Below are 57671 nucleotides of genomic sequence, written 5' to 3' on the forward strand. Positions count from 1 at the left end.
CTCCTATAGCTATAGCGTGAATAATTCTTTTTCATCATTGCAACTTTATTACAAAATTACTCCGTAAATCAAAAAGTGTTATTTCGAATTTAAAGTAAAATACGTATTTTGCAATAAAATCAAAGGTATTAATAGTAATTTCATTTAAAATGAAAATAGACGAGCTTAACTGGGCGATTTTAAGGCTTTTGCAGCAAAATGCACGGTTTACAAATGCAGAGATTGGAAGACAAGTAGGTCTCTCTTCTCCAGCCGTTGCAGAACGCATAAAAAAATTAGAAGACCTTGGAGTAATAGGTGGATACAGAGCAGAAGTGAATCATATAGAAACGGGATATCAGCTAAAAGCCTTTGTAACATTAAGAGCTTTTATGGGGAAGTTAAAACCGTTTTTAGAGAAAGTAAAAGAATTTAAGGAAGTCTTAAATTGCTATAGAATTACAGGAAACGAAAATTTAGTGATGGAAGTAGTGTTGTATGACCAATTTCATTTAGAAGAATTTATAGATAAGCTCATTACCTATGGAGAAGTGAGAACCTCTATAGTTTTATCAAATGTAGTAGAAAATCAACCTATAGGAAGAAATAGATAGCTGAAAAATTATGCACTATAAACTCGCAATTTTCACGTATCCAATATGTAATTGATCTTCGTCTAATTGTGGCGCTTCGGTATATTTTAATTGATACTTTTCCTTGAAAATAGCAGGCAGCATTTCTTCTATATTGTAAATGTCGTCTACATCAATTCCATATTTATCATCAATATGAGATTCTGCGCCTTTAAATCCGCAGTGTTTATAAAAGGTAGTTTGTTTAGACTCCTTAATAGCAATAGCTTTTGTTTTTGCTACTGATACTATTTTATAATGATATTCTTCAAACTCATTTTCCTTATAGCCTCCAAGATTAATAAAGAATAATTGGACATCATTCTTTACTAAATCTTTTTTTTCTTCTACAGTAATATTAAAATTCCCTACTGTAGTAACTTCTCGCCAAGCGTCAATATGAATTTGTCCTTTTGCTTCTGGCCAAAATGCTTTCATGTGAGGAATTAAGTCTTTCAAAGAAGTGCCTATTCCGAAAAAAATATCATGTTGCTCTGTAAATCTACCTTCGGGTTTACAGCCTAACATTACCATAAAAAGTTTTAATTCTGAAGTCATTTAAGAAGTCTTAATATTGGGGTCAAAGATATATTTTTTACTAGAGAATTAGAATAGAGTTACTGCTATTCTTAGTGTTTTAATATTTTTTTAATTAGATTACTCAAACTCTATTAATTTCAATAAATTTATAAACAAATTTTGGCTAGATTTTTGATAGATTTAGATTTATGAGAAAAATATTATTACTTCTTTTATTAAGCACTATAGGATTTGCTCAAGAGAAAGAGATAACCATAGGAGTTGTTCAAGATTCCCTTAAAATAAATAACACAAAAGACACATATGCAGTCTACCTTCCTTCTAATTATGATAAGGAAAAGGAGTGGCCAGTAATTATGTTATTTGATCCCTCTGGAAGGGGAAAAGTTGCAGTTGAAAATTTTGTAGAAGCTGCAGATAAGTACGGTTATATAATAGCTGGATCTAATGGGGTTGAAAATACTACATATCAAGAAAGTCTTGGTGATGCAAGAGTTTTTTATAGTGAAGTTTTAAGACGTTTTAATATTGATGAGAGTAAAATTTATCTAGGAGGCTTTTCCGGCGGTGCTAGGTTAGCAGTTTCTGTTGCTGTTATTGCTAAAAAGATAAAAGGAGTGATTGCCTGTGGCGGTTCTTTTGCAAGTGTAGATGCATATACTCCTAAAAAGAATAGTTTTTTATATGTTGGAATAGTTGGGGATGAGGATTTTAATTATAGAGAAATGAAAAACTCACATTCTTACCTTACTAGATTAAAATTCGATCCAGATCTTCTTTTATTTTCAGGGGAGCATGTATGGCCTCCTAAAGAATATATTACAAAAGGGGTTAGGTTACTAACTTTAAAATCTATGACTCGTAATATTATTCCTAAAGACCAAAATAGGATTAAAGAATTCTATGCTGAAGATTTAGAATTTAACGATAAGTTGGTTGGCAAATTGGAATTGCTCCGTGCGTATAACGATTTGGATGAAATGATGGAGAATTATCGTTTTTATTTTGATGATGATACTATGAAAGAGCGTCAAAAGGAAATCAGAAAAAATAGAATATATAGAACTCAACGTAATAATGAATATGAAGTAGATGAAATTGAGTCTAATTTTTATGTGGATTACTTAACATATTTACCAAAAGATATTGCTGCTGGAGACTTAGGTTCTTTGATTTATTGGGAAGATGAGTTGAAATCAATTAATAAAGATTTTATAAATAGCTCAAGTGAAGCAAAGCGAAAAATGGGGAAGAGAGTTCTTAATTTTTTGAGTGTGCTGCCAAATGAGTTGTCGTCTTCATATAACGAGACCGAAGAACTTGATAACCTCTTGTATATTAATATATTTGAAACACTTGTTAATCCAAAAGCATATGATGCTTATCTCTCTGTTCTAAAATATACTGTGAAACGAGGGGATTATGGAGTCGCATTATATTATCTTGAAAAGATGTTAGATAATGGGTTTACAGATACTGATAAATTGAACACCCAACAAGGAATTACACTTTTAAGAATTCAGCCAGAATATAATGACTTACTAGAAGCATATGGTTTAGAAGCTATGTACTAACTATTTATCATAATATAAAAAACCACAAATAGACTCCTTTTTAGAGTCTATTTGTGGTTTACATGGAATGAGTTTGTAAAGAATTAATGAATATTAGCTTTAACTAGGACATTATTCATTTATATTTTTGGTAATTCTATGTTTTAAATAATACAATAGCACACATGCTATAACTCCAAGGAAAGTCATAATTCCCCAAGTAAATTCATACCCAAAAGAATCTATTAAATGAAATCCAGAGTTATGACCTAGGATGTGCGAAAAAGAAAAAGCAATGCTATAAAGAGCTAGGTATTCACCTTGGTTCCCACGTTTAGCACGGTTTAATGCAAAAGCATTTGAAAAAGGAAATACTAGCATTTCACCAAAACTCATTAATATCATTCCGATCACGAGAACACCAATCCACGATGAAATATTAAGCACTAAAAAACTTAAAAGTGTTAATACACATCCAATGATTACGTTTGTTATAGAACCCCAAGATTTTTTCTCAAAATACTGAACTAAAGGCATTTCGAAAAGAAAGATTAAAAACCCATTAAAGCCTAATAACAAGCCAATATCACTTTCAGTTAAATAAAATAATTCTTTATAAAACAACGGTACTGTAGAAAAATATTGCAAGAATATAAATCCGAATAATATCATTGCGACAAAGAAAATCCAATATGGAACATCCTTGTATGCTGATTCTGGAGCCTCATTTTTAGAATCGTCTAATACCTTAGCTTTTTTAGGATTTAATACATTTAAAAGAAGAATTCCTGCAAAGAAGCAAGTAATCCCATCTACCCAAAAAAGTCCACCATAGCTCATGTTTGTAATAATGAGTCCGCCAATAGCTGGGCCAGCAGAAAACCCTAAATTAATAGCTAAACGAATAAGAGTTACAGATCTTGTTTTATTTTCAGGCTTACTATAGGCACTTAGTGCCACAAATACCGCAGGACGAAACATATCTGCAACTAATATGACTATAAAAATTCCTATACAAATACTCCAAAATGTCTGTAAAAATTGAAGCGCAATAAAGCATACAGCTGAGCATAGCAAGCTAAAGGTCATTATTTTATAATACCCAATCTTGTCGGTAAGTTTTCCTCCAATCCAAGAGCCAACTACAGAACCCAAGCCAAAGAATGTCATGATCCAGCCAACGTCACCTAAAGTGAAATTTAGTTTTTGAGTTAGATATAATGAAAGGAAGGGGATTACCATAGTTCCTGCTCTGTTAATTAACGTAATTAGAGCAAGCCACCATACCTCCTTAGAAAGTCCTTGAAAAGATGAAATGTACCCTGAGTATAGTTTTCTCATCGGTTGATAGTTTTAGTGGTTAAAAAAAAAGCCCAACGTTTTGGCGTTGGGCTTTTATAAAATAGTAATGAAATTACATATTACATCATACAAAAGCACCTACAGCGTAGCTTTGAGCACACCGAAATATTAGTATATGTTGTAATAAGTCGCATCATTTTTAATTTATATCAACAAAGCTACTTAAAATAGCTATAAGTTGTATTTTTGTTTTTTGAAAAAATTCAATAAAAATAAACACAGATGAGATTATCTTACATTTTTACATTAGCCTTAGTAATATTATTTATGTCTTGTAAGGATGATAAAAAGTATCATGATGATAAAGATGTTGTTGAGGTTGCAAAAAAAGGAAAAGATACAACTTTAACGGCTCAGCAGTCAATATTGAATTTTCAAGAAGAGATCAATAAAGAGTTTTCTGATGCTGAGAAAACACCACTTACAAAAGAAGATTTTGTAGGCTTTAAGAGTTTAGAGTTTTTTCCAATAGATACTAGTTTTAATGTAGTTGCAAAATTAGAGTGTACTCCAAACGAACAACCTTTCTTAATGCCAACAACAACAGAAAGAAAGTCTAAAGAGGTTTTGTACGGTGTTTTATACTTTGAATTGCAAGGAGAAAAATTTTCATTGAATGTATACCAGAATCAAGAGTTAAAGGAAACTTTAGAATACAGAGATTATTTGTTTTTACCATTTTCTGATAAAACTAATGGAAAAGAAACCTATGGAGGTGGGCGGTATTTAGATCTTCGAATTCCAGAAGGAGATTCTATAACTATAGACTTTAATAAAGCATATAATCCATATTGCGCATACAACAAGAAATTTTCTTGTCCTATTGTTCCAGAAGAAAATACTTTAGATATCGCTGTTACTGCTGGAGTTAAAAAGTTTAATCACAAATAGTCAAAAACATTTTAGAAATAGACTTTAAGAGTCCATTATTAGCAACTAATGATGCTTCCTAATATTATACCTTTTTCTTTCTAGCGATAGCATATAATAATATCATAACTGTAAAAAGTACCGCTATACGGGCTATATAATCTCCGTATTTAACGTAAATCGTTTCTTTATTATTAACAGTAATTTCACCAGATAAACATCCCTTAGAATTAAAAGCGAGTGTCTTAGTAATTTCTCCTTTTTCATTTATAAAAGCAGAAATCCCAGTATTGGCACTTCTAGCAACACTTTTTCTTGTTTCTATGGCGCGTAATCTAGCGTAGCTTAAATGTTGTTTGTGTCCTTGAGTATCGTCCCACCAAGCATCATTTGTAATTATGGACAAGAAATTGGCTCCTTTTTTTACGTAACCTGTAACAAACTCACCATAAATAGATTCATAACAGATAATTGGTGCAGCGCTAAATGTATTATCATTAGATTTAAAAACAGAACGCTCTTCTTGAGTTGCTCGCATGGCAACTGTTCCGCCTAAATCGAGCATTACATCTCCTAAAAGTGGCTCTAAAACAGTCTTGAATGGGAAATTTTCCACTCCAACAACAAGCTTAGATTTTATGTATTTTTCTGAAGTATTACTTTTATTTATCTGAACAGCAGCATTATAGAAGTCAAACCATCCATTTCTGCCATAAAAATTTGCTGTTATAGTTGGTTTCTCTTTTTGTGGGTAATGACGGTAAAAATCTACTCCCGTAATAAATTGCATATTAGGAAATTGATTCACATAATCTTGTAGCATTACTTTTTCAGTACTATCATCAAATTGATCTATAGAAGAGCCTTTTGCTAGCGCCGTTTCAGGAGCTATGATATAATTTGTATTCTGATTGATATCTTGTTTTGCAAGGGCAATAAGATTTTTTGCCATTTGAATGTTTGAGATATCATATTTTTGTGAGTAGGGATCCACGTTTGGTTGTAGCAATGTTATCTGTGCTTTTTTTGTTCCTTCCTCATAACTATTCAGTAGAAATAAAGAGAAGATAATAGGAATTGCAATTAATAATACATTTCTCGCAACTCCTTTAATCAAGATACTTCTGTTTCCGTTATTTTTATAGTTAACAACGGTTTTATATATTCCAATATTAATAATCCATATCCAAAGCGCACCCCCAAATACTCCTGTGTATTCGTACCATTGGATCCATGTAGTATATTCAGAAAAAACATTTCCGAGGTTGAGCCAAGGCCAAGAGAAGTCCCAATTGAGGTGGAATTTTTCAAAAGCCATCCAAATCGCAGGAAGGAAAATAAGGTGAATTTTGGCAGGTAATCTTTTAGCAACAAAATGGTATAGCGAAAATACAATAGCCATTAAAAGTGAGTTTACAGCTAAAGCGAAAAACATCCCAAAAGGGGTGGAATACCAAATCCACCATGTGGTGATGGAATTCCATATGATAAAAGTGACGTAAGAAACTAAAAATACTTTCCCTCCCTTTCTTTTATATGAAGATTCACGAATATGCTTTTCTGCTAAAAGTAGTGGAACAAAACCTATAAAAGCAAGTATCGGAATGCCATATGTAGGCCATGCTAACGCTAATAATAAACCTGAAAGTATGGCAAGCAAGTATGAATTTCTCATGTAATAATTTTAATACTGCTAATATCTTAATAATATTTGATAGCACCACAAGAAGCTAAAAGAGATAAGTGTAATTATTGGATTTTTAAAAAATATCTGATTCTGATGAATTTTAAAAGTAGTAATTTTACACAACTGAAATTTTAAACTAATGAAGAAATTTATTCCCAACGGATTAACATTATTAAACCTTTTATGTGGTACGATTGCTGTGATTTTAGCTGTACAAGGAAATTTAATATTTGCCGCTTACTTTGTTTTTGCAGGAATCTTTTTTGACTTTTTCGATGGATTGGCAGCTAGGTTATTGGATGCTCAAAGTGAATTGGGTTTACAGTTAGACTCCTTGGCAGATATGGTTACTTCTGGAGTAGTTCCTGGAATAGTAATGTTCCAGTTGTTCAATATGAGTGAAGGGAATTATACTTGGGGAAATCATGAAACGGTCACATCGGTAATGCAAATAGAAGGACTTAATTTCTCACCGATAGCATTATTCGGTATATTGATAACCTTGGGGTCTGCTTATCGTTTAGCAAAGTTTAATATTGATGAAGAGCAGACAACCTCTTTTATAGGGCTACCAACACCCGCAAACGCATTGTTTATACTTTCTTTGCCTTTAATATTAGAGTTTCAAAATAGTAGTTTTTTAGATGCTATTATTTTAAATAAATGGTTTTTAGTAATTGTTACAATATTAAGTACCTATATGTTAAATGCCAGAGTGCCATTATTCGCATTAAAATTTAAAACATGGGGATTTAAAGAAAATAGTATTAGATATGTGTTTTTAATATTGAGCGCTATTTTATTAGTTGCTCTTCAATTTGCAGCAATTCCATTAATAATTGTGTTCTATGTGTTACTCTCTTTAGGTTACAGTTTCCAAGAGAAAAGTAGAGCCAACATTTAAATAACTACATAATACAGCGGCGTTTAGTTACTGCTTTATAGATAAACAAAAAGCTTCCTAGAATTTACTTGGAAGCTTTTATAGTTTATAAAAAATATTTTCTTCTGAATGATTTTATATCTATCTACAATTCGAATAAACTAGGTAGCCACAGCGTAAGTTGTGGGAAATACGTTACTAAGAACAATGCAAAGATCATGGCTAAAAATAGTGGTAATAGCGGCTTTACAACCTTCTGAATACTTGTTTTAGCAACACCAACACCCACAAAGAGGACGGAGCCAACCGGCGGGGTACAAAGACCAATACATAAGTTAAGCACCATTATGATTCCAAATTGAACAGGATCCATACCTAGTTTTGTCACTACTGGTAAAAATATAGGTGTAAATATGAGTACTGCAGGTGTAATATCCATAAAAATCCCCACAAAAAGCAATATTAGATTGATAATCAAAAGGATGATAATAGGATTATCGCTAAGTCCTAATAATAAGCTACTGATATTTTGAGGAATGTTTTCATAAGACATCACCCAAGACATACTCATAGAAGCTCCAATTAATAGCATAACAATAGCCGTTGTAGAAGCCGAATTAAGTAATACTTCGGGTAAGTTTTTAAATGAAATCTCTTTGTATATAAAACCTAGAATTAGAGTGTAAAGTACAGCAATGGCAGATGCTTCTGTAGCTGTAAAAATTCCAACGACAATACCACCAATTACAATAACTAACAAAAGAAGACTCGGAACAGCATCTATAAATGTTCTAAAAACTTGTTTTAAAGTACTTCTTTTTCCTACTTTATATTTTTTCTTTTTAGCCCAAATAGAAGCTACAATCATTAAAAATAAACCAGTTAAAATACCAGGGATGTAACCTGCTAGAAAAAGTGCAGCAATAGAAACACCTCCACTAGCAAGGGAGTAAACAATAAGAACATTACTAGGAGGGATGATAAGTCCGGTTGTAGAAGATGTAATATTTACAGCAACTCCAAACTCTTTAGAATAACCTTCCTTTTCCATTTCTGGACCTAAAATACTTCCCATGGCAGATGCAGAAGCCATTGCAGAGCCTGCAATAGCTCCCATTAACATGGCTGCAATAACGTTGATAAGGGCCAATCCTCCAGGAAGAGCGCCTACCAGTGTTTTAGCAAAAGCAATGAGTCGGTGTGCTATTCCTCCCTTATTCATGAGTTCCCCAGAGAGAACAAAAAAGGGAATGGCAAGCAGTGCAAAACTATCCAAACCGGTAGCCATCCGTTGGGAGACTGTTGTAAAAGCTGGCATCGCAGGAATCGTAACGAGCATGGTTAGTAGTGATGAAATGGTAATACTCCACGCTACCGGAGTTCCTATTGCCAAAAGGCATAAAAAGCTTATTATTAATATGAGTACGGGAATGTATTCCATAATTTATTTTTTTAAGAGGTCTGAGGTTTTGTAGTAAATGATAAGTAATCCACTGATAGGAATTACCAGATAGACAGCAGATAATGGCATGTTTAATGCTGGAGAATGTTGTCCTAAAATGTAACTTATATAAACCAATCGAAGTCCACCGATTACAAAAGCCAAAAAGGAAAAGGTAATGATCAATATATTTACAATAGTGGCCATTCTTTTCTGAGCTTTCGGACTAGATTTTGACGGCAGTACATCGATGGCTACATGCATATTTCTTCCAGAAACATACGCAGCGCCCAATATTCCAACCCAAATCATAAGATAACGAGCTAATTCGTCTGTAAATGAGCTTGGAGAACCTGTAATGTATCTTGTAAATACTTGCCACAATACATTAATTACCATTATTGCCATTATAAAAATTAGCACCCTGCTTAGTATCAGATCTACTTTTTTTCTAAAATTCATCTTATTTAGTATTTCTTATTTCTTGAATTATCGAGTACATTTCTTTATCCTTTTTATAGGTGTCATAAATACTTTGTACTTGCTTAGCAAAAGGTTCCTTGTCTGGATAGATAATTTCAACTCCTTCTTTTTGTACAGCTTCTAAAGCTTCTTTTTCTGAAGCAGCCCATAGCTTACGCTGATTTTTCACCGATCTATCTGCAGCTTCCTGAAGCCACTTTTGCTCTTGCTTGTTTAAGCTATTCCATAAATGAGTTCCCACAACCAAAACATCTGGCAATACTGTGTGCTCGTCTAAAGAATAGAATTTACAAACCTCGTAGTGTTTTGATAAGTAGAAACTAGGTGGGTTGTTCTCGGCACCATCTACCACACCTTGCTGTAAAGAGGTGTAAAGTTCTCCCCAAGAAATTGGCGTTGGGGAGCCTCCTAGACTACGTACCATATTCATGGCTGTAACACTTTCCATAACTCTAATTTTCATCCCCTCTAAATCTTCAGGAGAATTTACAGGACGTTCTTTTGTGTAAAAACTTCTGCTTCCAGCATCATAATAGCAGAGTCCTTTTAACCAAAACTGAGTTCCTTCATTAAGAAGTGATTTTCCAATTGGTCCATCTAGTACATTAAAAGAATGTTGCTTGTTTTTAAAGAGAAATGGCAGTCCTAATACTTTCATTTTAGGGGCAAAATTTTCCATTACTCCCACAGATACTTTTGTCATATCTAAGCTTCCAATCTGAAGTAATTCCAAACACTCGCGCTCAGAGCCTAATTGCTGATTCGGATAAATTTTAACATCCATTTTTCCACCAGAGATCTCCTCCAAATCCTTTCCCATTTGTAGCATCGCCTTGTGTACAGAATGACTAACATCTAGCCCGTGTGCTAGCTTGAGTGTTTTATGTTCGCTTATTTGATTACAAGAAATAAGAGATAATAGGGCTATAATAGTGAAGCTTAATTTTAAATAAATCTTCATCCTTTTATAGATTTTATAATATTAATGGCATTTTGAACATTGGCAGTAAGCAGCTTAAAATCTTTGTTTTTAATGAGCTCTTTTGTAATTAGTTTAGATCCCATTCCAACACAAGTTACCCCTGCATGAAACCAAGCGGTGATATTCTCTTCTGTAGGTTCCACTCCTCCAGTAGGCATAATACTTGTCCATGGACAAGGCCCTTTTATCGCTTTAACAAAACTGGGGCCATAGATATCTCCAGGAAATAATTTTACAATTTCACAACCTAATTCTTCAGCTTTAGAAATTTCTGTAAGGGTACCACAACCGGGAGACCACAATACTTTTCTGCGATTACAAACGATTGCAATATCTTCTCTAAAAACAGGAGTAACAATAAATTGTGCTCCCATTTGCATGTATAGCGAAGCTGCGGCAGCATCGGTAACAGATCCTACCCCGAGAATCATCTCTGGACAATGCTCTGAACAAAATTTTCTTAATTCTGAAAATACTTCGTGGGCAAAGGCTCCTCTTGCAGTAAATTCAAAGAGTCTTGCGCCGCCATCATAACAGGCTTTTACAACCTGACTCACAATCTCGGCATCTTCATGATAAAATAGTGGCACTAAGCCAGTATCTTTCATGGTATTTGCGACTTCAATTCTTGTAAATGTTTTCATTACTATGTTTTATAAACTATTAGTATCAGTTGGTATTTAATTCTTTATTATCTACTTACCCTTCCAGTGGCATCTCCTGCCATGAGTTGTGCTACATCTTCTTTAGAAACTAAGTTAGCATCTCCATAAATGGTGTGTTTTAAACAAGAGGCAGCAACGGCGAAGTCGAGGGCTTTTTGATCGTCATAATTATTTAGTCCGTAAATTAATGCACCCATAAAGCTATCTCCAGCACCAATTCTATCCACAATATCTGTAATATCATAAGATTTAGAGCTAAGCATTTTGTTGCCATCATATAAAACAGCAGACCAAATATTATGCATTGCACTGATGTTCTTTCTATTTGTAATAATAATTTTATCACTGCTTGGAAAACGCGCTCTTAGTTTTTTGCAAAGTGATTCCTGAAGCTCAGCTTCGGTAGTTCCATCCGCAGTAATATCAAAATATTGCTTGGAGGCATAATCTCCAGCTAAGATAATATGGCATTTGGCCACCATTTTCTCCATGACTTCTCCAGGAGTTTTTCCGTAGTTCCATAAATTCGCACGGTAATTAAAGTCTGTGGAAATGGTAATTCCCATTTGCGAAGCTACTTCGATAGCTTCCATACATACATCGGCTGCTCCTTGAGAAACGCCAGGTGTTATTCCCGACCAATGAAACCATGTGGCATCTTTAAAAACCGACTTCCAATCGATCATTCCTTTTTCTATATTAGCAAAGGAAGAATGTGCACGATCGTAGATAATTTTGCTTCCCCTTGCAGAGGCACCTTTTTCTAAGAAATAAAGCCCTAGTCGGTCTCCACCTTTTACAATATGACTAGTTCCTACATTGTACTTACGCATTTGCATAAGTGCCGTTGTAGCGATATCGTTTGCGGGTAAGCGCGTAACCATTTCAGACTGCATCCCAAAATTAGACAATCCAGTGAGTACATTTAACTCACTCCCTCCATAATCGGCATTCATCTCTATGGCTTGTGAGAATTTTAAGTGATCTTTTGTAGATAATCTTAATAAAACTTCTCCTAATGCTACTACTTTTTTCAATATCTAAAGTTTTGTTATGGTATGATTAAAATTTAAAATATTCGTTTGCGTTGTTGTATGAAATATCTTCCACAAGTTTCCCTATCCATTCCATTTCGTTTGGAAGTTCACCATTTTCAATCTCTTCACCAAGGAGATTACATAAAATACGTCTAAAATATTCATGCCTAGGATAAGAAAGAAAACTACGAGAATCTGTAAGCATTCCTATAAAGCAACTAATTAGTCCCATATTTGAAAGAGTATTTAATTGCTTGGTCATTCCATCTTTCTGGTCTAAAAACCACCATCCGGAACCAAATTGTACTTTTCCTTTAACCGAGCCGTCATTAAAATTACCGATCATAGTTGCAATAACTTCATTATCGGCAGGATTTAGATTGTATATAATGGTTTTGGTTAGTTTATTTTTACTGTCTAGACTATTTAGAAATTTAGAAAGACTTTCAGCCTGAGAATAATCGCCAATAGAATCCCACCCTGTGTCTGGACCTAATTTGTCTAACATACGAGTGTTATTATTTCTAAGTGCTCCTAAATGAAACTGTTGCACCCAACCTAAAGAATGGTATTGCTCTGATAAAAATTGTAATACAGCGCTTTCAAATTTTAAGATTTCATCTTTTGAAAGTGTTTCATTTTTTAATTTCCTTTTCAGAATATTATTTACTTCTACCTCTGTATAATTTGTATGTGGGATGGAACTTAATCCGTGGTCAGATACTTTGCATCCATTAGCATTAAAATATTGAATTCTATTTACCAATGCATCTTGTAGATCTTGGTAGGAGTTAATAGAAATCTCAGCAGCTTTTTCAAGCTTAGCGATGTATTGTAAAAAACCATCATTCCCTATAGTAATTGCCTTGTCTGGTCTGAAAGAAGTGCTTATATGTGTGTTAAAATCGCTTTTTGCCAGTTTTTGATGATGTTCTAAAGAATCTGTAGGATCTTCTGTTGTGCATACCACTTTTACATTCATTTTAGAAAGTAATTGTTGAGTGCTAAAAGAACCACTGTTTAATTTCTCTGTAGTTTGGTGATAAATTTTTTCAGCATTCTTTTCATTTAAAAGCTCATAAATATCAAAATAGCGGGCAAGCTCCAATTGTGTCCAATGGAATAATGGATTACGCATTGTATATGGGACCGCTTTTGCCCATTGCTTAAATTTATCTTGATCAGAAGCGTCTCCAGTAATAAACTTTTCGTTAATCCCTAAAGCTCGCATGCCTCTCCATTTATAGTGATCGCCATCTAGCCATGCTTTAGTTATATTCTCAAAAACTCTATTATCGGCAATATCTTTAGGAGATAAATGACAGTGATAATCTATAATGGGCATTTTACTCGCATAGTTATGATACAGCTCCTCTGCATATTTATTATGAAGTAAAAAATTATCGTATATAAAGTTGGTATGTTTCATTACGTTATCTTCTTTGATTAGTCTTTTTGATAGTAGCTTAAATCTCTTCTTTTAAGAAAAAAACAGCTAGTATAAGGACTTTCTAATACCTAGTTCTAATCCTCTAAGCTCTGCTAGGCCTCTAAGTCTTCCTATTGCAGAATACCCTGGATTTGTTTTTTTATTAAGATCATCAAGCATTTTATGTCCATGATCAGGACGGAAAGGCATTCTAATATCTTTGCGTCCTTCAGATTTTCTTTTCTTCTGTTCAGCAATTAAAGCCTTCATTACTCCAAACATATCTACATCTCCTTCTAAGTGATTTGCCTCATAGAAATTTCCTGTAGCATCTCTTTTGGTACTTCTTAAGTGGATAAAGTGAATCCGCTTTCCGAGTGTTTCCACCATTTTCACTAAATCATTATCATTTCTTACACCAAAGGATCCCGTACAAAATGTGAGTCCATTATTTGGACTATCTACAGCTTTATAAAGATCTAGAATATCTTGTTCTGTACTTACAACCCTTGGAAGACCAAGAATAGGGTAGGGAGGGTCATCTGGATGGATACACATATTTACACCTGCTTTTTCTGCTGAAGGAATTATATGTTCCAAAAAGCTAAAAAGATTCTGTTGAAGCTTTTTAGCATCTATGTTATTATAAGTAGCTAGAATCTCATTAAACTCTTCTAATGTATATCCTTCTTCAGCACCTGGAAGCCCAGCAATAATATTATTTGTCAAAAGAGATTTATCTTCTGATGTCATTTTTTCAATAAGAGCTTCTGCTGATGCAATCTCACTATCTGAATACTGATCTTTTGCTCCAGGTCTTTTCAAAAGGAATAATTCGAATGCAGCAAAAGCTATTTTATCAAACCGTAAAGCAGTAGAGCCGTCTTCCATAGAAAAATTTAAATCGGTACGTGTCCAATCCAAAACGGGCATAAAATTATAGCAAATAGTATCAATTCCGCAGCTCCCTAAATTTGTTATAGTTTGCTTATAGTTTTCAATATATTTTTTATAATCTCCGCTTTGAGTTTTTATATTTTCATGAATAGGAACACTTTCTACAACAGACCAAGTTAGGCCGCTAGCTTCTATAGTATCTTTTCTTTTTTTAATCTCTTCAATAGGCCAAATTTCTCCGTTTGGGATATGATGTAACGCTGTGACAATACCAGTAGCTCCAGCTTGTTTTATATCAGCTAAAGAAACCGTATCGTTTGGGCCATACCAGCGCCATGTATTTTCTAATTGTAACTCCATTTTCTCTTTTTAAACCCCACTGAATGCACTAAATCCACCATCTACAGGCACCACTATACCAGTTACAAAGGAAGCGTCATCTCCAGCAAGCCAATTTGCTACTCCTTGTAATTCTTCTGCTTCACCAAAGCGTTTCATTGGTGTTTGTGTAACAATAGTTTGCCCTCGTTGGGTAAGAGTACCGTCAGGATTAAGCAATAATGCTCTATTTTGTTCTCCTATAAAAAAGCCCGGAGCGATTGCGTTTACACGAATACCATCTCCATATTTTAAAGCCATTTCTACGGATAACCATTTTGTAAAATTGTCTACAGCAGCTTTACTAGCGCTGTAGCCTACAACTCTTGTAATAGCTTGTTGAGCAGCCATAGAAGAAATATTAATAATGCTGCCTTTTTTATTATCAGCCATAACCTTTCCAAAAATAAAACTAGGTAAAACGGTGCCCTTAAAATTAAGATCGTTTACTTTTCCGAAATCTTCTAACGAAAGGTCAAAGAAAGTTTCATCTGGAGCTATAGTTGCCCCTTTTCTATTTCCACCAGCTGCATTTACAAGAATATCAATACTGCCCCAAGTGTCTATAACTTTCGTTTTTGCGGTTTCTAAAGATTTTTTATCTAAAACATCAGCAACGAGAGCAATTGCCTCTCCGCCATTATTGTTTATTTCTTGTACTCTTTGATTAACAGTTTCTTCTGTTCTTCCAAGCACCGCAATTTTAACCTTCTGCAAAGCAAGACCTTTAGCTATAGCGCCACCTAAAATTCCATTTCCACCAGTAATTATAGCTACTTTATCTTTCAAATTATTCATTCTAAAATTTTTTATTAAACAATTATGTGTTTATCAGTTGTTGCTGAAATCTCCTCGAATTGGATTGATAGCATCGATTAAAATGCTTGATCCTATAGTTTTTTAAGTATTCAATTTTTAAAAAAAGAATAGAGGAGCGTGTAGGTTTATAGATTGAATGATAAAAGGACTTTCAAAGTAGTGATTGTAGAATCACTACTTTGAAAGTTTATATATTTATATGGTTGGTTCCCATCCTTTTTCATATTCTCTACCCCATAACTTCATTGCTTCAGGATCTAACATTTTTCCATTATTGTCATCTATTCTGAAGCCTTTTCCTGTTCGGTAAGCAACATTAGCATAATGAACCATTGCCATACTAATACTAGCATCAGCAATAGGAGCATTTAAGTTGCCTTTTCCACGAATAGCGTCGAAAAAGTTAACCATGTGGTCCGTAGAAATATCACCACCACCACCAAGAGCAGTTCCAGCTTCTTGAGAGTCGGCTGTAACTTCTTTGATAAGTTTACCAGCTCTATCCATCAACATGTATTTACCTCTGTTTACAAAAACGGTACCTTCAGAACCATAAATTACAGTCCCACGGCCACCGCCATATGTACTGTATCCGTTTCTACTTTTTCCGTCCCATTGGATAATTTTCTTATCAGCGAATTTAAAAGTAGCTTCCATAGTATCGTACATTTCCCAACCATCGTTAAGGAAGTGTCTTTTTTCAGCTTCAACTTCAGCATATTGAGGGAAATCTACTTGTAGTGCCCAACGAGCAATATCTAATTCGTGAGTAGCATTATTTCCAGCTTCAGCAGTTCCGTAATTCCATCCGTACCAGTGCCAGTTATAATCCCATGTATTATCTGTATACTCACGATGTACAGCTGGTCCTTGCCATAATTTCCAATCTAATCCTTCTGGAACAGCAGCTTTCTTTTGTACAGGAACTTCACCTCTTTGATTGTTATAAAAAGCAACAGCTTTGTATGGAGTTCCTATAATACCATTATGTATTTCGTTTATAATTTGAATTGTATGGGGAGCAGAACGTTGCTGATTTCCCATTTGAACAACTTTGTTGTATTTTTTTGAAGCAGCAACTAAAAGCTCATTTTCGTTCATATTATGACTACATGGTTTCTCAACATAAACATGTTGTCCTGCTTTCATGGCCATAATTGATCCTGGTGTATGCCAATGGTCTGGAGTAGCGTTAACGAGAACATCTACATCTTTATCATCAATTACTTTTCTGATGTCATTTTCTAATTTCGGTTTGTAATCGATGCGTTCAGCGAAGTTTTTCATGGCTCTTGCACGCTGACTTTCCATTACGTCACACAGATACATTAAGTTTACATTACTAGATTTTCTAGAAATAGGCTCATAGTAAGCGCCAAGTCTTCTTCCTAAACCAGCAACTGCTACGTTTAATCTTTCGTTAGAACCTATAATTCTACGGTAACTACTTGCTGGCATCCCCATAACGGAGCCTCCCACAGCAATAGCTGTACTGCTTAAAACGGTATTTTTTATAAAGTTTCTTCTAGTTGTCATAATTTTGTTGGTTTAAAGGGATTTGATTTTGATGTTTTTGAATGAAACGCGGTTACCATGATCTTGTAAAAGAATACTTCCTTTTTCAAGCTCTCCGAAGTTTGGCCATTTTTCATACTTACTTTCGGAAACAAGTTTTAGGAACTCATCACTTCCTCTTTCATATTCAAGAACTTTCATTCCGTTTAACCAATGCTCAACATGATTATCTTTAGATATAATTTTTGCTGTATTCCATTCTCCAATTGCATTCATTGGTTTTTTTGGATCAGCTTGTATAAGGTCATATAAAGAAGCAGCTGTTCTACTACCGTCATGATTTCCTAGTTTAGCATCAGGATGTCTTTCATCATCTAAAATTTGATATTCTAATCCAATAGAAGAACCAGGACCTTTATTTATTTCTGTATCTACATAATACTTTATTCCGCTATTTGCACCTTCAGTTATTTTGAAATCTACTGTAAGCATAAAGTCTTTATATAGTTCTTTTGTAACGATATCTCCACCAGCAGCAGATTCTTCACCATTAGATTCTAAAACTGTAAGAATACCATCTTCAATAACCCAACCTTTTTCTGGGAATTCTTCTAGTTTAGCACCTCTCCAGCCATTAGTCGATTTACCATCCCAAAGCATTTTCCAACCATTATCTTTTTCTCCAACTGTTAGGTTGTTTTTAGTAACTATTGGCTTAAGTGGAGTTTTCTTACTGTACTTTTGAAGATCTTCGGTAAGGATATTTACGTTTCTCCACATGATTTCAGTACCTGCTTTTTTCTTTTTACCAATGCTGTGTACTTGTAAAGCAATAAATCCTGAAGCAGTTTTTCCGTCGATAAGATGAGCGGCAGGAACCCCATTGATCCATGTTTTTAGAGTATCTCCAATAGCTTCAATTCGGTAGTGATTCCACTCTCCTTGCTTGAAAGCTTTTTGAGCATCAGGATTATCCTTTAAAGGAACCAACCATCCACGTCTTCCTTCGTCATAAATACCAGCGCTCCAAGCACGGTCCGAAGGGTCAATTTCTATTTGATATCCATGTACACGGCCATTCTGATATTGAGGTATGCTATTACTACGAATTTGAATACCAGAGTTCATCGTAGAATCTACTTTATAATCAAGCTCTAAAATAAAATCACCATACATTTTATCTGTTGTCATAAAAGAATTAGGCGTATCGTGAACGGTGCTCCCAATAACTTTTTTATCTTCAACACGATAATTTGCTTTTCCTCCTTTTTGCGTCCATCCGTTAAGGTTTTCTCCATTGAATAGGGGAGTCCATGGGGTGTCATCTTTAGGAGTAGTTTCTTGACAACTTGCAGCCAATACTAGGGAAAAGACTGTGAAAGCTTGTAGTGTGTAATTTCGAAGTTTTGAATTCATAAGTTTAAGGTGATTTTTGTTATGTTATAATTTATTTGTTTTTCTTTTGATTGAAATGTGTACGTGCACATTTTATATTAAATTTTTTTAAAAATATATAATTTTCAGCTTATAGTAAAAGTATTTATCACAAAAAAAAATAAATCATGGAAATAAGGAATGTTTATTTTAAAGTGTTAAATAAAGATAGATTCTGATTTTTTTATCTAATTACTTGTTTATTAGATGTTTTTCGTAGTTTAAATTTGTTAGATTTTAAATTTAACTGTGAGGTAGGTTGTTTAGGTTAGTATCATAGTACATGAGGTTTTCTTGAGTGATAATGTCTATGGGAAGAAACTTTTCAGAATCTATTTTTTTATTTAGTACTAAATGGTTGTAAAAGCTTTCGAGAGCTAAATATCCCTGCGTTTTAGGTCTCTGTCCTAAAAGATAAGTGATAGTTTCCTTTTCTAAATATTCTACATTTTTACTTATTAAATCGTTTCCAATTAGTTTTACCTTATTAGATAAGGCTGAACTTTCAATATGCTTCGCTACATAGTGAATTAAAGAGCTTGGTACATAGATTCCCACAGTATCATTATTAGGATTACAAGCAGACTTTAATTGCTCATCAAAATCTTTACTCCCCAAATTAATGTTACTTTCTACTAAGGTGATATCATTAATAAAAGGTCTACTGTATAAGTATTCTTTAAACCCTTCTATCCTTTGCTGAAGTGTCCTGTTGTGATTTTCATTGTTCTTAACTGAGATTATAGAGATCGTGCCCTTAGGTTTAATCTCTGCACATAGGAGTTTAGCAGCTAATTTTCCGCTTTGAAAGGCATCTTGCCCTATAAACTTTAAACATCCGCTATTCTTAATATTTGAATCTATTAATGTAAAAGGAATAGAGGCTTCATTAAGTTTCTTTGTTAGTTTTACAGCCTCAAAATTTATTACAGGAGCTATGATAGCTCCATCAACATTCATTTTTAAGAGTTCTTCTGCCTTCTTATTGAAAGACATTGCAGAATTCTGGTCGAATTCTAAAATGGTTAATTTAATACCAAACTGACTAAAGTTTTTAGCTGCCATTTCTATACCTTTTGAAGGAATCTCCCAATACTCTCCCTTGGAGTAAGAGGGTACTAGTGCGGCAACTTGGTAGGATTTGTTCAAAACAAGTCCTCTAGCATAGATGTTAGGTTGATAATTAACCTTTTCTATGATATCAAGAATCTTTTTCTCCGTTTTTTTAGAAACCTTCCCTCTTTTATGGATAACTCTGTCTACCGTTCCTAGAGAGACATTTGCCAACTTTGCTATTTCTTTAATTGTCAAAATTCAAGTTTTAGAAATACTAATATAGTAAATCTACTTAAAATAAGGTACGTTAACGCTCAATATATTTCTTCTAAATTGTTTATTATGCTTTTTCGCAATGAAGTACTATTTTATCATTTCTATGATTAGTACAAAAGAAAAGATATGTATTCCCTCCATCTTGGATTTTTGTTTTTTTACGGATTTGAGCTACTGTTTCAGGAAAGTTTCTTGTTGTTATATTAGCCTTATTATTTGTGAGGACTTTCTTTAGCTCTTTTTTGTTATAAGATAGAATGTTTTTAATAATAAATAAACGCCCAGGGAAATCTGCAACAAGTTCATTACTGGTGTATAGGTGAGTGTTGGGATGCAGCTTAGAAAGGTTTAATTTGTCCGCTATTATGTTAAATCCTCCACTTTTTAAAATAGCTGCATTAGGTTCATATAAAAAATCTAGTGGAGCAGAGAAATTAGCTACAGATGAACTTTCATCATTCATTTCGAACTCGAATACCTCTTTATTGCTTTTAGATATATTTATTGTTTTTATGATTGTTCTTTGAAGAGTATTACTTTTTAAAAGCCAAAGGAGTTCTTTTACTTCGTTATTAACGGCTACAATATGTATTTCAGCTACTTTATTTAATTCTTCGATACCTTTTGATAAATCTAACAATGGGGAGGTTTTAACCAAAATGGTTTTTGCTTTTTTAAATAGAGTGGGCAGTACAAGACGCATGTTAGGAGCACAGTCTTGTAATAGAAAAACTTTATTTTTTGTGCTATCTCTTCTTGAAGGATCTACAAAAATACAATCGAAAGTCTCTTTGGAGTTCTCGATAAATACAATCCCATCTTCAGCTTTAGAATGGATGTTACCTTTTTTGAGTGCTTTAAAGTTATGATTTGCAATTTCTGATAAATCGCTATTTATTTCGCAATGATATACTTCCTCAAAGCTATTAGAAAAGTGATAGCTATCTACACCAAAACCTCCAGTAGCGTCTATGATTTTTTTACCACTAACTAAGCTAGCTTTATATTTTGCTGTTATCTCAGATGACGTTTGCTCAATATTAAGTTTATTAGGGTAGTAAATACCCTCAGTTTCATACCATGTGGGAAGCTTCTTTTTGGCTTTATTTTTTGCTTCAATCTGTGTTACAACTTCTTTTGTAGATACCCCATCAAGACTTATTCCTTTTAGTAATAAAGAAGAAACATCTTTATCCAGATTTTGGTTTATAAATTCTTGTACTTCAGTATTTAAAATATTTTTGTTCAAAATGAAGTTATAGGTTTCTAGTAAGCTTTATAACTATTTTATTTTCTGATAGGAACTCTTTTAAAACAACCTTAATTGCGGTGTATAAAGGTACTGCTACAACCATACCTAAAGGTCCAAATACGATTCCTGCTATAATTATGACTAAAAATATTTCTAGTGGATGTGATTTTACACTATTAGAAAAAATTAGCGGTTGACTAAAGAAATTGTCTACTAGCTGGCCAACCATAAATCCTATTAGCACATAAATAGCTTTTGGTAAAACTACGGTACTAAAATCTGCACCTAAATTACTAGACATTGTTAAAGATACCATGAGTACTCCTCCTATCAGTGGACCTATATACGGAACTAAGTTTAATAACGCACACATAAATGCTATGACAACAGCATTGTCTATTCCTAAGATTATTAATACTGCTGTATAAATAACGAAAAGGATTCCTATTTGGAGTAATAACCCAATAAAATACCTAGATAATAGATTTTTAATAGTTTCTAGAGAGTTAATTACTCTTTGCTCGTTCTGAGGAGGGATGAATGTTAGGAGTCCATTTTGAAACAAACGACTATCTTTCAGAAAGAAAAAAGAAATAAAAATAACAGTAAATAAGGCTACACTAAGGGAGCCTATTCCTCCAATTATGTATTTAAACATATTAGGAATTGCAGATAAATCTAAATTTGAAATAAACTCGGAGGTCTTAATAGATTCTTCAATAGATTGTTCTACTTTATATCGACTTACAGAAAAGTAATCTGAAATTTCACGATACACATCTTGTAGGCTCATTTTAAGATTATCTATGTTTAATAACGATAGATTTTTTCCTTGTTCTACAATTAGCGGGACAAATAATCTTAATACTCCAGCAATAAAAATAATCATTATAGCCATGGTTAATACAACGGCTACGTTATCGTTAAATTTGCATTTCTTTCTTAAAAACCTAACAATAGGTCTCCCTATCAGGGAAATTACAAGTGCGATAATAATGTAAGCTATAACGGCTTGTATTTTGTAGAGTAGGATAAGAAGTAAAGCTATTCCAACAAGTGTTGCGATAGCTCTTAATATACCGTCCGAGATTGTTTTTGAATCCATTTTATTAAAATTAATTAAGTAAAATTAAATAAAAAGCCCATATGAACACCATTCGATAGCGATTAGTTATTTCATATAAAGAAATGGCAGTGGCTTGCGCCAAATTCATGCTGCTATTTTTTCCAAACATTTCTATGTGATGCACATGATTAGCTATGGAAAGTAATTTTTGGGATACGCCGTAATTTTCATTTCCAATAAGTAGTGCAGTTTTATTTTGTAATGGAATTTTTAGATTTTCAATTGCTTTGCTATTGTTTGTTATTTCTAAAGCAATGATAGTGTAGTTTTCTTCTTTTAAATGTACGATAAATCCCTCTTCATTTTCAATGTACTCATAGGGAATAAATTTATGCGTAGCTCGAGCTGTTTTTTCAACTCTTCTAGAAAAAACGGGTTCTACACCAATAAAAATAATTTTTTCTACTCCAAAAGCATCAGCTAGTCTAAAAATAGAACCAATATTAGAGGCACTAGTTACATGGTCACAAATTATAGTGACTGGGAAACTCCTTTCTTTAAAGGTGTTGTTGTCATGATTTAATTGTTCTACCATATTAATTTTCAAAGGCGTATTGTATAATGTTTGCTCCCATTTGTAGTGCTTTTTGTCTTACATTATCAGGGTCGTTATGAACTTCAGGATCTTCCCATCCATCTCCAAGGTCACTTTCAAACGTAAAAAGTAAAACCAGTCTATTATCATTAAAAATGCCTAATGCTTGCGGTCGCTTTCCGTCGTGTTCATGTATTTTTGGAAGTCCGTTTGAAAAGGTATACGTTTCATTAAAAATAGGATGGCTTGTAGGGATTTCTTTGAGTTCTTTGTCAGGGAATATTTTAGGAATCTCTTTTTTTAAATATGGAGCCATTCCGTAGTTGTCATCAATGTGTAAGAAACCTCCTGAGAGCAAGTAATTTCTTAAGTTTTCTGCATCTTTATCAGAAAAAAAAACGTTTCCATGTCCCGTCATGTGGATAAATGGATACTGAAAAATATCTGTGCTACCAGCCTCAACAGTAACTGGTTTTGGACTTATTGTTGTGTGTATATTATTGTTGCAAAATGAAATTAAATTAACAAGTGCCGTAGGGTTAGCATACCAATCACCACCACCATTATATTTTAATAATGCAATTTCTTGGGCGTTACCATAGAAACCAATACATAAAATAATAAATAACAATTGTTTAGCCATCTAATTTGGATTGTGTTGAGGCAAATTTACAGTATTTAAGAGAACAATAAATGAAAATTTGTATTCTTAAAAAATCTCGAAATTATAGCCAGACTGTATTAGGTCCTCATATTTTTCATGATCAAACATATAATAGAAAGCTCCTCTTTTAGAAGAACTTTTATCTTTCACATCTAATTTTTTCAAAACCTTTAGAGATAATACCTTTTTTCTGAAATTCCCAGGATCTAATTTTCGTTGAAAAATAGCTTCGTATAAACTTTGCAATTGTGGAATCGTAAATTTTTCTGGAAGTAGCTCGAAACCAATTGGTTGGTGTTTTGCTCTTCTTCTTAATTTGGAAAGAGCATCTATAACCATTTGATCATGATCTAACACAAGTGAAGGTAAATCTTCTAATTTATACCAATAAGCTCCATGCTTTTCTGTGAGCTCTCTATCGTATTCATCAATACGAATAAGTGCAAATTGGGCTATAGAAATACAACGGGCTCCATCATCTCTAGAAGCTTTTCCGTATGCAATTGATTGCTCAAAGAATACATTGTCTAATCCTGTAATTTCTTTGAGAACCCTTCTGGCTGCATTATCTACATCCTCTTCAGGCTTCACAAAGCTACCTATTAAAGACCATTCACCACGTTTTGGTTCTACTCTTCTTTTAAAAATTAAGAGCTTTAGTTCTCCATCATCAAATCCAAAAACAATACAGTCTGTAGCAACAAACATTTTTGATTCTTCCTTATAGTAACCTCCTGAATTTAATTCCATTTTTAAATTTAATGTTTAATTAATAAAAGTGATAGTCACTTTTATTATATTTGTTTTTTAAAGAAACAGCTAAGGTTTGAAAAATACAACGCAATCTGCTAATAGGCAAGAAAACTTTTTGAATTTAAATGAATTTAAAAGTGAGGTAATTATTGATTCTCCAGGAAGAATTAATTTAATTGGTGAGCATATCGATTACAATGGAGGTCATGTTTTACCGGCAGCTATAGATAAAAAGATAAGAATATATCTTAGGAAGAGTAATACTGATACTTGTACAATTTGGTCTGAAAATTACAGTACTGGTTTTAGTTTTGATATTAATGATGTGAAACCTGGAGCTGTAGAGTGGCAAAACTATATTTTAGGAGTTGTTCATTATATAGGAACAATAAAAGGAGGCTTTGTAAAAGGGTTCGATTGTATTATTCATAGTGAATTACCAATGGGATCTGGATTAAGTTCTTCTGCAGCATTAGAATGTGGATTGGCAAAAGGCTTAGATGAATTATTCAAAATAGGGTTATCTTCTGATGAAATAATTACGCTTTCTAGAGATGCAGAGCATAATTTTGTAGGAACAAAGTGTGGTATCATGGATCAGTTTTCTGTAGTTCGTGGAAAAAAGAACCACTTAATTCTCCTTGATTGTCAGAGTCTTAAATATGAGTTGATTAAATCAGATTTAGACCCTTATAAACTGGTGCTTTTAAATTCTAATGTTTCTCATAATCTAGCGAGTAGTGAGTATAATACAAGAAGGAAAGAATGTGAGGATGCTTTAGCTGCGATTAATAACAAGTATCCATCATATGAGTATTTGGTTGATGTGCCTGAAGAGATTGTAAAGGAATTTAAAGAAGAACTTCCAGAGAAAACATTTAACAGAGCTATATATGTTACTCAAGAAAATAAAAGGACATTGATGGCTTCAAATGCGCTTGAAGATGATCTATTTGAAGTGTTTGGATCTTTGTTATATCAATCTCATAAAGGATTGAGTGAATTATATGAAGTTAGCTGTGATGAATTAGATTTTATGGTAGACTTTTCTAAAGAATTTGATTTTGTTCTCGGTTCTAGAATGATGGGTGGTGGTTTTGGAGGTTGTACAATAAATCTAGTACATGAAGATCATGTTAGCGATTACATTGAAAATATATCGGAAGCATACAAGAAAAAATTTAATATTGAATTAAGCCCAATTGAGGTAAACATAAGTAATGGGGTTTCAAAAATATAAGCATGGAAAATACAATAAATAACAAACCGCATAGAAGATATAATATTTTAACTGGGGAATGGATTTTAGTTTCTCCTCATCGTACAAAAAGACCTTGGCAAGGAAAAAAAGATCAGAAGAGTGAGTTACAAAAAGAAACTTATGATCCTAAATGTTATTTGTGTCCAACAAACGAAAGGGCTAGTGGAGATACTAACCCAGATTATGAAGGAACTTATGCTTTTACGAATGACTTTGCAGCATTATTACCAAATGTAGAAGCAGAGGAGTACAGTAACGGACTTTTAAAGGCAGAAACAGAGATGGGGATTTGTAAAGTGGTTTGTTTTTCGCCAAATCATTCACTTACACTTCCGCTGATGAAGGTTGAAGAGATTACTAATGTTATAAAACTTTGGAAAAAGGAATACAAAGAATTAGGTGAGAAGTCAGAAATCAATCATGTGCAAATCTTTGAGAATAAAGGAGCGATTATGGGGTGTAGTAATCCGCATCCACATGGGCAGATATGGTCCCAGTCTTCAATCCCTCAGGAAGTTTTAAAGAAGCAAAAGCATAAAAAGGCTTATTGGGAAACTAATAAAAGGAGTTTGTTACAAGATTATTTAAAACAAGAATTAGAGCTTAAAGAACGTATTTTAGTAGAAAATGATCACTTTGTAGCGTTGATACCTTATTGGGCAGTATGGCCATATGAGGCAATGATAGTTCCGAAAAAGCATTATCAAGACATAAGTCAGTTAAACGAAGAAGAAGAGATAGCTTTTGCTTCCATTATAAAAAGACTGACAATAATGTTTGATAATCTTTTTGAAACTTCGTTTCCATACTCTTCAGGAATCCACCAACGTCCTACAGATGGTGAAGAGCATCCAGAATGGCACTTTCATATGTCTTTTTACCCACCTTTATTACGTTCTGCTGAAGTAAAAAAATTTATGGTAGGTTACGAGATGTTTGCTAACCCACAAAGAGATATTACTGCTGAATCTGCTGCAAATAATCTCCGACAGCTTTCAGAAGTACATTATAGTAAGCAATAATGAATATAGGTCCTCTTCGGAGGACTTTTTTATTTTAAACGTTTATAGTTTTCAGAAAACAAAGGATTCCCTTCACCATCTAAAGTGATCTGACTAAAAGAGTTTTTTGCAACCTCCAATTTAAAAGTAAATACGCGCATGGTGTCTATAATGTTCATCATAGATTCAGACCCATATTCTAAGCGTTCAACTAAAGAATTATCGGTAATATAATAAGATCCATATCCAAACCATTCCATAGAATCTTTTGGCACGAATCGTGTCCACATCACTTTATCATTTTGGTACATTTTTATTTGACGATAGCCATCACTATTTTTGATAGTGTCTATAACTATATTTCCGTCATAAGAATACCTGCTTTCAAGTTCCCAAGTACCTTGTAGAGAATCTTTGATAATTATTTTTTCTGGACTTCCAGAAAGAAATATCATTGCTAATAGAAAAACGAAAGGAAAGAGTAGTGTTTTCATGACAGCTAGAATTTAGAAGTTAGTAAATATGTTACTGTTAATTTACGAATAATCAGTTAATTATGGAAATAATTCGGATTGTATTATAAGTTGTGTAAACAGATTTTCAATATATTTGATAATTACATCTATTCATATTAGAAGCTAGTATCAGTTTTGTTTATTGTTTGATAATAACTTTTCATAGATTAGTTGTAAGCTTTTTACTAAAAAAGCTACTTTTGTTATGTAATTATATTAGAAAGGATAAAACGATGTCTGAAAAAATAGAAAGAATAAAATGTTTAATTATTGGTTCAGGGCCTGCAGGTTATACAGCAGCAATTTATGCAGCTAGAGCAGATATGAAACCAGTAATTTATACCGGTTTAGAACCTGGAGGACAATTAACAACTACTACAGAAGTAGATAATTTTCCTGGATACCCAGAAGGTATTGATGGACCTTCTATGATGATGCAGTTACAACAGCAAGCAGAACGTTTTGGTACGGAAGTAAGAATTGGAATGATTACTTCTATAGAGTTGAGTGATGAAGTAGGAGGAATACACAAAGCTGTTGTAGATAGTACAACAAATATAGAAGCTGAAACTGTTATTATTTCTACTGGAGCCACTGCAAAATACTTAGGATTACCTAGTGAGCAACGTCTTAGAGGTGGAGGAGTTTCTGCATGTGCAGTTTGTGATGGATTTTTCTTTAAAAATCAAGAAGTAGCAATCGTTGGAGGTGGAGATACTGCCGCTGAGGAAGCTACTTATTTAGCGAATATCTGTAAAAAGGTTACGCTATTGGTTAGAAAAGGGGAGATGAGAGCGTCTAAAGCAATGCAACATCGTGTTAATAATACTGCTAATTTAGTTGTAAAATACTTCACAGAAATAGAAGAAGTATTAGGAGAACAGGTAGTTGAAGGAATTCGTGTAGTAAATAATCAAACTGGGGCGAAAGAGCAAATAGATGTTACTGGGTTATTTATAGCTATAGGTCATAAACCAAATACAGACATCTTTAAGAATCAAGTTAAGATGGACGATACTGGCTATATAATCACAGAAGGTAAGTCCACTAAAACAAACAAACCAGGAGTATTTGCTTGTGGAGATGTTCAAGATAAAGAATATCGTCAAGCAATTACAGCTGCAGGAACTGGATGTATGGCTGCCTTAGATGCAGAGCGTTATCTAGCAACTGTAGAAAGTAGTGAAGAAGTAGAAGCTTAATAAGCTATAATAATATAAGTGTAGTTAAGGTGAAATCTATAAAATAGATTTCACCTTTTTTTTGTATATACATCATCTATTTGTTAATAATTTCATCTTTTCACCACCCCTTTTGTGTTTCTGTTATTACATTCTCTATTTATTAAGATTTACTAGAAAGTAAGGAATAATCATCGCGTTTTATTTATAACAATAACTGCTTTATTTAGACTAAAAATAAATAACATTTTGTTTTTATTAAATCTAAATAAGTATATATTTGCAGTCTAAACGTAGAAAATGTTCGTAAATAAAGGGTTTTTATTAGTATTGTTTTTAATGTCTGGATTCTTTGTGTTTGCTCAAAACGGAGCGCTCAAAGGGAATATTAAACATGAAGACAATACCGTTGCTTCAGGTGTTTATCTAATATTAAAGGGGAATGGAATACAAAAAGATGCAGCAACAAATTCAAAAGGGAATTATATATTTAAAGAAATTTCATACGGGGATTATACGTTAGAAATTCATTCTATAGATGCAAAGACTAAAATCTTAGATGTATTTGTCAATTCAGAAGTAAAGGAGCTTGATATAAACTTAGAAAGTTCGGATATGCACGAGTTAGATGAGGTAACTATTCAATCTAAAACTAAAAAGGAGAAAATTGAAGAGAAGGGTTTTGCTGTAGATGTAATTGAGACAAAAGATGTTGTAATGCAGTCTATTCAAGTAAATGAACTATTAGATAGAACAGCAGGAGTAAGAGTTAGAAAATCTGGAGGATTAGGGTCTCAAACCAACTATATCTTGAATGGTATGTCGGGTAATTCAGTAAGAGTATTTATAGATGGAATCCCTGTTAGAAACTATGGGCCTTCTTTTTCTTTGAATAGTATTCCTACTTCTATGATAAAAAGAATAGAAGTATATAAAGGAGTTGTTCCACCAGAGTTATCTGATGATGCTATGGGAGGAGCGATAAACATAATTTTAAATAAATCTTTCAAAAACAAATTAACAGCTTCAGTTTCCGCGGGTTCTTTTGGAACTTACTTAGGAGATATTAATGGAAGTTATAGAAACGATAAAACGGGATTTACAGCTAGAGGGTCCGCTTTTATAAATTATGCAGAGAATAATTATGAGGTTTATGGAGATCAAGTAGCAGTAACTTTAGCACCTGGGACTCCCGAGGTTCCTATTGTAGCAGAGCGTTTTCATGATAGATATAGATCTCAAAGTGTAAAAGTAGATGTAGGTTATACAAACGTTAATTGGGCAGATAAGTTTATGATTGGAGGTCTTTTCTCCAATATGGATAATCAGATTCAAACAGGAGCTACTATGGAAATTGTTTATGGAAACCGATTTACAGAGCAGAATACCAAAATGTTTAATCTTGATTATGCTAAAAAAGATATTGTTAAGAATTTAGATCTTAGTGCATTTGCTTCTTTTTCTGAATTAAATAGAAAAACTGTAGATACTATTGCTACACAATATAGCTGGTTAGGGCACCCTACAAGTTATTACAACGATCCAGACGTATGGGCTTCTGGAGCGGAAGCAGGAGAACCTACTTTACAAGAAGATATAGATCAAACAATAAATACTAGAGTTAATGTTGTTTATCATATAAATGATAAAAATCAACTTCAATTTAACCAGTTATTAAATACTTTCACTAGAGATTCTGATGATCCTGCGCTTCCTGCTATAGAAAATGCAATGCAAGAAGAACGAAAGTATATTAAGAATATTCTCTCTTTTTCTTATGAAAATTTAGCTTTCGATGAACGATTGAGTACTACTTTGTTTGCGAAATCCTATAATATGGATAGAACTGCAAAAATTAGGACTAGAACAGGAAATACGGCAAATTCTACCATCGAAATAGAAGAAAGTAACGTCAAATCTAATGATATAGGTTTTGGAGCTGCTATTTCTTTTGCTTTAACAGAAAAAATAGCTGTCTTTGGAACTGCAGAAAAGGCAATTAGACTACCTGGAGCAGGGGAGGTTTTTGGAAATGTAGCTAACAATGTTAATGCGGCATTTAATTTAGATCCAGAACGAAGTAATAATTACAATTTAGGATTTTCTTATAATAACATAAATTATAAAAAGCACACTTTTGGATTTACGGCTAATGGGTTTATCAGAGATACTGAAGACTTAATAATACAATTGCCAACAGGTAATGACGAAGAATTTTTCTTGAATTCAAATGTAGGAAAAGTATATACAGAAGGTTTTGATTTTGAATTAAACTACAATTTCAATAAAATGGTTTCTTTTAATGCAAACACCTCATTCTTTAATGCAAGGGATTATAGTGTTACTTACGATGTAGATGGAAATCCAATAACACCTACTTACGAGAGATTACCAAATACTCCTTATTTTACAATGAATTATAACCTTCGATTTGACAGAAAGGATATTATCCAAAAAGGAGCTAGTTTCTCTTTTTATACCAATGTATTGTATGTAGACGAATTCTTTAGAGAAAGCACTTCTTTAGGTGGAAATGGAAAAATTGTGATTCCAACTCAAGTCTCTACAGACTTGGGCTTAGCTTATACATTTCCTACGAATAAACTCACTTTGAGTTTTGATATAAAAAACCTTTTTGATCGTCAATTGTTTGATAATTACGCACTTCAAAAGCCGGGGAGAGGATATTACGGAAAATTAACTTATTCAATTTTATAAAAACAAATCAAAAATCAGCATTATGAATTTAAATTTTAAATACTTAGTAAAAGTATCTTTTTTATCTGTATTTGCAGTATCGTTATTTTCTTGTAGTAGCGACGATAGTAGTGGAGATCCAGATATAGTAGACCCAGACCCAAGCTCATTACGTCCTTATCATTTAGTTTTAGGATCTAGTTCAACAGGAAATTCTGCTACTTATACGCAAGGGGTAACTGTAGAACAATTAATAGATCCTGCTGTAACTTTTTCTTTTGAAGGATTTGGTTTTGAAGTTCCATCTACACGTACAGCTAGAGTTTATACTTCTGATGACGGGGAAACGTTATTCAACTTAAATTATGGAGGAGGAGCAGTTGCAAAATATGATTATGAAAGTGGACAAAATTACGGTTTAGTATCCAACACAGATATACAAGCAGTAATGGGAACAGCTTACCCTCGTTGGACTAAAATCGACGAAAATTTTGCAGTTTTACAAAATGTAATTACAGATCACGTTTATAGTGATGAAGAAGGAACTGTTTATGAAAGAACATCTGCAATGGTAACATTGGCTTTGATGGATTTAAGAACAATGACAGTTGTGGAGAATAATACTTTTGAATTCCCATGGAACGAAGAAGAGGCTTCAGAGGGTGTTTTTGTATTTAGAATTGACGCACCAGTATTATCGAATGGAAAATTATACTACGGAGCTGCTAAGCGTGTTTATAACCCACTAACAGCAGAAAATGAATCATTAGTATATGAAGATATAGAAACATTAGTAGTAGACTACCCTTCATTAAATAATGAAACTACAATTAGAACATCAGTAGATGGTGTTGCAGGTTCTACAAATGGATATAGAACACCTGTAGCTCATATGGATGAAAAAAATGATACATACCAGTTGGTAACTTCAGGAGATGCGTCTATAGTTAAAATCAGTAATGGAAGTTATGATGAAGCTTATGGTAGTTTTAACATAAAAGAGATTTTAGGACATAATGCAGAGGCTAATACGGGTTGGTTTTATGTAGGAAATGGAATTGGTTATGTTCCTGTATTAAACACGGATTTAGGAGAGAGTGCTAGTTCTTATTGGGATGTTGTACGCGTAGACGTTTATAATAAAACAGCCGTTAAAATGAACATTCCATTAGATTTATGGTTAAGACAATACCAATGGGCAAGTGTAATTGAAGGAAAGCTATTTATGGCTCTTGCACCACTTGGAGGAGAAGGAAATGTTTATATTTTTGATCCTACATCTACAGATGCTACTGGTTATGAAGTAGGAGCAAAACTTAAAACTGGAACTGATGCTTCTTATATTGGTTTATTTTAACCATTTATAATATTATAATTAGAAAGCCGTCTAAGAATTAATTCTTAGACGGCTTTCTTTTTTTAAAAACTAAGTTAGTTCGATTTTATCCCCTAGAAACATCACCAGAACCAGATACCTTACTATCTTCTTTGGTTGGATTTCCGTAATATTCTACATCACCAGAACCAGAAACTCTAACCTTTAACTCTCCATCGCAGTGTACATTGACATCTCCAGATCCAGAAATGCTTACTTCTACATTTTTAGCTTTTAATTGTTTTGCAGAAATATCTCCAGATCCAGATAAGGCACATTCAAAGTCGGTTGTATTTCCTCTCAAAACAACGTCACCAGAACCTGCTAGGTGACTTTCTACACTTGTAGATTCAATATCTAGTGTTAGATCGCCAGAACCTGCTAAACTAGCTTTAAAGTCTTTAGCTTTGATGGTGTTTTTAGTTGTTACATCTCCAGATCCAGCTAAGGAAACAGCATCGATACTTTCAAAAGGAACAATAATTAAAATAGAGTTATTACGACTCGTGCTTAAATCATATCCTTTTTCTGTTTTAATTTGAAGAGATCCATTTTTGACTTCTGTTTCGATATGTGGAATTAAATTTTCTTCAGCAGTGATAGTAATTTTTCCTTCTTTACCTGCAATAAGTTCAACATCAAAAAAGCCTGCTACACCAACAGCGTCATAACTGTCTGTGCTTCTCTCAACAGTAGTTACGTTTCCGTTTCCTTTTACTTTTTCATTTCCAAACCATTGAGCATTTGCTGTTGCAGTACTTGCTACAGCTAAACATAATAAGAGTAATTTTTTCATTGTTTTAATTTTTAGTTGATTGATTTTCTTTATTTTAAAGTTATATTGATTTCTCTTGAATCTTCCAATTGATTACCTAGAAAGACTGCTACATTTTACTAAAGCTCACTCCTCCATAATCAGAAGTGATGTTTATCTTATTTTTGCCCTTACTTCCGTAGTAACCTTCGTAATACTTCTCTGTTGATTTTTCTCTTTTAATAGAGAACTCAAAGTCCGTATCCCCATTTAATCCTGCATATTCAAGATTCATTGTAAAGTCAAAATGGTAAGCGTTATTGTAACCAATTTTAATTCCAGTATAGTCGCTTCTTATTTGAAGGTTACCAGCATCAGCGGCCATTTCATCAATACGGATGGAACCATAATCGGAAGTTATATCCACATATCCATGAATAACACCAAAACGTGTTGTTAAGTAATCTCCTGTTCCTTGGATGTTATTTGCATTATTAATTTTTATGCTTCCATAATCACAAGTATATTCAACGTTTTTTCCATTGTTAACTTCAGAAGTGGTATAATCTGCATTGATACTAATATTACCTACTTTTTCTATAACGAAAGAAGAGTAGTCTGCATTTATTTTCCCGCTTTTCATGTATTCTATGGTTGATTTAGAAGTGTAATCAAACTTTAAAATATTATTATCTGCATTTAATTTTCCAATTTCTAAACGGCCATAATCACAACTAATATTTGCAACGCCATCAATTTCATTCAAATAAATACCACCGTAATCATTATTTAAATCCAACGTATTTCCTACAGGCACTTTTACAGTATAGTTTATTTCCATACTCACGTTATTGTTGCTCCATCCCCAACCGCTTTTCGAAAATATAGTTTTAGCAGAAACCATGGTACTTGAATTTTGAAATTCTATATCAATTTCATCAAGCTTTTTCTGAGCCTTATCTTCGTTATTACTATTGGTTTTTATATGAACTTCTATTACGGTTCTATTTTCATTCCAAGAGGTGATATGGAGATTCCCATAGCTGTTATTTAGTTTTAAAAGGGCTTTTGGACTTACTGTAAATTCTTTTTTCACCTTTTTTTCTTTGGTATATTTTCCATTCCATCCAGGGCCAGCAGCGATTCCAAATAATGGAATGCAGACAAATAAAAGAGCTGTTTTATATAATTTGATTTTCATTTTGAGAGGTTTTAAATTTTTTAATTTCTTCGATTTGAGTGAGTACATCTTGTAATAAATTAATTCGCGTTTGGTAATTAATTATCATAGCATTTAATATTTGCTTGCTATTACCTTCATTTGCCAAATCATCTTCTAATTTTTCATGATCTTTTTCTAGTTTTTTTATCTGAAGCATCGCATCTGCAATAATCTGCTTTGTTTCAGGAGTGGCCTCTGCTTGAATTTTTTCTATTTCTTCATTTATTAAAGAGGCAAAATAGAATTCCGTTTTTTGAATTTGTGAGGGTTCTTCAACTACTTGTTGTTCAATTTTATTTTCAGCTTTAAAAACTTGAAAGCCGATAGCAACTAAAATAGCAATCGAAGCAGCAATAGAAAGAACTTTCCATGGAAAACCATTTGATTTTTTCTTCTGAATAGAAACCACTTTTTCTTGCGCTTGTAACTTCTCTAAAAAACGATTCTCATGTCCTGTTTCTGGAGCCTCAAGATCCCAATCGTCTTTAAGGTTTTCGAACAAGTTATCTATGTTATCATTATGCTTCATAAACTTCAGCTTGTAATTTTTTTCTTAAACTTTCTTTCGCTCTAGAAATTGTAGTTCTACAATTTGCATAGCTTAATTCCATGATAGTTCCTATCTCTTCATAGTCGTAACCTTCTATTAAATGAAGGGTTAAAGCAATTCTGTAATTATCCTTCAACATATTCATGGTCTGCAACACTTTTTGAGCCTTTATATTGGTCAACTCATGATCAGAATTAATTTCATTATTGTCTTCAACCCTGTAAATAACATCATCCAAGGCAACATTATTTAATTTTTGTTGTTTTCTGTAATGATGAATACTGTTGTTAATAACAATACGTTTTAACCAAGCTCCAAAAGCTACTTCTCCCTTAAAAGTATGCAGTTTCGTAAATGCGTTTAAAAACGATTCTTGCATAATATCTTCGGCTTCAAAGCTATCTTTTACAATACGAAACGCCGTATTGTACATAGCTTTATAATAGCGATTGTAAAGCGCTAGTTGCGCAGATTGATTCCCTTCTTTACAGGCATCTAATAATTGGTTAATATGTAATTCTTGTTGGCTCAAAAAGTTATTCGTTTCTCACTAGTGAGTTTAAAACCTTATTATGGGTTTGTTTATACTAAAGATAGTATTACTTCTAGTTTGTTACAGTTGGAGTATAAAAAAATACGATAAAAAACAATTTTCACTGATAATCAACTGTTTATGTAGAGATGTTTTAATAAAAAAATCCTGATAAAACTATTACAATAGCCTTATCAGGATTTTTTGTTTGAAGAAAATTGGCTTTAAGCGTTTTCTCCTATTCTATAATAATTAAAGCCTAAACTATTAAGCTTGTCTTTATCTAAAATTCTTCTCCCATCAAAAACAAAAGCAGGCTTTAGCATTTGCTTAAAAATGGTTTCCCAATTGTAATCTTTAAACTCATCCCATTCTGTTAAAATAGCAATTGCATGTGCGTCTTTAGAAGCTTCTATAGGATCTTTTACCACAGTTACTGGTTTTCTATTCTCTTCTTCAGAACGTGTGTTTAAATAATCTAAATCAGCATAAATTCGTTCTGCAGAAACTTTAGGATCGTAGATTACAATTTCTGCTTGCTCTTCTAAAAGAGCATCGGCTACGTATATGGCAGCAGACTCACGAGTATCGTTGGTGTCTTTTTTAAATGCCCATCCGTAGAAAACAATTTTTTTCCCAGAAACGGTATTGTAAAGTGTACTGATAATATTATTGGCAAACCTCGATTTCTGATAATCATTCATAATAATGACTTGTTCCCAATAATCTGCCACTTCATGTAAACCGTAGCTTTTGGCTATGTAAACAAGGTTTAAAATATCTTTCTGAAAGCAAGAACCACCAAATCCAACAGATGCATTTAAAAATTTGGAACCAATACGACTGTCTAAACCGATAGCTTTAGAAACTTCTTGTACATTGGCATCTGTTTTTTCACATAATGCAGAAATAGAATTGATAGATGAAATTCGCTGTGCTAGAAAGGCATTTGCTACCAATTTTGACAACTCGGAAGACCAAATATTAGTTTTCAAGATGTTCTCTTTCGGTAGCCAATGTTCGTAAATAGCGCTCAACGCTTCCTTTGCAGCTTCACCTTCTTCAGTTTCGTCTCCACCAATAAGAACTCTATCAGCATGTAAGAGATCATTAATTGCAGTTCCCTCCGCTAAAAACTCGGGATTGGAAAGAATCTCAAAATTTACATGATTACCTGTATTGTCAAGGATATTTTTAATGGCTTGCGCAGTCCTAACAGGAAGGGTAGATTTCTCTACAACAATTTTATCATCTTTAGCAACTTTGGCGATATTACGAGCGCAAAGTTCGATAAATTTTAAATCGGCCGCCTGTCCTTTTCCTTTACCGTATGTCTTGGTAGGTGTATTTACAGAGATGAAAATCATTTCTGCTTCATCAATAGCCTTATCAACTTCCGTAGAAAAGAATAAATTTTTATTTCGTGTTTCAGCTATAATTTCTTTTAATCCAGGTTCATAAACGGGGAGATTATCTAGATTCTTATCGTTCCATGCGTTAATTCTATCCGCATTTATATCTACAACTGTAACTTGAATTTCTGGACATTTATGTGCAATAACCGACATGGTTGGGCCACCAACATATCCAGCCCCGATACAGCAGATTTTATTTATTTTTTTCACACGTATTTTTTTGAAAGCAAATTAATATGAAATATAGAAATTGGTTATAATCGAAACTATTTGCAATTCTATTATGCAAATATATAAGCTTCTTGGTAACTACTTTCATTTTAATCGTTCAAAATGGCTTATTATTGTTTGTAAACCTTTACTTGTAAAGGTTAAAATCATCTAAAATGCCATGCTCTTTTATGCTATTAATTGTATCTTCTAGCTATAACCAAAAAAGCTACAAATCATGAATTTTTTAACAATAGCAACATTTGCTTTACAATCTCCAGATGGGATTCCAAAACCAGGAAATAATGATCCTATAAATTTACAATCGTGGTCAGAAGTAATTATTTACGTTATGATCCCAATCCTACTAATAATATTCTATTTTGTTTGGAGAAAGAATAAAAGGAATAGGAGGGATTAATATTAAGTATCGAGAGGATGTTTTTAAATTACTGTGCATTATGCTTGTGACCTTAAATAAAGCTGGAAAGCTTGACACTTTATTTTAACTTTTAACATATCGAAATTATTAATTCAATGTAAATAAAAGCATCGCTATTTAAACAAAAGGTTAAATGGCGGTGCTTTTTATATTTTTCACTACGTGTGCTCTGCGGTTTTTGGTATCTACTATTGAAAGCCGATAACAAGAGCATGAAAGAATCAACATTTAAATACCTTTTAGAGAAATACGAAAAAGGAAAAACTACTTCTGAGGAAAACGCACTTCTAGAAAAATTTGATGCTCATTTTATAGAAACAAATGAAGCAACAATTTTTCAGTCACAATTACATAAAAATAGAGTACAAAGCGAAATTTACCGTTTTGTAAAACGCTCGACAGCTAAAACACCTATTAATTGGTATAAAATAGCAGCGAGTATCATTGTACTAATAGGCGTAGGACTTTCTACATGGTTTGCTTTTAATCCTAAAGAAACTATTTCTTACATATTGATTGCTACAAATGAGAACGAAATAAAAAATATTGTTTTGCAAGATAGTAGTGTGGTTACTTTAAATGAAAATAGTCAGTTAAGATTACCAAATAAATTTCCATCCAATAGCAGGCATGTTATTTTAAATGGGGAGGCTTATTTTAAAATTTCCAAAGATAAAAAGCGTCCCTTTACAGTTACAGCAAATAATATTATTACGAAGGTTTTAGGAACACAGTTTAATATTAAAATGGATGGCAATATAATTTCCGTAGCATTAGTAGAAGGCTCAGTAGACGTAAAAGGGCTTCAAACTTCAAAGGTTTTAAAGCCAAATGAAAAGATAAACTTCAATTTAAAAAATAAAAAGATTGATACAGAATTATTTAATCCTAAAGAAGAGCTCTTGTGGATGACCAAAACAATGACGTTTAACAATACTTCTTTATTGGAAATAGTGAAGCTATTAGAGAAAAAATTTGAAGTTTCTATCGATCTAGAAAATTCAATTTTAAATGATGTAAAAGTAAGCGGAACCTTTGCCAATCAGAGTCTTACTTCTATTCTAATGGCTGTCACAAAAGCAACAAATTTAACTTTTAAACACATAACTAAAAACCAAATACTAATCTATAACCCACAGAAAAAGACAGAAAAATGAAAACATAAGAAATAAAAAAAGGAAGTGCGCCAACACTCCCTTCAACAGAATAATCATATCAAATTTAAAATGTATCAGTCAACACAAATCAAACTTATTGTAATTGATTAAACCGCAATAAAAATATGAAAAAAAAAGCAAGTAAATGTCATAAATTAATTATGCGTATTTCCACCTTTTATATAATGATAGTCTTAGGATTGCATGGTTTATTTGCTACCGAAATAAATGGGCAGACATTAAAAAATTCAAATATTCTTTTAGAAAAGAATACTTACAAACTTGAAGAATTATTTGGAATTATAGAATCAGAAACAGCCTATAATTTTGTGATATCGGAAGATTATCTAAATACTAATACAATTGTATATACCGCTGCAGGAAAGGTTAATTTATTGTATTTGTTGGAATCTATTTCTAAAGAAAAACAATTACGTTTTTATAGAGTTAACGAATTAATAAGTGTTTCTAAAATAAGTAATAATCCAGTAAGAGGTGAGGTGCAAGTCGTAGAGCAAGTAACCGTAACAGGGCTGGTAGTAGATCAAGAAGGAGTACCGCTACCTGGTGCTACGGTACAGGTAAATAACAAAGCCATAGGAGTGGTAACAGATTTTAATGGAAACTTTAGTATTTCAGCAAAAAAAGGAGATGAAGTAAAAATTACTTATGTAGGATTCTTTCCAAGTTCATTTACTATTGGAGATAAAACTTTTTATGAAATTAAATTAGAGCAAGATGTATCAGAGTTAGATGAAGTAGTTGTTACAGCGTTAGGAATTAAAAGAGAAGAGAAAAAGTTAGGATATGCACAACAAACAGTGGAATCTGATCAATTAATGGACGCTCGAACCAACAACTGGTCGGAAGCATTAAGAGGGAAGGTTCCCGGGCTATCTATTCAGTCTTTAGGAGGACCTTTAAACTCTCAACAAATTAAATTGAGAGGAGATAACTCATTAAATCCTGGAGCTAATGCAGCACTTATTATTGTGGATGGTGTTCCTGTAGGGGGAGAGTTACCTTCCTCAGGAGCTTCAAATTCATATATGGGAGGAAGCGCCTCTAATGATACTCCTGTAGATTTTGGAAATGGAATCTCGGATATAAACCCAGAAGATATAGATAATTTATCTGTCTTAAAAGGAGCAGGAGCAGCAGCACTTTATGGAAGTAGAGCTGCAAATGGAGTTATTATTATCACTACTAAATCTGGTAAAAATCAAAAAGGTCTAGGCGTATCATTTAGTTCAAACACTAAGTTTGATGTAATTACAAGCTGGCCAGATTGGCAATATGAATATGGACAGGGAAGTGGTAAAGGGAGTTATGTAAAACCAGACGGGAGCCTATATTACTCTTATGGAGCCTCTGAAGATGGTAAAAGTACAGGAGGAAGTAGTTCTGCTTTTGGTCCTAAATTTGGAAGACAATACTACTACCAATACGATCCGACGTTGGAAGGGCAGTCTGAGGAGCGTCAACTTTGGCAACCTTACAAAAACAACAGAAAAGATTATTGGAAAACAGGGACAACATATACTAATAATGTATCGATACAAGGTGGAGGAGAGAAAGGATCTATGCGTGCTTCTATAACACACTTAAAGAATGAATGGATCATGCCAAACACAGGCTATGAACAAATGGCAGTTTCTTTAAATGGAAAATATCGGGTATCTAAAGCTATAGAATTAAGCTCGGTAGTAAATTATAGAAACCGACAAAGTGATAACCTTCCTGGGCAAGGATATAATAATCATTCGATAGGATACTTCATGATTTTTCAAAATCCGAATGTAGATTTAGATTGGTATCGTCCAATTTGGAAAGAAGGAAAAGACCAGGTGGATATGATCCGTCCATTTAGTGGGTATATAGATAATCCTTATGCTATGGCATATGAAATAACAAATTCGTTAGATCAGAATTCGGTAACAGGAAATGTAAAAGCAGATATAGAGATAACTCCGAAGTTAGACTTAATGTTGAGAGGGGCTTTAAATACTTATTCTAAAGGCACAGAGCAGCAACGTCCGTATGATATTAATCGATATAATACAGGGTTCTATAAGAAAACGAGTATTTCTAAGGAAGAGATAAATACAGATTTTCTTTTAACTTATAAAAATGAATTTGATAATGATTTTGATCTTTCTGGTTCTCTAGGAGGGAATGTTATGAAATATAAATATAGAAGGCAAGATTCGTGGACAGAAGGATTGGAAACTCCAGGTATTTATAATCTTGTTAATGGTACTAATCTTTTTACAAGCGCGTATGATGGTAATGAACAGGTGAATAGTTTATATGGAATGGCCTCTTTTGGATTCAAAAACTTCCTTTTCTTAGACTTTACTGGTCGTAATGATTGGTCGAGTACGCTACCAAAGAATAATTGGTCGTTCTTTTATCCATCGGCCAATGCGAGTATAGTTTTAAGTGATATATTGAACTTTCCAAAAGTAATCAACTTCACTAAGTTCAGATTCTCTTATGCTGAGGTTGGTAATGATGCCTCTCGTTACAGTACCAAGAAATACTATAGTAAAGGGCCTTATCCTTTTCCAAGCTCCGCTGTAGCTCCAACAACATTATATAACACAGATTTAAAACCAGAATTAACCAAAAGTTTAGAAGCTGGTTTTAATATCAGAATGTTTAAGAATAGAATAAATTTAGATGCAGCTATATATAGAACTTTAACGGTAAATCAAATATTAAGGGTTCCATTAACTAATTCTACTGGGTATAGTACTGCTTGGATAAATTCTGGAGAAGTAAGGAATATAGGAGCAGAAGTGATGTTTAGTGTTAAGCCTATTAAGACAGATAATTTTGAATGGGAGAGTATTATTAATTGGTCAACAAATCAAAGTGAGGTTATTAGTTTAGACCCTAGGTTAGAAGGGAAGCTTCAGTTATTAAGCTCTTCGAGTGCAAGATTAGTAGGGGTAGAAGGAAGCTCTGCAAGTGCTCTTTATGGTAGAGGATTTGAGCGTGCTCCGGACGGACAAATTTTATACGATAAAAATGGGCATCCACAAATGACTGATAGTGATATTTATATTGGAGAGACAGCTCCAAGATGGACTGCAGGTTTTATTAATAATTTTAAGTATAAAAGCTTCCGTATGAATGTTACAATTGACGGTAGATATGGAGGAGTAATTTACTCACATACGTACCATAAATTAACACAACAAGGAAAGTTAAAACACACACTTAAGGGAAGAGAAGAAGGAGAGCTAGTAGGGGATGGTGTTGTAGATAATGGCGATGGAACATATTCTCCAAATGCCACTCCACTTCCAATTGCTAATTATTATGATGAGCATTATAAACTAGCCAATACAGAAGCAAATTCTTTTGATGCTTCATTTATAAAGTTACGTGAAGTTAGTTTAGAATATTCAATACCAAAAAAATATTTAGGATCGACATTTTTACAAGCAGCTAAGTTTTCAATCTATGGAAGAAATTTAGCTGTAATATCCGATTTTCCTATTTATGATCCAGAAGTAGCAGGACAAGCTGGAGGAACTAATATGTATCAAGGAGTAGAGGTGGGGCAAATGCCTGTACCTACAGAGTTTGGTTTCAATGTTAAATTCGATTTTTAAGAAAATAATAAAAGCAAGAATATGAAAAGTATTTCAACACTATTAATTCTTTTGATCTTAATGCTTGTAATAGCATGTACTGGAGATTTTGAAGAGATCAATACGCATCCAAATCAATTGGAAGAAATTACAGCTGGGAGTACATTAAACCCAATTATCTATGGTTTGGCTTATAAAAACGCCAGAGAAGCAAGGGATAAAACCTTTGGATTAATGCAAGTATTTTACGGAGCCGATCAAACCACCGATCAACCTTTTTTATATGACTTGCGGCAAGACGTTGGAGCAGGATTATGGAATGAGTATTATAAATGGATTCCGAATATTCTAGAAATGGAAAAAGCAGCTATTAAAGAAGATAAAGTTAATTACCATGCTATAGCTCTTACGCTTAAAGCTTATGCCTTTTCTATGTTAACAGATGTTTTTGGTGCGGTTCCTATGGACGAAGCAGCAAGGGGAGAAGATGATATTTTCTTTCCAGAGTATACCAGTCAACAGGATATTTATAAAACTATACTAGAAGATTTAGAGAAAGCGAATAGTCTCTATGATGTTTCAGAAGGAATGGTTTACACAGAAGATATTTTATTCTTTAACAATATATCTAAGTGGCAGAAATTTACGAATTCTTTACACTTACGTTTGCTCCTGAGACTATCTAAAAGGACAGAAATGAATGTTTTTGAGAAGATGACAACGATTGTAAATAATCCATCTGAATATCCTGTTTTTACTTCTAATGAAGATGCTGCGGTTTTACAAGTAACAGGAGTTGCACCAAATTTATCTCCATGGGATAGACCTTCAGATTTTAATGTATTTAGATATTATTGTGAATTTTTTATAGATAATATGAATAATTTTAATGACCCAAGGCTTGGGGTGTATGCCACTGTTTCACGAGGATTAAATGATGAGAACTATGGATACATCGGCCAGCCAATAGATCAAAGAAATAATCCTTTACCAGATAGTATCGCTACTCCATCTGGAGTAAGTAATAAACAAGTGGTTGCTCCAATGATAATTCCTATTCTTACTTATGGAGAAGTAGAGTTAATAAAAGCTGAGATCGCTCAGCGTGGCTTCATTGCAGATGCAAAAACGCATTATGAAAATGGTACAAAAGCAACTATAGAAATGTGGGGAGCAGAAGTTCCAGATGGTTATTTTGATCAAGAAGCAGCTATGTATGATGGTACTTTGGAGCGTATTATGCTTCAGAAATATTTCACATTGTATTTTACAGACTACCAATCTTGGTTTGAGTATCGAAGAACAGGATTTCCTGAATTACCAAAATCTCCAGACATGCTTAACGATGGAGAAATGCCTTCACGATTTTATTATCCAATTTCAGCAAGTACAATGAATAGTGCTAATTATAAGAAAGCGGTAGAATCAATGGGCGGTAAGGATGATATAAATGTAAAAGTTTGGTGGGATAAATAATAAACTATAAATAATGAAAAAAATAATTTTAACGACGGGAGTGTTTCTTTTAGCTTCTATGGCATATAGCCAATCAACCGTAAAGGGATATGTATTTAACGACACAAATAAAAATGGTAAGAAAGACAGAAAAGAAGCCGGAATAGAAGGGGTTTCTGTAACCAATGGAGTAGAAGTAGCGCAAACCGATAAGAATGGAGCTTACACACTTCCTGTGAGTAACGATGCTATTATTTCGGTTATAAAGCCTGCATATCACTCAATTAATGTGAATGAGGATAACCTTTCTCAATTTTTCTATAATCATAAGCCAGAAGGTTCTCTAAAGACTAAGTTTGAGGGAGTTTCCTCTACAGGAAAATTACCAAAAGAAGTGAATTTTGGATTAACTCCTTCCGAAAAGAAAAATGATTTTACAGCTCTTATTTTTGGTGATCCGCAACCTTACACCCTTGAAGAGGTTAATTATTTTGCTCGTGGGATTGTAAGCGATGTTGCTACTACTGATGGCGTGGCTTTTGGATTAAGTATGGGCGATTTGGTGGGCAACGATTTGAGCCTTTTTAATCCGTATATAAAAGCGGTTAAAGAGCTTGGTCTTCCTTGGTATAATTTATTAGGGAATCACGATTTGAATTTCGATGCTCAAGAAGATCACTTAGCAGATGAAACTTTTGAGGCACATTTTGGTCCTGCTAATTATGCTTTTAATGAAGGAAAGGTGCATTTTATTGTTTTAGATGATGTTTTGTATCCCGATCCTCGCGACCAGAAAAGTTATTGGGGTGGTTTTAGAAAAGATCAATTGGAGTTTGTAAAAAATGACTTGAAATATGTGCCAAAAGATCATTTAATTGTTTTGGCTTTTCATATCCCGATCAGCGAGCCAGAAGGGGATTCCTTTAGAGATGAAGACCGTCAACAGTTATTTGATTTACTAAAAGAGTATCCAAATACCCTTTCATTATCGGCACACACACATATTCAACGTCAGGATTTTTTTGATAAAGAATCTGGATGGTATCAAGATAAACCACATCATCATTACAATGTTGGAACTACTTCTGGCGATTGGTATTCTGGGAAGTTAGATGAAAATGGAATTCCAATTTCAGTAATGAGAGATGGCACACCAAAAGGTTATGCTTTTATCAATTTTAAAGGAAACCAATACGAAGTCAAATATAAAGTAGCTGGGAAGCCAGCAGATTACCAGATGAATATATTTGTTCCTAAAGTCGTTGCTGAAGGAAGAAATACTAAAGCAGGAATTTATGTAAACTTTTTTATCGGAAGTGAAAATGATGAGGTTTTATATCGAGTTGATGAAGGGGAGTGGAAGCCGATGGAATATGTGCAGGAGCAAGATCCTTCATATGAAGTATTAGTTTATGAGTGGGATTTAACTAATAAATTAATGCCTGGAAGAAGGTCCTCCAATCCAATAGATTCTAAGCATTTATGGAAAGGTAAAATACCAACTAAACTAAAAAAAGGAAACCATAAGATTGAAGTAAAAGCAATTGATATGTATGGAAACACATACACTGGAACAAGTAGTTATCGATTAGAATCACCTTCTCAATCACCAGTGAATGCTAATTAAGATTAAAGCTCTAATAAATGAGTTTCATTTGTGTGCTTTTTGGAGTTAATCCATGAAAGCAGTTGATTTTTTTTTCTAATAAACCCTGTAGAATTTCTGCAGGGTTTTTTAATCTCCGATATTATTAGATTAATAACGTGAACTTAGCTTATAGTTTACTTTAAATTAACTCAAAAGGGAAGTGTTTTTCTTTATTTTGAAAGCCATGAATAACACCACTCCACTTACTGCCAATCAACTAATGGATCGCATTAAAAGCGATGATGAAAAAGCATTTCATTTACTGTTTAATCGTTATTGGGAGGTTCTTTTTATTATGGCAAAATCTATTTTAAATGATGAAGCTATAGCCAAAGACTTGGTACAAGAGGTTTGGATGAATTTTTGGGAACGAAGAAAAAAAATAGATAGCTCCAATATTGAAGCTTACTTAAAACAAGCTATAAAATATAAAGTTTATAAAGAGCTTAGAAATAATCCTTTAAGTGTAAAACATAAAGACTATCTTGAAGGAGTAGATGCAGAAGTTGCTACTGATGATCAACTTATTTTTATTCAAACTGATAATGCGCTAACTAATATTATACGTGAATTACCAGATCGTTGTCGTGAGATTTTCAAACTTAGTAGAGAAGACAACTTGACAAATCAAGAAATAGCGAACCAACTTAATATTTCTAGGAGAACTGTAGAAACACATATTTCTAATGCTTTGAAAATATTGAGAATACGGATTACTTCTTTTATGTTTTAATTAAATTAATTGTATGAACTGCTTAAAGTCAACTTTTAAAAAAAGGTCAACTAAAATTAATTTCAGTTGACCTTTTTGTTTTAATAAAAACCTTGACAATCAAATTGTTTTAATCTAATAATTAGATCTTAGTTCTGTCAACTTTTTTATTAGGATCATACAATCTTAACATTGGATAATTTTGTAAAAACACAAAATCAGTATCAGAAGCAAATGCAACATGACATTGGTTACATTTGGCTGTAGGCTGTACTTTAGAAGAAGCTACAGGAGGATTCGTGTGTTTATCATTCCATTTAAAATAACCCCAGTTACCTGGTTTGTCTGGAAACCTTTTCTTACTCTTTACAGAAGCTTTTATAGTATGGATTTCTCCAGCAGAATATCCTACACCACTATTAAGTTCTCTTTTTGTAAGCACATTTACTTGTATAAATTGCGTACCTTCTCTAAACTTTCCAGTCTTTTTAAAATGCTCAAAATCCGAAGGCGGCATGTAAGTGTTGTGAAAACCAGGAAATAATGTTGGATTACCGGTGTTCAATTCAGCAGGAGCAACGTTTGAGCCTACAAAAATCCATGAAGTGTAAAGATCAGGACTAGGTCTCATAAGTTCACCATTGCTGTTAAACTCCATTTTTTCTTTGTACAATGGCTCGGCAGTTGTGTACTCAGAATCATTTTCACTTGTAAAAGCGAAGAGACCAAATACTACTGCAGCTCCTAATGCAATTGCACCTTTGGTAATTAATTTTCTCATAATGTTTAATATTTTATAAGTTTTCTTTAGTAAAAACCTACAGTCTAGTAAATATAGTATTTTTACTAAACAAATTAATCTTAATCTTAATATTTATAGAATAAAATACATATTTTGTTTTAAAGGAAGTAGCCGTAGGGTAGTTAAGAGGCTTGCAGGTGGTTTATAATCTATATGTTATGGAAACATACTGTTAGTCAAAATACTCATTAATTTTACTTGCTACGGAAATCGAAACATACATGTTTTTGAAGTACAATAAAAAGAGTATATTTACAATGTGAAAATATTAATGGCAATATTATCTATTTATTTCTTGTCACTCAGCTTTTTAGTTTGTAGTGATGAGGTTGCTGTTGATGTAACTTCAGAAAAAGTAGTGATGAGTCAAGATCAACATCCTGGGGATTTAGATTTAGACTTGTGTTCACCATTTTGTCAATGTCAGTGTTGTCATATCCCAATGATTACTTTGGAAGAGTATGATTTTGCTGTCATCGATTTAAGTATCTCTACAAAAGAGGATCATTTTTATTTTAATATAAAAGATGATTTTTTAAACTCCATTTTACAACCACCTCGGGTATAATTCAGTATACATAATTTTTTTGTTTGACATGATTGTCAGACTTACTATTCTTTTGTTTAACTGAATTAATATTCAATTACATGATTAATAATATTATAGCTTTTTCTATAAAGAATAAGCTTATTATCGGACTCTTTATTTTGTCTTTGGTGGGAGTCGGAATATGGTCTATGTCTACCATAAATCTAGGGTCAGTTCCCGATATTACTAATAACCAAGTACAGGTAATTACAATGTCTCAGAATTTAGCCACTGAAGATATTGAGCAATTCGTTACCTACCCCGTTGAACTTTCAATGGCCAATTTGCCCGGAGTAGAAGAAATTCGCTCTATTTCTAGATTTGGGCTTTCTGTGGTAACTATTGTCTTTGAAGATGATATGGGAGTTTATCTTCCACGGCAATTAGTACAAGAAAAATTAATAGAAGTACAATCCGAAATACCCAAGAAATTTGGTTCACCATCAATTGGCCCAATAAGTACTGGTTTGGGGGAGATTTATCAATATACTTTAAGCCCAGAAGAGGGGTATGAAGATGAGTTTTCTCCAACTCGATTACGATCTATTCAAGATTGGGTTGTTGCTAGGCAATTAGCCTTAACAGAAGGAGTTATCGATGTAAATGCTTTTGGAGGAAAAATAAAGCAATACGAAATAGCTATCAATCCCAACAGGCTAAATGCAGCTAAAGTGTCTTTGTCAGAAGTTTTTGAAGCATTAGAGAAAAATAATGTAAATACTGGCGGAGCATATATCGAGAAAAATAATATGGCGAATTTTATTCGAGGGGAGGGATTGATACAATCTTTGGATGATATAAAAAACATCGCTGTTAAGAATATAAATGGAATTCCAATATTAATAAAAGACGTGGCTGAATCTGTTCATTATGGAAGTCAGACACGATACGGTGCTTTCACTCAAGACGGAGAAGAAGCTGTTGGGGGAATGGTTTTAATGCTTCGTGGAGCTAATCCTAGTAAAGTAATTAAGAACGTCCAAGAGCGAATGAAGGTCGTGCAAAAATCTCTTCCTGAAGGTCTAGTTATCAAACCTTTTTTAGATAGAAGCTCTTTGATTGAGAGAACTACAAGCACTGTAAAACAAAACCTAATTGAAGGGGCGCTAATTGTGATATTTGCTTTAGTACTTCTTTTAGGGAGTTTACGTGGAGGTATCATCACTGCAACAACAATTCCGTTATCACTACTCTTTGCTTTTATATTGATGAAGCAGTTTAATGTCTGGGCAAATTTAATGAGCTTAGGAGCGATAGATTTTGGAATTATAATTGACGGGGCGGTAATTATTATTGAGGGGACTGTGCATGAGATTCAGAAACGTTTAAAATCCAATTCTAAAAGGGTAACCAATGCGGAAATGGATACTATTTCTTATCAAGCAGGATCTACCATGATGAATTCTGCTTTCTTCGGACAAATAATAATTTTAATTGTTTTTACTCCTATTTTATTCTTAACTGGAGTGGAAGGGAAAATGTTTAAGCCAATGGCATTTACTTTTGGTTTTGCAATGATTGGAGCTATTGTTTTGTGTTTAACATATGTTCCAATGATGGCTTCTATTTTTATGAAACCTATCCAAGATAAGAAAAGCAGATTCCGGAGGTTTGAATTAAAATTAGAGAACTTAAGTAATAAAATTATAGGTGCTATCCATAATGCATATTTGCCGTTTTTAAAATTGGCTCTTCGCTTTAAGATTGCAGTAATTGCAATTGGAGTTGCATTACTAGTAATTAGTGGATTTACATTTTCTAGAATGGGAGGAGAGTTTATTCCTCAATTAGATGAAGGGGATATTGCAATGCAAGCATTAATACGCTCAGGAAGTAGCTTGAGCGAATCTATTGATGTTTCAAAGAAAATAGAACGCATATTATTAGATAATTTTCCAGAAATAAAAACAGTAGTTGCCAGAATTGGAGTCGCAGATATTCCTACAGATCCAATGCCGATGGATATTGCTGATATGTTTATCGTATTAGATAAGAATCCAGATAATTGGGTTTCGGCTACTAATAAAGATGAGCTTATAGGAAAAATTAAAGAAAAACTGTCAGTATTATCGGGAGTCAACTTAGTTTTTAGTCAGCCAGTAGAATTACGTTTTAATGAGTTGATTACTGGAGTTAGAGAAGATGTAGCTGTTAAACTTTATGGAGAAGATTTAGATGTGCTAGCACAGAAAGCACAAAAGATGGCAACATTAATTCAAACAATACCAGGCGTAGGGGATGTAAATGCAGAGCGTATTTCTGGATTGCCACAGATGACGGTTCGTTACAACAGAAAGAATGTAGCTCAATATGGATTGAATATAGAAAAGCTTAACCAATATGTAAGTACAGCTTTTGCGGGTGGAGTTGCAGGAGAAATTTTTGAAGGAGAAAAGCGTTACGAATTAGTGATTCGTTTTGATGCTAAAAATAGACAAAGCATCAATGATCTAAAGAACTTATTAATTGACCTTCCTAACGGTTCTCAGATCCCTATAAGTGAGGTTGCAGATATTAGTTTTCGTCCTGGACCGATGCAAATTTCTAGGGATAATACTTTTAGAAGAACGTATGTTGGAATAAATGCTAGGGGACGAGATGTAGAGTCTGTAGTAAAGGATATTCAAAAGAAGCTAGATGAAGAATTGGACCTTCCTCCGGGTTATTATATCTCATACGGAGGAGAGTTTGAAAATTTACAAAGTGCAAAATCTAGATTGATGGTGGTGGTTCCGATAGCACTTTTCTTAATTTTTGTATTACTGTATTTTGCTTTAAAATCATTCTCGCAAGCAGTAATGATTTATATGGCTATTCCGTTATCTGCAATTGGGGGGATTATGGCTTTATGGTTACGAGATATGCCTTTTAGTATTTCTGCAGGAGTAGGTTTTATTGTTCTCTTTGGAGTCGCTGTATTAAATGGTTTAGTTTTAATTAACCGTTTTAACTCTTTAAAAGAAGAAGGTTTAATTAATGTAAAAGATCAAATATTCCAAGGAACAAAAGAAAGAATCCGTCCAATTATGCTTACAGCAACAACAGATATTTTTGGGTTTTTACCAATGGCTTTCTCTTCATCGGCGGGAGCAGAAGTGCAACAACCATTAGCTACAGTTGTAATAGGAGGTATGCTCACAGCAACTTTATTAACCTTAGTTGTTTTACCGGTATTATATGCGTTAATAGAAGAAAGAAAAAATAATAAAATGAATTTAAAATTGTCTAAATCTACACTTACAATTGGAGTGTTGATGTTAGTAAGTTTTTCAGGTTTTTCTCAGCAAAATATTCATGAGAATATACAAACTCAAGAGATTACTATCGAGGAAGCTCAAGAATTAGCTATTAAGAATTTTCCTAAGTTAAAATCTGCAGCTTTAAAAATACGAGAGCAAGAAGTCCTAAAAAAATCAGCTTGGGATTTTGGTTCTACTCAAGTTTTTACTGGAAAAGAAGAGGTTGGTAATAATTCTGAGGGGATTTATAATAAAATTGGTTTTCAGCAACAAGGAATAGATCTATTTGGAATTGCACCAAAATTAAAGTTGCAAAAAGAGCGAATTGCATTAGCCGAAAGCGGATTAGAGCTTTCTGTAATAGAAGTAGAACGAGATGTAAGTGTTGCTTGGGTAAATACATATGTGGCTAGTAAGATTAATAATGTTTATAAGAGAATTGATTCTCTTTTTACTGATATTGAAAGAGCTGCAAAATTGAGATATGAAATAGAAGAAACTTCTAAATTAGAATATTTAGCAACTTCTAATCAGGCTAATCAAGTGAAAATCCAAGGAGAAAAAGCATATAGAAACTACTTGAGTTCAATTCAATACCTAAATATGTGGTTGGTAAGTGATACTTTATTTGTAATTCCTGAAGTGGAAGTTTCAACAATAGATAAACCTTTGGCGTATGAATTAGACTCTTTAACAGCTCATCCTTTGCTTCAGATGTATAAACAACAAGTTGCAGTAGCAGAAGCATCGAATCGAAAAGAGCGAGCTGCTTTTCTCCCTAAATTACAAGGACAATATTCAGAACAAGAGATAGCCGGACAATCTGGTTTCTACAAATATCAAATAGGATTAGAGATTCCTTTATTTTTTGGTCCGCAATTAGGAAAAAAACAACAGGCTCAGATTAAAAAAGAAATTGCTCAAGAAAATTATTTACAAGAGCAGTTAACGATGAATGCAAAATACCAGCAGATAATCCAAGATTATCAGAAATGGCAAAATGCTTGGTTATATTATAAAGAGGTGGCGTTGCCATTAGCAGAGGAACAAATTACAGGAGCTGTTTTAGCCTATAAAGAAGGAGCGGTAGATTATGTTACTTTTCTTCAGAATACAAGAGATGCTATTACCATAGAAGTAGATTCATGGTTGGCATTTAGGGATTATTATACAAGCAGATATCAATTAGAATATTATTTAAAGACTTCAAAATAAAAATAGCACAATGAGAAATATACTTATAAAATCAATATTCTTTTTAGGATTAATAATATCCTTTCTTTCCTGTTTAACAGAAAAGAAAGAAGAATCAAATGGGGAAGGACATAATAATTCTGCGAATGAAGATGCTCATGGCCATGCAGAAGAGGGACATGGTGAAGTTTTAGAACTTTCAGAATTAAAATTTAATAGTTTAGGAATAGAAGTAGACTCATTATCTAAAAAACCTTTATCAGGAATTGTGGAAGCAAATGGGGAGTTGGAAGTTCCGCCGCAATATGAGGCAACGGTTACAGCAATAATCGGAGCAAACGTAACTAAAATTAAAGTTATTGAAGGAGATAAGGTGCAAAAGGGACAAGTGTTAGCCGCAATTACGCATCCGGACTTAACAAGATTGCAAACCGATTATATCAAAGCTTATAGCGATATGGTTTTTTCGAAGCAAAACTTAGATCGTCAACAAAAATTATATGAAGCAGAAGTTGGTTCTGGGAAATCTTTTCAGCAGGCGCAATCGGAATATAAAACGTTGTCTGGGTTAGTAAAAGGTTATGAATCTCAACTGAAGCATTTAAACATAAACCCAAAAGGAATTACAGATGGGAATATTGTAGAAGAGGTTTCTGTGGTGAGTCCTATTGATGGTTATGTAGAAAAAGTAACTGTAGGAATTGGGCAGTATGTAAACCCTCAAGATGCTATGTTTATGATTGTAGATAATGACCATGTGCATGCAGATTTGATGGTTTTTGAAAGAGATGTATATAAATTAAAAATTGGGCAAGAAATAGACTTAAGAGTGCAGTCCATCCCTAATAAGGTCTTAAAAGCAACTATTATTTCTATAGGGAAGAAATTTGAAACATCTCCAAAAGCTATTCATGTTCATGCAGATATAGATTATGAAGATGAAAACCTAATTCCTGGAATGTATGCAAACGGTATAATTAGTACTTCAGAAGAATATGTTTATGCTTTGCCTGAAGATGCAATTGTAAAAGAGGAAGGTAAAAGTTTTGTTTTTACAGCAACAAAAGAACAAGAAAACGGTCAATTTATATGGAGGTTCACTCCTGTAGAAATTAAAACAGGTATTACACATAACGGATGGGTAGAGATTAAGTTACTTTCAGAAGTAACGAATGATATGCTTTTCAGTTATAACAATGCTTATTATTTAATGGCTGAAAAAAATAAAGGGGAAACTGGCCATAGTCATTAAGTTTAGAGTTTAAAGAATACTTGATTCTGATAGAAAAGCTTGGACTTATGTAAGTCCAAGCTTTTTGTTTTTGTAAGTATAGATTATTTCTTTTTAAGAAGATTTTTTTCTAAAAAATACAATTCATTTCCTTTTTTTAGATTATTTTCGCGAAACTAAATGATGTAACTAATAACCGCTAATATTAAGATTTCTTATTTTGAAACTGTAATTTATTGATTAGAAGTAAATTTTATAAAAAAGTATCTTATCATCATATCTATGAAAACCTTTGTAGTACTCGTGTTGATGATTTTCACTATGTTTTTTGATGAAAATTCTTTATTTATTTGAGAATAAATACGTATATTTTAATAAATAATTAACTTATTAATTATTTATGAAGCTTAAGTTGGGTAGCTTTATATCGTTTATTTACTATTTTGTGGTTATGAAATATGCTTCAATAGAAGGGTATTTTATTTAAAATTAAAGGTAGTTGGATGGGGAAACTATTACTTAATGTTATTTTACTTTTTTTTATTAATTGTTTTTCTATTTCAGAAGGTAATACAATTAATAATTACAAAACTAAAATAGATAATACTTCTAATGTTTATATTGATAGCGCTGTAAAGAACATACAATCTTTAGAGCTGAATAGGTATGCTCAATTAAATTCTGTTTATCAACTGTTTTCCCACGGTAAGCCTGGTAAATTATATATTAATAATAAGTGGTTAGGTAAAGAAGGAATTGTTGGCTTTCTAAAAGAAAAATTCTCATTAAATTCAGACCGAATTTCACACCTTAATATATACGGATGTGAATTTGCCAAAGGAGCATTTGGAAAAGATGCTGTAGCTTATATAGAGAAAGAGCTTAATATTTCAGTTGCAGCTTCTACAGATATTACTGGAAAAGATGGTAATTGGAATTTAGAAGTAGGGAAATCTATAGCAGCGATCAACATACCTTCTTATATAGGTAATTTGCAATATTTGCCAGGGGATGATGCCGATGGAGATGGTATTTCTAATTTGGATGATTTAGATGATGATAACGATGGAGTGCCAGATACTACCGAGTGTACCGATTATGTATCAATCGATACTGCTTTATTAGGTTTAATAAATGATATTATTTTCACTAATGGGGTTGCGCAGACATATACTGATGTATCAGGAATTGTTGGTTTTGATGTTAGAGTCGAAGCCTCAGGGAATTTTTTTTCCGCACCAACATTTACAACAGATGGTCAGTTTTTAAATTTCATTCCAACTTTCAGCGGAGCGAGTAATTCATATAAAATTTCATTTATAGGTTCTGTTTTGCCTGGAAGTCTAGTTGTAAATTCAGAGAGTAATTTGTTTGCTAGAAATGTATCTGGTGGGAACTCCATAAACGAACAAGTTAATATAGAAGTTTTAAGCTCTGGAACAGTGTTTAGTGAAGGGGAGAGATTTAATAATGTTTGTGGAGTTTCAAACTTTCGACTACCAAACTTCACTAAAGTAAGTGAGAATAACCATAGTTATATAATGCCTAGGCCTGGTAATGGAGCTTTTAACTCTTGTGGGTTTAGGAGTGAGTTTGAAGCATCTGCAGGAATAACCAGTGTCCAAATAGATTATTCTTTACCTTTTGGTGCAGCTTCCGATCCATCTACCGTAAATCCATTTTATCTAGCTGTAAAAATGTGTTATAGCGATACCGATGGAGATGGTATTGAAAATAAATTTGATAACGATAGTGATAATGATGGTTGTAGTGATGCGCTAGAAGCTAAAGCGACTACAGTTACTGATGCAGATTATCAATTTCCTGATATTGATAGTAATAATGACGGTTTAGTAGATGCTGTAGATGTTAATGGCGATGGAAGAGTAGATTATGTTTCTAGTTATAATCAATATGCATTGGATAGTAATGCAGGGTTTTGTATAGACTCTGATAATGATGGAGTATTAGATAACGATGACATTGATGATGATAATGATGGTGTTTTAGATATCCAAGAGAGTTGTTCTGATGGTCTTTCCTCGGGAACTCCTTTTACAAGTATTTCTCAAGCTAGTAATATTACAGCTGCTGGAATTTATTTTTTTAATATTGGAGGTTATCCTTTTTCAACATATGTAAATAGTAATGGTTATGTTAAAGTTGCTATAGACTATGGTTTTGGAGTTGGAGATATGCCACAGGGTAATGTGATAAATAATTTAGAGCGTGGAATTTTATCTCCTGAAATTTTAGCTTCATTAACAGGTATTGAAGAAGTACGTATAAACGACAGCGATGGTTTTTTAGATGCCGTTACAACTGAGTCAGAAATAGCAGACCGCTTAGTTACAAACCAGACTTTACACATTGGGCAAGCTACAAATGCTATTAACAGCTCTTGGACAGGAACAAACGCTCAAGTGTTAACTGCAAATGCAAGTTGTAATACTAACACTAATCAAAGAGAATTACAACAAACGGTTATTCATACTTGTGGGAATACTAATGGAATGGTTTGGAAACCAGTTACCAATGACCAAAAAGTACAGAACTCTTCTCAAGAGATAAAATATTATAGTTATATAAGTTTATGGGTTAAAGGAGGGGCAGAAGCTTTTGTTGCAGGAAATGGATTGTGTGATATTGATAATGACGGTTTACCAAGTCACTTAGATCCAGATGCAGATGGTGATGGATGTAGTGATGCATTAGAAGCTGGTGCTACAACAAGTAATGCTCCAGAATATATTTTTACAAATATTACAGATGTTAACGGAAACGGTTTAGAAGATTCATTGGAAGATGGTGTTTCTGGAAACTTAAACTATCAAAGCACATTTTCTCAGTTTGGTTTAAATCCAAATCTTGGAGTTTGTTTGGATTCTGATGGAGACGGACTTACAGATTTTGTTGATATAGATGATGATAATGACGGAGTTCCAGATCGAGATGAAAACTGTTCGAATGGAATTACAAAAGACACTCCATTTACAAGTATAGCGCAAGCAAGAAATGTTAAGGGAGCAGGAATTTATTATTTTGAGTTACAAGGAGAAGCATTTTCTACTTATGTAGATGAAAATGGTTACGTAGAGGTAGCTATAGATTTTGGAAACGGAGAAGGAACATTACCAGCAAGTAGTAGCTTGGGGACAACTACAAGAGGAATTTTAAGTCCTACAACCTTAGCGGTAATAAATGGAATAGCAGAAGTTAGAATTTCTGATAATATGGGTGTTGTAGATGTAGTTTCTACAAATGAAGCTCATGCGAATAGAATTAATTCTAACTTTACATTAAACAGAGGGTCTGCAGATAATACGGTTAATAACTCTTGGACAGGAGTTGGTCAAGCTTCGTTTAATGCAAATGGTACGTGTAATGGAAATACAAATGTATTAAGTGAGCGTATTTACCATACATGTGGAAACGGAAATGGCTTTAATTGGCTTCCATCTACCTCACAACAGGGATATACTTTTAATTCTGGAGAGGTAGCCGCCAATGTTTCTTTTCATTTATGGGTTCGTGGAAATGAAATTCCAGAAGCCACAGATATATGTGATTATGATAATGATGGAATTGAAAATTTTTTAGATCTAGACAGTGATGGCGATGGTTGTAGCGATAGTTTTGAAGCAGGTGCAATTGCATCAGAAATTGTAAACAATCAATTTGTATTTACAGCTGGAGGTGCTCAAGACACGAATAATAATGGTCTAGCAGATATTGTTGAAGCTCTAGATGGCGTTGTTAATTATCAAAGTACTTATGACACATATGCTGCTAACGGAAGTAAGAGCTTATGTTTAGATTCTGATGGAGATGGTATTTTAGATTTAAATGACATAGATGATGATAATGATGGTATTTTAGATATTGATGAACAAGAAGATTGTATCGGGATATTTTCAAATATAATTAGTGGAGAAGCAAGCCCTGGAAATTATAATACAACAACTTCTGTTACAGGACAATTAGCGTTTAGTGGTATCGGTTATCAAGCTATTGAGAGTAGTAATAATATTCGTATTAGAAGTTTTACCTCGGATGGAAGTTCATGCTATTTTTCTGATGAGGATATTTATTATTATGCAAAAAATGCAACAGATGCATTTGAGTTAGAGGTTAGTAGTTCACCATCAGGAAGCATTATGACAATAAGTTTCGATGCAGTTGTTAGTGATATAGTGCTTAATATAAATAGTTTAGACAAAAGATATCTAGAAGTAAGTGGGGTAGGTTTGGCTGGAATTTCTTTACTAGAAGGAAATAATCAGATTCAAATAGTAGGAAATTTAATTTCTGATATAAACTCAGGTACAACACAGACTGTAGATTGTAATGATAATGATTTGAGTGCCTCTGGGTCGATACTACTTGAAGGCTCATACCAACAGATCTCTCTTAATTTTACAAATAATAATGATACCACAACAGATGGCCTAGCATTACATTTATCAGAGTTATGTGCAGCAGACCTTGATACTGATGGAGATGGAACACCTAATCGATTAGATCTCGATAGTGATGGAGATGGTTGTAGTGATAGTTTTGAGGGGGGAGCTATCGACTCAGAAGAAACAGATCATCAATTTACAGGGGCAGATACCAATGGGGATGGTTTAGTAGATGA

At 33.3% G+C, this 57671-nt stretch carries 46 protein-coding genes (2 of these 46 cut by a window edge); 19 read left to right on the top strand and 27 right to left on the bottom strand.

From position 1 onward, the window contains the following. On the bottom strand, positions 1–35 hold the 5' end (the start) of the coding sequence (locus ACN0TY_RS13615; protein WP_417444925.1) for a hypothetical protein. It extends 391 nt beyond the left edge of the window; 35 of the gene's 426 nt are visible here — the first part of the coding sequence; the start codon lies at positions 33–35; its stop codon lies off the left edge, out of view. A 114-nt stretch (positions 36–149) separates the two neighbouring features. Between ACN0TY_RS13615 and ACN0TY_RS13620 the strand changes: the two genes are divergently transcribed. Beyond that, positions 150–593, top strand: coding sequence for an Lrp/AsnC family transcriptional regulator (locus ACN0TY_RS13620; protein WP_417444926.1), 444 nt, complete (start codon positions 150–152; stop codon positions 591–593). 15 nt (positions 594–608) lie between these two features. On the opposite strand, the gene ACN0TY_RS13625 is transcribed toward ACN0TY_RS13620, so the two are convergent. Next, positions 609–1169, bottom strand: coding sequence for a DUF1543 domain-containing protein (locus tag ACN0TY_RS13625; RefSeq protein WP_417444927.1), 561 nt, complete (start codon positions 1167–1169; stop codon positions 609–611). 170 nt (positions 1170–1339) lie between these two features. Between ACN0TY_RS13625 and ACN0TY_RS13630 the strand changes: the two genes are divergently transcribed. Further along, positions 1340–2725 (top strand): alpha/beta hydrolase, encoded by a 1386-nt coding sequence (locus ACN0TY_RS13630; protein WP_417444928.1) that lies wholly within the window; start codon positions 1340–1342, stop codon positions 2723–2725. Positions 2726–2836: 111 nt separating this feature from the next. On the opposite strand, the gene ACN0TY_RS13635 is transcribed toward ACN0TY_RS13630, so the two are convergent. Next, positions 2837–4045, bottom strand: a complete 1209-nt coding sequence (locus ACN0TY_RS13635) for an MDR family MFS transporter (protein WP_417444929.1) — start codon at positions 4043–4045, stop codon at positions 2837–2839. 243 nt (positions 4046–4288) lie between these two features. Here ACN0TY_RS13635 and ACN0TY_RS13640 point away from each other — a divergent pair, with 243 nt between their 5' ends. Next, positions 4289–4957, top strand: coding sequence for a DUF1684 domain-containing protein (locus tag ACN0TY_RS13640; protein ID WP_417444930.1), 669 nt, complete (start codon positions 4289–4291; stop codon positions 4955–4957). Positions 4958–5021: 64 nt separating this feature from the next. On the opposite strand, the gene lnt is transcribed toward ACN0TY_RS13640, so the two are convergent. Next, positions 5022–6611, bottom strand: a complete 1590-nt coding sequence (gene lnt, locus ACN0TY_RS13645; RefSeq protein WP_417444931.1) for an apolipoprotein N-acyltransferase — start codon at positions 6609–6611, stop codon at positions 5022–5024. Positions 6612–6762: 151 nt separating this feature from the next. On the opposite strand from lnt, the gene ACN0TY_RS13650 reads away from it, so the two are divergent. Beyond that, a complete protein-coding gene (locus ACN0TY_RS13650; protein WP_417444932.1) occupies positions 6763–7527 on the top strand; it encodes a CDP-alcohol phosphatidyltransferase family protein in 765 nt (254 codons plus the stop codon). A gap of 124 nt (positions 7528–7651) precedes the next feature. Here the strand turns inward: ACN0TY_RS13650 and ACN0TY_RS13655 are convergent, their stop codons facing one another. The 16 genes from ACN0TY_RS13655 to ACN0TY_RS13730 form a co-directional block, all read right to left on the bottom strand. Then, a complete protein-coding gene (locus ACN0TY_RS13655) occupies positions 7652–8947 on the bottom strand; it encodes a TRAP transporter large permease (protein ID WP_236959086.1) in 1296 nt (431 codons plus the stop codon). Positions 8948–8950: 3 nt separating this feature from the next. Further along, complete coding sequence (locus tag ACN0TY_RS13660) at positions 8951–9409, bottom strand: TRAP transporter small permease (RefSeq protein WP_236959087.1); 459 nt, start codon at positions 9407–9409, stop codon at positions 8951–8953. 1 nt (position 9410) lies between these two features. Continuing rightward, positions 9411–10391 carry a TRAP transporter substrate-binding protein gene (locus ACN0TY_RS13665; RefSeq protein ID WP_417444933.1) on the bottom strand — a complete coding sequence of 327 codons (981 nt, stop codon included), beginning with the start codon at positions 10389–10391 and terminating at the stop codon, positions 9411–9413. After that, a complete protein-coding gene (locus ACN0TY_RS13670; protein ID WP_417444934.1) occupies positions 10388–11056 on the bottom strand; it encodes a bifunctional 4-hydroxy-2-oxoglutarate aldolase/2-dehydro-3-deoxy-phosphogluconate aldolase in 669 nt (222 codons plus the stop codon). The genes ACN0TY_RS13665 and ACN0TY_RS13670 overlap by 4 nt, the downstream gene beginning before the upstream one ends. A 47-nt stretch (positions 11057–11103) precedes the next feature. Next, on the bottom strand, positions 11104–12114 hold the full coding sequence (locus tag ACN0TY_RS13675) for a PfkB family carbohydrate kinase (protein WP_417444935.1): 1011 nt from the start codon (positions 12112–12114) through the stop codon (positions 11104–11106). A 25-nt stretch (positions 12115–12139) separates the two neighbouring features. After that, positions 12140–13543 (bottom strand): glucuronate isomerase, encoded by a 1404-nt coding sequence (uxaC, locus tag ACN0TY_RS13680; RefSeq protein ID WP_417444936.1) that lies wholly within the window; start codon positions 13541–13543, stop codon positions 12140–12142. Between the two features lie 66 nt (positions 13544–13609). Next, a complete protein-coding gene (uxuA, locus tag ACN0TY_RS13685) occupies positions 13610–14800 on the bottom strand; it encodes a mannonate dehydratase (RefSeq protein WP_417444937.1) in 1191 nt (396 codons plus the stop codon). Between the two features lie 9 nt (positions 14801–14809). Continuing rightward, on the bottom strand, positions 14810–15616 hold the full coding sequence (locus tag ACN0TY_RS13690; RefSeq protein ID WP_417444938.1) for an SDR family oxidoreductase: 807 nt from the start codon (positions 15614–15616) through the stop codon (positions 14810–14812). 216 nt (positions 15617–15832) lie between these two features. Next, positions 15833–17173 carry a Gfo/Idh/MocA family protein gene (locus ACN0TY_RS13695; protein ID WP_417444939.1) on the bottom strand — a complete coding sequence of 447 codons (1341 nt, stop codon included), beginning with the start codon at positions 17171–17173 and terminating at the stop codon, positions 15833–15835. 12 nt (positions 17174–17185) lie between these two features. After that, positions 17186–18568, bottom strand: coding sequence for a 3-keto-disaccharide hydrolase (locus ACN0TY_RS13700; protein ID WP_417444940.1), 1383 nt, complete (start codon positions 18566–18568; stop codon positions 17186–17188). Positions 18569–18829: 261 nt separating this feature from the next. Then, on the bottom strand, positions 18830–19897 hold the full coding sequence (locus tag ACN0TY_RS13705) for a substrate-binding domain-containing protein (RefSeq protein ID WP_417444941.1): 1068 nt from the start codon (positions 19895–19897) through the stop codon (positions 18830–18832). Between the two features lie 85 nt (positions 19898–19982). Then, on the bottom strand, positions 19983–21167 hold the full coding sequence (locus ACN0TY_RS13710) for a class I SAM-dependent methyltransferase (protein ID WP_417444942.1): 1185 nt from the start codon (positions 21165–21167) through the stop codon (positions 19983–19985). A gap of 7 nt (positions 21168–21174) precedes the next feature. Further along, a complete protein-coding gene (locus ACN0TY_RS13715) occupies positions 21175–22275 on the bottom strand; it encodes an AI-2E family transporter (protein WP_236959098.1) in 1101 nt (366 codons plus the stop codon). Between the two features lie 10 nt (positions 22276–22285). Beyond that, positions 22286–22831: a TrmH family RNA methyltransferase gene (locus ACN0TY_RS13720; protein WP_417444943.1), complete on the bottom strand. Its 546-nt coding sequence runs from the start codon at positions 22829–22831 to the stop codon at positions 22286–22288. 1 nt (position 22832) lies between these two features. Then, positions 22833–23474 carry a DUF4159 domain-containing protein gene (locus ACN0TY_RS13725; RefSeq protein WP_417444944.1) on the bottom strand — a complete coding sequence of 214 codons (642 nt, stop codon included), beginning with the start codon at positions 23472–23474 and terminating at the stop codon, positions 22833–22835. A 66-nt stretch (positions 23475–23540) separates the two neighbouring features. Beyond that, the gene (locus tag ACN0TY_RS13730) at positions 23541–24245 is read right to left on the bottom strand and encodes an NUDIX hydrolase (protein ID WP_417444945.1); all 705 of its coding nucleotides are present in this window, start codon (positions 24243–24245) and stop codon (positions 23541–23543) included. 76 nt (positions 24246–24321) lie between these two features. Between ACN0TY_RS13730 and galK the strand changes: the two genes are divergently transcribed. Next, positions 24322–25488 carry a galactokinase gene (galK, locus tag ACN0TY_RS13735; RefSeq protein WP_417444946.1) on the top strand — a complete coding sequence of 389 codons (1167 nt, stop codon included), beginning with the start codon at positions 24322–24324 and terminating at the stop codon, positions 25486–25488. Between the two features lie 2 nt (positions 25489–25490). Next, positions 25491–26531: a UDP-glucose--hexose-1-phosphate uridylyltransferase gene (locus tag ACN0TY_RS13740; RefSeq protein WP_417444947.1), complete on the top strand. Its 1041-nt coding sequence runs from the start codon at positions 25491–25493 to the stop codon at positions 26529–26531. A gap of 29 nt (positions 26532–26560) precedes the next feature. On the opposite strand, the gene ACN0TY_RS13745 is transcribed toward ACN0TY_RS13740, so the two are convergent. Beyond that, positions 26561–27004 carry a hypothetical protein gene (locus tag ACN0TY_RS13745; RefSeq protein ID WP_417444948.1) on the bottom strand — a complete coding sequence of 148 codons (444 nt, stop codon included), beginning with the start codon at positions 27002–27004 and terminating at the stop codon, positions 26561–26563. A 254-nt stretch (positions 27005–27258) separates the two neighbouring features. On the opposite strand from ACN0TY_RS13745, the gene trxB reads away from it, so the two are divergent. The 3 genes from trxB to ACN0TY_RS13760 all read left to right on the top strand — a co-directional run bounded on the left by trxB (position 27259) and on the right by ACN0TY_RS13760 (position 32260). Next, positions 27259–28227 (top strand): thioredoxin-disulfide reductase, encoded by a 969-nt coding sequence (gene trxB / locus ACN0TY_RS13750; RefSeq protein WP_417444949.1) that lies wholly within the window; start codon positions 27259–27261, stop codon positions 28225–28227. Positions 28228–28506: 279 nt separating this feature from the next. Continuing rightward, positions 28507–30924 (top strand): TonB-dependent receptor, encoded by a 2418-nt coding sequence (locus ACN0TY_RS13755; RefSeq protein WP_417444950.1) that lies wholly within the window; start codon positions 28507–28509, stop codon positions 30922–30924. Positions 30925–30946: 22 nt separating this feature from the next. After that, positions 30947–32260, top strand: coding sequence for a hypothetical protein (locus ACN0TY_RS13760; RefSeq protein WP_417444951.1), 1314 nt, complete (start codon positions 30947–30949; stop codon positions 32258–32260). Between the two features lie 85 nt (positions 32261–32345). Here ACN0TY_RS13760 and ACN0TY_RS13765 read toward each other — a convergent pair whose 3' ends face one another. The 5 genes from ACN0TY_RS13765 to ACN0TY_RS13785 form a co-directional block, all read right to left on the bottom strand. Then, positions 32346–33074, bottom strand: coding sequence for a head GIN domain-containing protein (locus ACN0TY_RS13765; protein ID WP_417444952.1), 729 nt, complete (start codon positions 33072–33074; stop codon positions 32346–32348). Between the two features lie 88 nt (positions 33075–33162). Continuing rightward, positions 33163–34233, bottom strand: coding sequence for a hypothetical protein (locus ACN0TY_RS13770; protein WP_417444953.1), 1071 nt, complete (start codon positions 34231–34233; stop codon positions 33163–33165). Beyond that, positions 34214–34783: a hypothetical protein gene (locus ACN0TY_RS13775; RefSeq protein WP_417444954.1), complete on the bottom strand. Its 570-nt coding sequence runs from the start codon at positions 34781–34783 to the stop codon at positions 34214–34216. Before ACN0TY_RS13775 ends, ACN0TY_RS13770 begins: the two co-directional genes overlap by 20 nt. Next, complete coding sequence (locus tag ACN0TY_RS13780; RefSeq protein ID WP_417444955.1) at positions 34773–35336, bottom strand: RNA polymerase sigma factor; 564 nt, start codon at positions 35334–35336, stop codon at positions 34773–34775. The genes ACN0TY_RS13775 and ACN0TY_RS13780 overlap by 11 nt, the downstream gene beginning before the upstream one ends. Before the next feature lie 224 nt (positions 35337–35560). Continuing rightward, positions 35561–36961: a nucleotide sugar dehydrogenase gene (locus tag ACN0TY_RS13785; protein ID WP_417444956.1), complete on the bottom strand. Its 1401-nt coding sequence runs from the start codon at positions 36959–36961 to the stop codon at positions 35561–35563. Positions 36962–37199: 238 nt separating this feature from the next. On the opposite strand from ACN0TY_RS13785, the gene ACN0TY_RS13790 reads away from it, so the two are divergent. From ACN0TY_RS13790 to ACN0TY_RS13815, 6 genes are all read left to right on the top strand, one after another. Beyond that, complete coding sequence (locus tag ACN0TY_RS13790; protein ID WP_236959113.1) at positions 37200–37382, top strand: adenylosuccinate synthetase; 183 nt, start codon at positions 37200–37202, stop codon at positions 37380–37382. 233 nt (positions 37383–37615) lie between these two features. After that, a complete protein-coding gene (locus ACN0TY_RS13795) occupies positions 37616–38560 on the top strand; it encodes a FecR family protein (protein WP_417444957.1) in 945 nt (314 codons plus the stop codon). Between the two features lie 125 nt (positions 38561–38685). Then, positions 38686–42183, top strand: a complete 3498-nt coding sequence (locus ACN0TY_RS13800; protein ID WP_417444958.1) for a SusC/RagA family TonB-linked outer membrane protein — start codon at positions 38686–38688, stop codon at positions 42181–42183. Positions 42184–42204: 21 nt separating this feature from the next. Further along, entirely contained in the window at positions 42205–43638 is a 1434-nt protein-coding gene (locus tag ACN0TY_RS13805; protein WP_417444959.1) for a SusD/RagB family nutrient-binding outer membrane lipoprotein, read from the top strand. Between the two features lie 13 nt (positions 43639–43651). After that, on the top strand, positions 43652–45244 hold the full coding sequence (locus ACN0TY_RS13810) for a calcineurin-like phosphoesterase C-terminal domain-containing protein (RefSeq protein WP_417444960.1): 1593 nt from the start codon (positions 43652–43654) through the stop codon (positions 45242–45244). 205 nt (positions 45245–45449) lie between these two features. Further along, a complete protein-coding gene (locus ACN0TY_RS13815) occupies positions 45450–45998 on the top strand; it encodes an RNA polymerase sigma-70 factor (RefSeq protein ID WP_236959118.1) in 549 nt (182 codons plus the stop codon). A 121-nt stretch (positions 45999–46119) separates the two neighbouring features. On the opposite strand, the gene ACN0TY_RS13820 is transcribed toward ACN0TY_RS13815, so the two are convergent. After that, positions 46120–46758, bottom strand: coding sequence for a cytochrome P460 family protein (locus ACN0TY_RS13820; protein WP_417444961.1), 639 nt, complete (start codon positions 46756–46758; stop codon positions 46120–46122). Between the two features lie 292 nt (positions 46759–47050). Here ACN0TY_RS13820 and ACN0TY_RS13825 point away from each other — a divergent pair, with 292 nt between their 5' ends. From ACN0TY_RS13825 to ACN0TY_RS13840, 4 genes are all read left to right on the top strand, one after another. Then, positions 47051–47347, top strand: a complete 297-nt coding sequence (locus ACN0TY_RS13825; protein ID WP_317207868.1) for a DUF6660 family protein — start codon at positions 47051–47053, stop codon at positions 47345–47347. Between the two features lie 80 nt (positions 47348–47427). After that, positions 47428–51822 (top strand): CusA/CzcA family heavy metal efflux RND transporter, encoded by a 4395-nt coding sequence (locus ACN0TY_RS13830; RefSeq protein WP_417444962.1) that lies wholly within the window; start codon positions 47428–47430, stop codon positions 51820–51822. Between the two features lie 10 nt (positions 51823–51832). After that, positions 51833–53053: an efflux RND transporter periplasmic adaptor subunit gene (locus ACN0TY_RS13835; RefSeq protein ID WP_417444963.1), complete on the top strand. Its 1221-nt coding sequence runs from the start codon at positions 51833–51835 to the stop codon at positions 53051–53053. A 482-nt stretch (positions 53054–53535) separates the two neighbouring features. After that, positions 53536–57671 carry part of the coding region annotated (locus ACN0TY_RS13840) for a DUF4347 domain-containing protein (protein ID WP_417444964.1) on the top strand (this coding region is incomplete at its 3' end). The annotated region continues 13315 nt past the right edge of the window, so 4136 of the 17451 annotated nt are shown.

The sequence above is a fragment of the Joostella sp. genome, from assembly GCF_048266025.1.
Classification (GTDB): domain Bacteria; phylum Bacteroidota; class Bacteroidia; order Flavobacteriales; family Flavobacteriaceae; genus Galbibacter; species Galbibacter atrarenae.

Excerpts from the sequence above, each read along its gene's own strand:
- ACN0TY_RS13770 (WP_417444953.1), bottom strand. The coding sequence starts at position 34,233 with ATGAAAATCAAATTATATAAAACAGCTCTTTTATTTGTCTGCATTCCA.
- lnt (WP_417444931.1), bottom strand. The coding sequence starts at position 6,611 with ATGAGAAATTCATACTTGCTTGCCATACTTTCAGGTTTATTATTAGCG.
- uxaC (WP_417444936.1), bottom strand. The coding sequence starts at position 13,543 with ATGAAACATACCAACTTTATATACGATAATTTTTTACTTCATAATAAA.
- ACN0TY_RS13740 (WP_417444947.1), top strand. The coding sequence starts at position 25,491 with ATGGAAAATACAATAAATAACAAACCGCATAGAAGATATAATATTTTA.
- ACN0TY_RS13815 (WP_236959118.1), top strand. The coding sequence starts at position 45,450 with ATGAATAACACCACTCCACTTACTGCCAATCAACTAATGGATCGCATT.
- ACN0TY_RS13830 (WP_417444962.1), top strand. The coding sequence starts at position 47,428 with ATGATTAATAATATTATAGCTTTTTCTATAAAGAATAAGCTTATTATC.
- ACN0TY_RS13720 (WP_417444943.1), bottom strand. The coding sequence starts at position 22,831 with ATGGTAGAACAATTAAATCATGACAACAACACCTTTAAAGAAAGGAGT.
- ACN0TY_RS13765 (WP_417444952.1), bottom strand. The coding sequence starts at position 33,074 with ATGAAAAAATTACTCTTATTATGTTTAGCTGTAGCAAGTACTGCAACA.
- ACN0TY_RS13650 (WP_417444932.1), top strand. The coding sequence starts at position 6,763 with ATGAAGAAATTTATTCCCAACGGATTAACATTATTAAACCTTTTATGT.
- ACN0TY_RS13700 (WP_417444940.1), bottom strand. The coding sequence starts at position 18,568 with ATGAATTCAAAACTTCGAAATTACACACTACAAGCTTTCACAGTCTTT.
- ACN0TY_RS13630 (WP_417444928.1), top strand. The coding sequence starts at position 1,340 with ATGAGAAAAATATTATTACTTCTTTTATTAAGCACTATAGGATTTGCT.
- ACN0TY_RS13665 (WP_417444933.1), bottom strand. The coding sequence starts at position 10,391 with ATGAAGATTTATTTAAAATTAAGCTTCACTATTATAGCCCTATTATCT.
- ACN0TY_RS13805 (WP_417444959.1), top strand. The coding sequence starts at position 42,205 with ATGAAAAGTATTTCAACACTATTAATTCTTTTGATCTTAATGCTTGTA.
- ACN0TY_RS13800 (WP_417444958.1), top strand. The coding sequence starts at position 38,686 with ATGAAAAAAAAAGCAAGTAAATGTCATAAATTAATTATGCGTATTTCC.
- ACN0TY_RS13760 (WP_417444951.1), top strand. The coding sequence starts at position 30,947 with ATGAATTTAAATTTTAAATACTTAGTAAAAGTATCTTTTTTATCTGTA.
- ACN0TY_RS13620 (WP_417444926.1), top strand. The coding sequence starts at position 150 with ATGAAAATAGACGAGCTTAACTGGGCGATTTTAAGGCTTTTGCAGCAA.
- ACN0TY_RS13775 (WP_417444954.1), bottom strand. The coding sequence starts at position 34,783 with ATGAAGCATAATGATAACATAGATAACTTGTTCGAAAACCTTAAAGAC.
- ACN0TY_RS13810 (WP_417444960.1), top strand. The coding sequence starts at position 43,652 with ATGAAAAAAATAATTTTAACGACGGGAGTGTTTCTTTTAGCTTCTATG.
- ACN0TY_RS13660 (WP_236959087.1), bottom strand. The coding sequence starts at position 9,409 with ATGAATTTTAGAAAAAAAGTAGATCTGATACTAAGCAGGGTGCTAATT.
- ACN0TY_RS13715 (WP_236959098.1), bottom strand. The coding sequence starts at position 22,275 with ATGGATTCAAAAACAATCTCGGACGGTATATTAAGAGCTATCGCAACA.
- trxB (WP_417444949.1), top strand. The coding sequence starts at position 27,259 with ATGTCTGAAAAAATAGAAAGAATAAAATGTTTAATTATTGGTTCAGGG.
- ACN0TY_RS13790 (WP_236959113.1), top strand. The coding sequence starts at position 37,200 with ATGAATTTTTTAACAATAGCAACATTTGCTTTACAATCTCCAGATGGG.
- uxuA (WP_417444937.1), bottom strand. The coding sequence starts at position 14,800 with ATGGAGTTACAATTAGAAAATACATGGCGCTGGTATGGCCCAAACGAT.
- ACN0TY_RS13745 (WP_417444948.1), bottom strand. The coding sequence starts at position 27,004 with ATGAAAACACTACTCTTTCCTTTCGTTTTTCTATTAGCAATGATATTT.
- ACN0TY_RS13725 (WP_417444944.1), bottom strand. The coding sequence starts at position 23,474 with ATGGCTAAACAATTGTTATTTATTATTTTATGTATTGGTTTCTATGGT.
- ACN0TY_RS13670 (WP_417444934.1), bottom strand. The coding sequence starts at position 11,056 with ATGAAAACATTTACAAGAATTGAAGTCGCAAATACCATGAAAGATACT.
- ACN0TY_RS13730 (WP_417444945.1), bottom strand. The coding sequence starts at position 24,245 with ATGGAATTAAATTCAGGAGGTTACTATAAGGAAGAATCAAAAATGTTT.
- ACN0TY_RS13625 (WP_417444927.1), bottom strand. The coding sequence starts at position 1,169 with ATGACTTCAGAATTAAAACTTTTTATGGTAATGTTAGGCTGTAAACCC.
- ACN0TY_RS13755 (WP_417444950.1), top strand. The coding sequence starts at position 28,507 with ATGTTCGTAAATAAAGGGTTTTTATTAGTATTGTTTTTAATGTCTGGA.
- ACN0TY_RS13655 (WP_236959086.1), bottom strand. The coding sequence starts at position 8,947 with ATGGAATACATTCCCGTACTCATATTAATAATAAGCTTTTTATGCCTT.
- ACN0TY_RS13690 (WP_417444938.1), bottom strand. The coding sequence starts at position 15,616 with ATGAATAATTTGAAAGATAAAGTAGCTATAATTACTGGTGGAAATGGA.
- ACN0TY_RS13825 (WP_317207868.1), top strand. The coding sequence starts at position 47,051 with ATGGCAATATTATCTATTTATTTCTTGTCACTCAGCTTTTTAGTTTGT.
- ACN0TY_RS13820 (WP_417444961.1), bottom strand. The coding sequence starts at position 46,758 with ATGAGAAAATTAATTACCAAAGGTGCAATTGCATTAGGAGCTGCAGTA.
- ACN0TY_RS13640 (WP_417444930.1), top strand. The coding sequence starts at position 4,289 with ATGAGATTATCTTACATTTTTACATTAGCCTTAGTAATATTATTTATG.
- ACN0TY_RS13635 (WP_417444929.1), bottom strand. The coding sequence starts at position 4,045 with ATGAGAAAACTATACTCAGGGTACATTTCATCTTTTCAAGGACTTTCT.
- ACN0TY_RS13835 (WP_417444963.1), top strand. The coding sequence starts at position 51,833 with ATGAGAAATATACTTATAAAATCAATATTCTTTTTAGGATTAATAATA.
- ACN0TY_RS13695 (WP_417444939.1), bottom strand. The coding sequence starts at position 17,173 with ATGACAACTAGAAGAAACTTTATAAAAAATACCGTTTTAAGCAGTACA.
- ACN0TY_RS13795 (WP_417444957.1), top strand. The coding sequence starts at position 37,616 with ATGAAAGAATCAACATTTAAATACCTTTTAGAGAAATACGAAAAAGGA.